The sequence below is a fragment of the Streptomyces sp. SID14515 genome (assembly GCF_010548505.1).
In the GTDB taxonomy this organism is placed as follows: Bacteria; Actinomycetota; Actinomycetes; order Streptomycetales; family Streptomycetaceae; genus Streptomyces; species Streptomyces caviscabies.
The window spans coordinates 115,217-164,224 of sequence record NZ_JAAGMH010000001.1 but is presented as its reverse complement, the minus strand read 5'-3'; the positions used below and the strand labels follow the sequence as shown (position 1 = coordinate 164,224).

Below are 49,008 nucleotides of genomic sequence, written 5' to 3'. Positions count from 1 at the left end.
CCACCGAGGCCTGCGGCTCAGCCGAAGGCGGCACCGCGACCGAGGCCCGCGGCTCGGCCGAGGGCGGCTCCGCCACCGGGGCCTGCGGCTCGGCCAGGGGCGGCTGCACCACCGAGGCCTGCGGCTCAGCCGAAGGCGGCACCGCGACCGAGGCCCGCGGCTCGGCCGAGGACGGCTCCGCCACCGGGGCCTGCGGCTCGGCCAGCGGCGGCTGCCCCACCGGGGCCTGCGCCCCAGCCAAGGGCGGCTCCGCCACCGGGGCCTGCGCCCCAGCCAAGGGCGGCTGCACCACCGAGGCCTGCGCCCCAGCCAAGGGCGGCTGCACCACCGAGGCCTGCGCCCCAGCCAAGGGCGGCTCCGCCACGGAAGGCTCCGCGTCCGGCTCCAGTTCCGGCTGCGGCTCAGGCTCCGGAGCCGTCGGCCGCGTCCGTCGTACCGGCTGGGAGGACCAGCCCAGGTAGCCGCCGCAGTTGCCGCAGAAGTCGTCGGTCTCGCCGTTGGCCGTACCGCACGCCGGGCACGAACGCATCACGTCAGCCTCCTGTCTGTTCGGGCTCTTCGGGCGGGCCCGGCAGGACCTCCACCCGGCAGGTGAGGTGGACGGGGCACGAGGCCGTGGCGACCTCCAGGACGCGGTGGGCGTCCACCGGGGCGCCCGCGCGCACCGGCCAGACCCGGACGAGCAGTTCACCGGTGGGCGGCGGCGGGAGGGCGCCGCCCGGCTCGGCCGACCAGGTGGCGCCGCCGCCGTCCCGGACGTCCGCGTGCACACCGCAGCAGAGCCGCAGCCGCTCGACGAGACCCCGCCGGGTGCCGCGCCACCGGTGCAGCTCGACGGCGCGCGCCACGACCGCCCGGCGCAGCTCGACCGGCCACGCCGGATCGGTCTCGACGCCCACCCACGAGGCCAGCCAGGGCAGGAAGTCGGCCGGGGCCAGCGCCGGGTCGAAGTAGGCGGGCAGGTTGTCCAGGGTGGACAGGACCGGTGCCAGCACCGTGTCCAGGCCCGCCGTGAACCGCTGGGCCAGGTCGTCGTCCGCGTACAGGGCGGGCAGCAGTTCGCCGATCGGGTACCGGCTCGGCAGTCCGGGTATCGCGGCCCGTGTCATACGCCCTCACCGGCCCCGCTCGCGGTGACCACCACCTGGTGCTGGTGCGAGAAGACCAGGGCCCCCGGCGCGACGTCGACCCGGTCCACCGCCGCCCCGCGCCGGCCGGTGATCGGGTCCGCCGGGAACAGCCGGACGTCCTCCACCAGACCCGCCCCCTCCACGCTCTGGAGCACGGCGAACACCTCCCCGTACTGCACGGGCCTGCCGAACGGCCACCCCCGGCCGTCCGCCCCGCCGCGCAACGGGTCGATGTGCCGGAACAGCGCCTCCAGCGCCTGTGCCCGCACCCGGTCCACGTCGCCCGGCGCGGCCACCAGCCGGGCGACGACCGTGACGCCCTGGTAGGCGGGCGGCTCCACGATCAGCCGGGTGCCGACCAGACGCCGTTCGTCGAGCCGTTCCGTGACCGCGGCCAGCACCTGGTCCGAGGGGATCAGCTGCTCGAAGCGGAGATGGCCGTCCTCGTCGGCGACCGCGTCGGGCACCACCAGCACCCGTACCGCACCGGCCTCGCCCGCCACGGCCGGCACACACCGCACCCGGCGCAGCGACGGCGCGGCCTCCCGGGCGATGACCTCGTAGTCCTCGGCCGTCACCGCCCGTTCCTGCACCCGCAGGATGTTGGGCGCGCGCACCTTCGCGTTCTCCACGGTCTCCCCGTCGACCCCGCCGGTCGCCGCCTCGCGGTTGTTCACGCCCGCGACGTACGGCACCGAACTGCGCAGCACGGAGATCGCGCCCCGGGCGACGTTCCCCGCCGCCCCGCCGCCCGTCCGGTAGCGCGGGACGCGGAGCTGGGCGCCCTTCTCCGGCACCTCGCCGTACGCGCGCATCGTGCCGTCCGGCTCGCGCACCTCCGGCGGGAACGCGAACTCCCCGGAGACGGCGTCGATCCGGACGTGCCGGTCACCGGGCCCGGACGCGCCGAAGTGCTCGACCGGGGTCCAGATCTGCCAGCCCTCGTCCGCCGACACCTGCACGATCGGCGGCTCACCGTCCAGCAGCAGCGGCGCCCGGCTCACCGAGAACCGCTGCCCGGCGACGCCCTCCGACACCCCGAGCGGCACGTCGACGACGGTCTCCGCGTGCTCAGCCGCCGCCGTGCCGCCGACCGTGAACACCTCGGCCTCCCGGATCGTCGGCGATTCCGAGTAGAACGGCTGGCCCGGCTCCGGAGCGGTGACCCGGCAGCGCAGCCACCCCGCCCGGGTGCCCGCCACGACGGACGCGGTGTGCCCGGCCGGGACGAACACGACGACCTCGCCGGGCCGGTTCAGCCCGCCCGTGCTGTCGGTGCCCGTCGCGCACATCACCCAGCGGGCCCCGTCCCACGCCTCCCACACCAGCGGCGGCTGACGCGGGTCGACGCCCACGCCCTCCACCCGGCTGTCCAGACGGACGGCGACGATGCAGCGCGGCACGGCCGTCGGCAGCCCGAACAGCAGGGCGTCACCGGGCTCCGGCCGGTTCTGGAAGCACGGGATGTCCTTGCCCGCGCCGAGCGGCGCGGTCCGGTCCGTCTGCTCGCCCGACACCGGCGCGGTGACCAGCCGGACCAGCGAACTCGGCACGATCGGCAGGTCGTCGGCGGTGGAGAACACCACCGGCTCCTCGGCCTCCCCACGGGCGGTCGCCACCTCCGTACCGGCGGGCAGCAGCACGGTCTCCGGCTGCGGCGCGGACAGCCAGAAGTCGATCTCGGCCCGCGCCACGGTCGGCGGGAACAGCGTCACGCCGAGCAGGTCGAGGAAGGCCGCGTAGTTCTTGTCCGGCACCCGGTTCAGCCGGTAGAGCAACTGGTCGACCAGGTACGCGAACGTCTCGATCAGCGTGACCCCGGGGTCCGACACATTGTGGTCGGTCCACTCGGGGGAGCGCTGCTGGACGTACCGCTTGGCCTCGTCGACGAGCTGCTGGAAGCGCCGGTCGTCCAGATTGGGCGAAGGCAGGGCCATCAGCGCATCCCCGCTTCCTGAGAGGTCTCCGAGGCCGAGCCCTCGGACGACGGGATCGTGTAGAAGGGAAAGACGAGGTTGCGCAGGTCGTTGGTGGCCCGCACGGTGTAGTGCACGTCGATGTAGAGCGTGCCCTCCTCGATGGCGTCGAACGCGATCACCACGTCCGTCACCTCGATGCGCGGCTCCCACCGCTCCAGCGAGGTGCGGACCTCCTGCGCGATCCGCCCGGCCGTCGCCCCGTCGCCCGGCGCGAAGACGTACTCGTGGATACCGCAGCCGAACTCCGGGCGCATCGGCCGCTCGCCCGGCGCGGTGCCGAGGATCAGGCCGATCGCCTCCTCGATCTCCCGGTCCCGCTCGACCAGCGCGATCCCGCCTGTCGGTCCGACCCGCAGCGGGAAGCCCCAGCCGCGCCCGATGAATCCGCCGCCGCTCACATCGGGCCCCCGATCAGGACGTTCAGCGCACCGCTGATGATGGGCGCGCCGCAGCTGGTGTTGTCCCGCATCCGGGCGGCGGGCAGCCCGCCGATGAGCACCTGACCGGTGAGCGCGGCGGCCGGGTTGGGCATGATCACGTTGCCGGGCCCGAGCGCGGCGTGCGGCGGGACGACGCACACATGGAGGCTCCCGGTGACGGCCGCGGGCCGGCCGCCGATGAGCACGGTGGCCACGGCCACCGCACCCGGGGGCGGGGTGCCGATGAGACCGCCGTGGGCGGTGCTGTCGCCCGTGCGGGCTGCGGGGGGCATGGCCGGGGTTCTCCTTGCTGCGAAAGGGACTTCAGGGGTGCGAGAGGACGGTGGGCGGTTAGTTGATCCTGATGAGCTTGGCCTTGAGGACGGCGAGCAGTCCGCCGTCGACCGTGACCCCCGTCTTGCCGTTGACGGTCACCGAGCGGCCCTTGATGTTCACATCGCCCGTGGCCCCGGCGTCGAGCGTGATGCCCGAGGCGGACAGCGTCACCGAGCTCAACTCCCGCGTGCCGCCACGGGCTTTCACGGTCAGGGTGATCTCGCCCTTCTTCTCGTCGAGGACGACGTCGAGCCGCTTGTCGCCGGTGGCGATGCGTACGCCCGACGGCCCGCGCGGGGCGTCGAGCAGCTCCAGCCGGTTGCCCGAACGGGACACCAGGGAACGGCGGTTGACCTTCCCACTCGTCGGGTCGACCAGCGGGACGTCGTGCGGCGAGGGCTTGTCGACCCCGTTGTAGAGACCGCCGAGCACATACGGGCTGTCCAGCAGCCCCTGCTCGAACCCGACCAGCACCTCGTCGTTGACCTCGGGGCTGAACACCCCGCCGCCGCCCTGGCCGCCCCACTGCACGGTGCGGACCCAGTCGGTGACGTACGTGTCGTCGAGCCACGGGAACTTCAGCCGCACCCAGCCGCGTTGGCCCTTGCCCTCCTCGCGGATGTCGGTGACCACCCCGATCGCCAGGCCGGGCATGCGCGGGCCGCGCGAGGGGGCGTTCCCGCCGCCGGTCAGCCCCGACAGCGAACGGTCCGGCGAGGCGCTGACGATCACCGTCGTGCGGTAGCCGGTGTCCGGTTCGAGGACGTGGTGCGCGGCGGTTGCGGTGTAGCGGCCGGAGAACGCGGGTCCCACATTGCCGAGGGCCACCGGCAGACCCGCCCGCAGCTGGGGGTTCCCGTAGGCGACCGCCTCGACCTCACCGAATCCGGCGCTGACCGAGGCGGCGAGCGCACCGGCCACGGCCCGGGTCTCGGCCTGGGTGCGGTACGGGGTGTCGGCGATCGTCGTACGGGAGCCACCGGAGCCGAAGATCTGCGCCGCCGTGGACGGGCTCATGCCCGGCACGACGGTGTCGCTGCGGATGGACTGCTGCCGGGCCACCAGCCGCGTCTTGGTGTCGACGTTCCAGCCGCGCACCTCGACGCTGTCCGCCCCGTCCGCACCGGTCAGCACCGCACGCAGGGCCAGCAGGTTGTTCCCGTACTCCAGGACCATCGGGTTGCGCGAGGCGGACGTCGAGGGCGAGGGGGCGGAGGAGGCGGGGTCCGGTTTGGTGAACTGCAACAGGCCCTTGTCGTCGACCCGTACGGTCGCCCCGCTCTCGGCCGCCAGGTGCTGGAGGAACTCCCAGTCCGACACGTTCGGCTGGGTCAGCTGCTTGTACGTGATCGAAGCGGCCTCGATCCGCCCGCAGGCCAGACCGGCTCCGGTGGCGACCTTGCGGACGATGTCCGCCGTCTTCATGTTCCGGTACGCCACGACCTTCCGGCCGCGCTGGAGCCGGTGCGCCTTGGAGAACGCCCGCACGACGGTGAACGATCCGGTGGTGTCGGTGTCCAGCTCGATCGCCGTGACCTCACCGGTGAACAGCCGCTCGCGCACCCGGTCCTGCACGGTGACCACCGAGATCTTCAGCGGGGTGCCCATGCCGATGCCGGTCTTGGCGAGGAAGGTGTGGTCGGGGTCCCGGTACATCAGGACGGCGGTGTCCGGCAGGCCCACGTTCTCGTCGACCACACAGCTCACCAGCTGGGTGGCCCAGACGGCGGGCAGCTCGGCGGGCGCCTCGACGATCGGGTCGGCGGCGAAGGAGCGGCCGGGGGCGTCCTTCGCGCTCATCGGCTCTCCTCCGCCAGATGGTCTTCCCGCCCGGGCACCAGGAGTTCCCGGCCGGGCGTCAACTGCATCGGGTCGTCGATGTCGTTGGCGTACGCGATGGTCCGCCAGGCGGTGGCGTCCCCGTACTCCCGCCAGGCCAGCAGCGGCAGGCTGTCACCGGCCACGACCCGGTGGGTGCGCCGCGCCTCCTTCGAACCCGAGGTGGGGTTCTGGCCCGCCGGGTCGACGCTCGCCTCCTCGATCGACAGCGAGCAGGTGGCACGCAGCGGCTTCCCGTCCACGTCGAACAGGGTGTAGGAGACGGAGAGGTTGGAGAGCACCCCGTCGAACGAGGTCGTCTTCGACGTCCCCCAGTCGAACCGCACCCAGGGGCTGGCGGGCGTCTTGCGGGCCAGGCTGCTCGGGGTGGGGACACAGGCGGTCATCAGCTGTTCCACCGCCTTCTCCACGGAGTTGTCGTGGGTGGCGGTCGCGTCGAGGAAGACCTCCAGCGACAGGGCCCGGGGCCCGCTGCCGACGAACTCGGGCAGCGCGGACTGCCCGGCCATCCGGGACGGAGTGCGCCGCCACTCGGTGCTCTTGCTCAGCGACAGCTGCGCGGGGTTGAACTGCAACGTGAGCCGGGCGAGCGCGCCGCCGGGCTTGGCGCCGACGGTCGACGGCGGCTCCATGATGGTCAGCTGGGCACGAGCGCGGCTCGCGCGGAGAGCGGGTGACATTGCGTTCCTCCTTCCTTCGTCCTGGTCTTCGCCTCGGTCGCGGTCCCGCCGGGGGCGGTCAGGACGGCTCCAGACCCTCGTGCGCGATCTCCAAGGTCTCGATCGCCGCCTGGGAGTTGGCCGGATCGAAGGACGGCCCCTGCCAGCGCACCGGCACGATGCCGTGGACCTGCCAGCTGATGATCCGGCTGAGATCGGGGCGCAGCGCCACGATCTCGCCGTCCTTGGGCTCGACCCGCTGGATCGTCTCGTTCAGCCAGCGCGCGATCTTCATCGTGTCGGCGGTGACCGGGCGGGTCAGCGTGATGTTCGTCCAGGTGATCCGCCCCGGCAGCTGCCAGGTGAAACCGTTGTTGCCGCCCTCGGCGTACGTCTCCATCTCCACCTCGGCGCCCAGGCCCGAGCAGGTGTGGAACGCGCCCAGGTCGCTGCCGCCGATCGCGAGCTTGAAGAACACGCTCGTCGCGAAGATGTTGTCCGTCATGCGTCTCTCGTCTTCTTCTCTGCTGTCGGTCGTACGGGTCGTGCGGGGGCGGTGCGGGGCGGGCTCGGGGCAGGTGCGGGTTTCGGCGCCGGGCGGCTCGTGCCGTCAGCGGCGGCCGTCGTGCAGCCGCCCGCTGCGTTCCCGGCCCCGCCGCAGATCGGCGCGGATGAGCCGGCTCACCGGGTCGAGGAGCCGACGGGCCAGCTCCTCGATCTCCGTTCCGCTCAGCCGGTTCGCCGGGGCGGTGTCGGGAGCGTCGCCCGAGCCGGTGGCCGCCCCCGTCGCCCGGCCTGCGGGCTTCGCCGGTGCGGCCTGCACGGGAACCCCGGTGATCCCGGCGTTCGCCGCCGCCCGCTGGACCGCCTGAGCCCTGCTCTCCGGGTGCCCAGCTCCGGCGGCCTGCGCGGGCGTGCGGGGCGGCACCCGTACGGAGAGCCCCGGCGGCGCGGCGGGCGCGGCACCGTCCACGGGGGCCGGTCCGACGGCCGGCGGACCGGCGCCGTCGGGCACCACCGGCATCGCCAGCCGCTGCACGGGTACGGCGTCGGCTCCCGGCTGCGCGGCCCCGGGCGGATGCGGCCGGACGACGGGAACACGGCGCGCGCCGGGGGCGGTTGCGGACGCCGAGGCTACGGACGGTGCCGATGTCGCCGAAAGCGTCGACGGTGCTGATGGCATCCCCGGCCGGGAGGGCTGGGCGTACGGGAGTGGCGCGGCGGGTGCGGACGGAGCGGTGGCGGTGCGTTGTACGACGGGGGCGGAAGGTGCGGCAGGTGCAGCAGGAGAGGTGATGCGCTGTGCGGGGCCCGGCTGCGGAGCTGCTGATGGCGGGGGCGTGGGTTTCGTGGCCCGCCCGGACCGCCGTACGAGTCGCTGGAGCACGCCACCGGCCGGGGCGGGGCCGGATGCGTTGGTGTCGGCGGTGGCCTGCGGGGCGCGGCCGGGGTTGCCCGGGACGCCGCGCCGGTGAGCAGGGTTCGCGGTCGCGGTCGCGGAACGCTGGACCGGGGCACCCGGCACCGCACCGGAGGGCGTCGACCGCCGGGCGCTCGGCAGGTTTCCGGACCGCCCGTCGGCAGGGCCGGGCTGCGGTACGTCGCGCCGCCAGGTGGCCGCGACGACCGGGCGGGCGGTGCCGCCGCCCGCCGCGCTCGTCGTCGGCGGTGCCGAAAACCCTTCGGCGGAACCGGTGTTCACCGTCAGGCCGCGCTCGGTGAGCAGGGCCCGTGACCGCTGGACCGTGGGCGAGAGGGACAGCGACGGTGCCGTACCGCCGGAGCCCTGAGCCGTCGCCCGGTCCCGAGCGATGGGCCGGATGCGTACCGGCGGCGGGGGAGCGTCGGAGGAGGTACGGGCGTGGCCCGGGGCCGCCGCGCGCTGGACGGCGGCGGTGCCGGGCGAGGACGAGGCGGCCGCGGCGGGTGCGCTGGGCGCGGCGGAAGCCGATCGCACCGGCATCGCGGCGGGCGCGTCCGCCGGTCCAGGGGCGTGGGCCGGAACGACGGGCCCGGCACCCGGAGCCGTCGCGGACCCGTGGCCCGGGGCACGGACCGGATCGGGCCGTGTGCCCGGGGACGTCCGGTCGCCGAGCAGCGGCGCGTCGCCACCGATCCGGGCGGTCGGCGGCAGCGAGGTAAGCGGCATGCCGATCCCGCCCCGCGCCCGGGCCCGTGAACCGCCGGAAGCGTCGGGCCGGGATACAGGGGAGGGGCCGGCGGACGTCGCGCCGTCCGGGGCCGGTGCTCGCTGCACGGAGGGGGCGGGCCCCGACGGCGTGGACGGCCCGGGCATCCGGGCGGACTGTGACGGTTGGGACGGCCGAGACGGTTGCGATGGCTGGGACGGCTGAGATGTCCGGGACCGGGAGTCCGAGGACGAGGTCCGGGGGCGGGAGTCCGGCGCGGGCTGCTGCCGCGCCGACGCCTTCGCCTGCGTCGCACCGGCCGATGAGGTCGAGGGGGCCGTGGGCACCCGGGGCGTCGGGGACGGCGCGGCCGGAGGGCTCGGCGGGTCCGCTGTCTGGCGCTGGAGCACCGGCATCTCCGCCGGAGGACGAACCGTCGCGGGCGCGGACGGAACGACGCCCGCCGGACTGTCGCCGCCGACCGGCCTGGCTCCGGCGGGCAGCTCGCGCAGGGGCTTGCCCAGGGCCGGGCGCACCACCTCGGCGGCGGGCGGGCCGGATCCGCGGTCAGGGGACGGGGGTTCCGGAGCCGTACGGTCCGGACCGCTCCGGCGCTCGGACACGGCCCGCTGGACGGCGGCAGGGGCAGCCGCAGCCGAAGCCGGAGCGGAAGAAGCAGCCGGAGAGGCGGCAGGGCCGGAGGGCGCGACGGGTGCGGCGGGCGGGAGCCCGGCGATCTGCCGCAGCGGCATCGCCGGACGCCGGGCGACGATCAGCGGCGGGGCGATCCGCTGCGGACGCACGGCCGCGGGCCGGGCCCGATACCCGGAGTCCGGCCCGGTGCCGGTCGCGGCATGCCGCGAGGACGGCGAACCCGTGACGGTGTACGGGTCGCCCCCGAGAGCCGCCCGCGAGGAAGCCCCGGAACCGGAACCGGAGCCCGAGGAATCGGCACCCGGAGATGGAGATACGGACGAGCCGGACGAGGCCGTGGAGCCGGACGGGCCGGAAGAACGCGACTGTCCCGAAGACCCCAGCCGTCCCGAAGACCCCGAAGACCCCGAAGACCCCAGCCGTCCCGAAGACCCCGAAGGTCCTGAGGACTTCGACGAACCGGAAGCCTCCGACCGACCAGCGGCCCCCGACCGGCCGGCCGACCCCGACGGGTCCGGTGAACCCGACGACGACCGGCTCGCGGTGGACGGGGCAGCCCCGGCCGACCGCTGGACCGACGGCGACCCAGGACCCGGCTTCCCCGGCCCCGAACCCGACGCCGTACCCGTACCGCCGCTAGTCCTGCTGCCCGTGCCCGTGCCCGTGCCCGCGCTCCGGCCCTTGCCCGCAGCCCGGTTCGCCGAGGCGGACGGCAGGTCCGGCGTGGGCTCGGCGGGCTCGTCGGCGTCCTGGGGCCGGACCGCACGCAGGAGCAGCGGTCCGCCCGGGGACGCGGTCCGGGCGCTGCCCGGACGGGCGACGCCGTGGATGAGGCCGACCGGGGCCGACGGCAGGACGGAGTGGCCGAGTTCGCCGCCGAGGGCCGGGTTCTGCCAGGAGGCCAGCCGGGACCGGAACCGCAGCCCGTCGCTCACGCCGATCGAGGACCGGGCGACGGTCACCGACGGCGGGGCCACCCGCCGCCAGCCGCCGTCCCAGCCACCCCCACCGCCGTCGCCCTCGCCGGAGGCCGGGGCGGGGTCAGGGGAAACGGAAGCAGCGCCGGAGGCAGGGGCGGAGGCGGGTACGGCGGTGCCGCCCGCGTCCCGGGCCGCGTCCCCGCCGTTCTCCCGCGCGGGTGCGCCGGGCCGTTGCCGGTCCGTCCGGCGCAGCCAGTCGCCGAGCCCCACACGATCACCCGCCTTCGTTGACGCGGGTGTTGATCCGCGCTATCTCCCGTACCCACTGCTGACGTTCGCCGTGGGTGAGGTCGAGAATGTCCTCACGCTGCCAATGGAAGTGGTAGGCGACGTACGCGATCTCCTCCCGCAGCCGGGGAAGCGCGTACGTCACGATTCCCCCAGGCGCCCACCCGAGAGGTCCACCTCGAACGACCCGTGGCACAGCGGGCAGGTCACCGCGGCGTGCGTGTGGCCCTCGCTGTTGATCCGCCGGTAGAAGTCCTGGAGGAACGCCACGTCGGTCGCGTACATCCGCTCGACGATCCCGGCGTGCACATCGGTGATCGGGCCGAGCTGGGTGATCACCTGGCTGAGCAGCACCACGGACAGATACGCCGGGTTCTCCTTCACCCGCAGATCGATCTGCGGACGCAGTTCGTCCCGGGCCGTCGCCAGCCGCATGGTGCCGCTCCGGTGCACCTGGCCCTCGTCGTCGACGTACCCGCGCGGCAGCTCGAAGGCGAACTCCGTCTGCAGCGTGTCCCGTTCCCGCGGACGGGAGGGGGCGGGCGCGGGCGCCGCGGTCTCCTCGCGTGCGGCGGGCGCGGCGGCGAGGGTGTCGAGGACTTCTTCGAGGCCCGCGCCCGGCGTGACGGTCCGGCGCCTCATTCGACCACGATCTCCTCGAAGGTGATGGTCACCGTCTCGGTCGCCGCGCTGGACTCGCCGGCCTTGAGCGAGGGGCCCTCCCACTTGGAGGCCCAGCCCTGCATCAGCTGGATGCGGCGGACGGTCTCACCGGTCGAGTCCTTGATCTCGATCGTGAGGTTCTGCCGTGCGGTGTCCACGGCCCCGTTGTTGAGGGTCTCCTTGATCCAGGTGGTGAACTCGCTGCTCTTGTCGAGCCCGCGGGTGATCGTCACCTCGCCCGCCTGACGGGCGCCCGGCTGCTTGCGGATGATCTGCTTGCCCTCGGCGGTCACCTGACGGACCTCGACGACTTCTTCCTCGACGGTCATGCCGCTGATCTCCTGGATGGACTCCACGAGATAGCCGCCGAGCTGAACGCCGAAGACGTGGGTGGAAAGAGCGTCGCCCTCTGCCATGACTGTGTGTCACCTGTTCTGATTGAAAGGGAAGTTAAGGGGTGTGGGAGGACCGCGAGGCCACGGTCACTCGTCGACGAGGCTGGTGCTGTCCGAGAACTGCGAGAGACGGAAGATCACGAACTCCGCGGGCTTCACCGGGGCCACCCCGATCTCGCAGACGACCTGACCGAGGTCGATCGACTCCTGCGGGTTGTTGCTCCGGTCGCACCGGACGTAGAACGCCTCCTCGGCCGTACGGCCGAACAGTGCGCCGCGGCGCCACTCCTCGGTGAGGAAGGCGGTGACGTTGCGCCGGATGCTCGACCAGAGACGGTCGTCGTTCGGCTCGAACACCACCCACTGGGTGCCCAGAAGAATGGACTCCTCCAGGTAGTTGAAGAGGCGGCGCACGTTCAGGTAGCGCCAGGCCGGGTCGGAGGAGAGGGTGCGCGCGCCCCAGATGCGGATGCCGCGGCCGGGGAAGGCGCGGACACAGTTCACGCCGATCGGGTTGAGGAGGTCCTGCTCGCCCTTGCTGAGGCGGATCTCCAGGTCCACCGCGCCGCGGATGACCTCGTTGGCGGGGGCCTTGTGCACGCCGCGCTCGCCGTCGCTGCGCGCCCAGACGCCGGCCACGTGACCGCTCGGCGGGACCAGGGAGTTGCGGCCGCTCGCCGGGTCGAAGACCTTGACCCACGGGTAGTAGAGGGTCGCGTAGCGCGAGTCGTAGCCGGCGTCCTCGTTGCGCCAGGTGCGGACGCGCTGGGCGTTCATGCCCGGCGGGGTGTCGAGGACGGCGACCCGGTCGCCCATCTGCTCGCAGTGCGAGATGACCGCCAGCTGCACGGTCTTGACGCCCTCGGCGTCGATGTCGCCGCGCTGGAAGGCGCTCATCAGGTCCGGGACGGCGACCATCGTGATCTCGTCGATCGCTTCGAGACCGGCGAACCCGGTACGGGCGGAGGCGTCGCCCACGTACTCGGAGGCGTCGATCCGGGCCACACCGGAGCCGGTGCCGGGTGCGCCCGCGGGGGCGAGGGCCACGGTCTGCTTCTCGGGGCGGCTCTGGGCCGTGCCGGGCTGCTCGGTGACCTGGACGAACTTGGAGTCGCGGGTCTGGGTGACCAGATAGCCCTTGACGTTCTTGCGGGTGGATACGTCGTACGTCTCCACGGCCTTGCCGCCCTGGCGCACCAGCAGCCGGAAGCGGTCCTCCGGCGGGTTCTCGCCCTCGGCGTCGGCGATCTCCACGGAGAGGCCGTCGCCCGTGCCGGGCTTGGCCTCGACCAGGAACCCGCCGAGCGCGACGGCGGCGGGGGCCGGGGCGACCGCGCCCTGCGCCGTACCCTCCGAGCCCTGCGCGGGGCCGCCGATGCGCACGATGTAGGCCGCGCCGCCGCCGTTGGCGAAGAAGCCGTACACGGCGTGCGTGAGATAGGTGTCGGCGGTGAAGGTGCCGAACGTCTGGACGTACTGGTCCCAGTTGGTCACCAGCGTCGGCTGGTGGAAGGGGCCCGTTTCGGCGAAGCCGACGAAGGCTGCGACCGCGGTGCCGACTCCTTCGATGGGCCGTGCTCCGGACTGCACCTCCTCCACGTAAACACCGGGGGTGAGGTACGACGGCATGCTCGCTCCTTCTGGACGGTCACTCGATCACTGTCCAGTCTTTACCGGCCGGCCGGGCGGAGAGTAGGCCCCAGAGTCCTGGACGCGGGGCAAGGAGACTGCCTTTCCGGGCCCTCGTACCCGGGGGAACGCTGCCCTTGGCGGGCCGGCCGGAACGGTCTCCCTAATCGCGGTCGCCGACGCGCATTCCACCGGCGACATGAAGAGAAGGAGAACAGCGCGTTACGGAACAGCCCGAAGCGGCGGTCCCTGCCGGGGGATTGGGCGAAAGGGCGGACGGCGCGCCGGGGATCCGATGTGTTTGGTATCTCTTTTTCTCGGTAAACGCCGGAAGGCCGGCAGACGTCCGGGGGTGCCGGGGAAACGCACCGTGGTGACGCGATTCAGCCAGAATGCGCCGAGAAGGTGGGCGAATCCGGCCGGGCGCGGAGGGCGGAAGCGGGCCCGGAGAGGCTCCGAACGGGCATCCGCCACCCGCCCCTGAACCGTCAGAACCGTTCCTGAGCAGGCCCGTTCGTGCCCGCGGCCACCGGGAGCGGATATTCTTCCGATGCCGTCGCCGCCGCGGGCGACCGAACTGGTATAGACCTCTGGCGTATCCAGGAGGATGAATCCGCCATCACCCGGCACGCCGGGTTTCCTCTCGGCCGGTTTTCTGCTGTTGTCTCGTCGACAGGCGAAGCAGATCGCTCGGCGTCGCTGTCTCTATCGTGCGAGATCGCTCAGCACGCCACTGACATTCAGAACCTGATGGCATCCGGAAGCCTGTGTTCCGGTGGCCGGAGTGCCGGGCTTGGCACAGGTGACGGAAGCGGTGACGGTGGCGTTCTCCGGAACCTGAATGGGGGTGACCCAGTGATAGTCCTGGTTGCGGAAGGTTTCCAGCGCGATGGTCGTGATCTTGCGCTCTCCGAAGGAGATCGTCACGACGCCTTCGTCACCCTGGAAGTTCGCCACCACGATGTCGGTGACGCCGAACACCTTCCCGGCCGGAACCTTGTAGGCCCGCTCCTCCGTGGCCCCCGCCCGGGTCTCCACGTCGATGGTCTCGGAGGCCTGCTGTCCGCCGCCGATCCCGCCACCGCCGTTGCCGCCGCCTCCGCCGGAACCGCCCGGCCCGGAGCCGCCCGTACCGGGGCCCGTTCCGTCCGGACCGGCCCCCTGCCCCTGGCCACCGGACGGGTTGTCCGCACCGCCCGGCGGGGTCGACCCCTGTTCCTTGCCGCGTTCGGTCTCCTCCTGCGCGGCCTTGGTCCCGGCCTGCTTGGCCGTGCTCTGCACCGCGGGCCGCACCAGGGCGAACCACGCGAGCAGCAGGGCCAGCAGCGCCGCCAGCACGATCAGCAGCCACTTGGGCAGCACCGGTATCTGGGCGAACTCCCCGGGCAGCGGCTCGGATCCACCGGGCAGCTCCTCCTCGGCCTCGCCCTCGGCGCCCTCGGTCGCCGTGACCTCGAACGGCCAGGTGACGGGCTCGCCGAACCAGATCAGCTTCCGGGCCCGGACCTTCAGCCGGACCTCCGCCGACTCGCCCGGCTCCAGCCGCTTCTTGTCCGGCGTGAACGCCAGACGCAGATCCTCGCCCGCCTGCTTGGCCGCGAGGGACACGTCGACCGGGGTGTTCCCCTTGTTCTGCACGGCGGTACGGAAACGGGCGCCCAGCCAGCCCCGGCGGCGGCGCGGTTCCAGCTCCGTGCGGAGCTCGTGGAAGGGCTCCACGGTCACCGTGGACTCCGGAACCACCACCGACTCGGGCCGCTCCGCGGGCAGCACCCGTACGGCCAGGGGGGTTTCGCCCGCCCGGACCTCGTGGGAGCGCGGCGGGGCGAAGGTGAGGGTCACCGTCTCGGAGGTGCCCGGGTACAGCGACACACGCGCCGGCTCGACCGTGCTCCAGGCGGCACAGTCGCCGACCACTTCGAGTGTGTAGGCCTCGACGATGTCGCCGTCGTTGCGCACGGTCAGGGTGGTCGTCGCGGTACCGCCAGGCGACACCGTCACCGTGCGGCTTTCGAGTTCGGCAGATGTGGTCACTCTGCGACGGTAGGCCGCCCGCACCGCCCAGCAGCAGAGACGCGAGGGCAACAAGCGGGCAGGGGTGGTGCCCCGCGGGCCCACCGGCACGGTGTCCCCGCGCCCCCACCGCGCGCCCGCGCGCCCTGCCCCGGCCGGCGGAGGCGATACGAGGACCAGCAGGCAGCACCAGCAGGCATATCGGGCTGAAGTACCTGAGGAAGACGGGCACGGAACGATGACGACGATCACGGACACGACGAACAGCACGGCGAGCAGCACGATGAACAGCACGGCGGGCGGCACGGCGACGCGCGGGCACTACCGCAGGCCCGACGCGTCGGACCGCCGCACGGCCGCCTCCGGGGGAGCACCCGGCGGCAGGGTCTCCGTGGCGGTGTACGCGGAGGACCTGATCCTGCAGACCGGCATGATCCACCAACTGCGTGTGCGACCCGAGATAGAACTGCTGCCGGAGGACGAGGCCGACCGCGCACAGGTCTCCCTGGTCGTGGTGGACATGGTGGACGAGCCCACCGTCCAGCTCCTCCACCGCCTCCAACGCAACACCTCCACCCGCACCGGACTGGTCGTGGGCTTCTTCGAGTCGGGCGCCCTCCAGACCATGATCGAGTGCGGGGTGGCCGCCGTCCTCCGCCGCGGCGAGGCCGACCAGGACCGGCTCGTCCACCTGGTGCGGGCGATGGCCAACGGCGAGGGCGTGCTCCCGGGCGATCTGCTCGGCAAGCTCCTCGACCACGTCAGCTCCCTCCAGCGGACGGTCCTCGACCCGCGCGGGCTCACGCTCTCCACGCTCACCGCGCGGGAGGCGGAGATGATCCGGCTGGTCTCGGAGGGCTGCGACACCGCGGAGATCGCGCAGAAGACCTCGTACTCCGAACGCACCGTCAAGAACGTGCTGCACGAGGTCGCGACCCGCCTCGAACTGCGCAACCGCGCCCACGCTGTGGGCTATGCGATGCGGCACGGGCTGATCTGAGGGGCGCATGCCGGGGGCGTGCTGGGGTGCTGAGGCGCTGAAGCACAGAGGTGCTGAGGTACAGAGGTGCTGAGGTGCCCGGGGGCCGAGCGCCCGGGCACCACACCGCCCCCGCTGCCCCGGAAACGGCCCGCCCGCCGCCGCAAAGGGCAGCGGTCCCTTCCCCCGCTCCGGGTACTCGCGGCCTGTTCTTCGCACCCGCGCGCGGGCGAGGCTGGCCGGTGGAGAGTCATCGACAGACTGTGAGGTGGGCCGTGACCGGCACTGCTGGCCCGGCAAAGCATTCCCGGCTGGGCCGACTGACCGGCGCGGTGGTGCTGTTGGCGCCCCTGTTGCTGGTCGGGTCGGCCGCCGCCCCGCACGGGGCGGGCCAGGCCGTCGCCGCCCCGGTGGACGCGGATCCGCTCCAGGCGGGGCGTATCGCCTTCGCCGGCACCGAGCACCGCAGCCTGGGGCGGGCGAACGACGCGGACACCACCGATCCGCTGTTCGGCGACGGGCCCGCCCACTACGACCAGGACCCCTCCGCCCGCGGTGACGTCCTGGTCTTCACCAGCCTGCGCGACAACGCCAGGCCCCAGGTGTACGTGCGCGGCGCGGACGGGTCGGTGCTCCGGCTCACCACCGACCAGGACACCGCCCACCCCGAACTCTCCCCGGACGGCCGGACCGTGGTCTTCGACGCGGCCGAGCCCGGGCCCGGCGGCACGGTCCAGCGTGACCTGTGGTCGGTCGGGGTCGACGGCTCGAATCTGCGCCGGCTCACCGACACCCCCGACAACGAGGAGTCCCCGACCTGGTCGCCGGACGGCACGAGGATCGCGTACGCCTGCGACGGCGACGCCGCACGGGGGTGGCAGATATACGAGCGGGCCGTCGACGGCGGTCCGCAGACCCGGATCAGCGACGGCCCGGCCGGCGACGCCACCGAGCCGTCCTGGAACCCGGTCGACGACGAGGCCCGCCGAGGCCTCGTCGCGTACACGCTCACCACGAACCCCGACCCGGACGTCGACGACGGCACCGAACTCCGCGCCACCCAGGGCCTCGGGACCGACCGGCCGCTGTTGGCCGGACCGCACGCCGAGTGGGGCACCCGCTCGGCGTCCTGGCTGCCCGACGGCAACGACATCGTCTTCCTCAGCCCCTACCACACCTGCGGCTGCGACGACTTCGACCATGTGTACCGGGTGACCGCCTTCGAGGGCGACGCGCCGCCGGACCAACTGGTCAACGAGAACCGCGAGGTGGGACCGCCCACCTGGTTCGCCCCCGCCGGGACCGTCATCGTGCCCCGGATCACCGCGAAGCCGGACGGCCTGCTGTCGGCGGCCCACGTCGTGACGCTCCAGGACGTCCGGCAGGACGGCTCCGACCCCCGCGACCTGCACCTCACCATCCTCAAGGAGGACCCGGCGGCCCGCACGAACGACAACCCCGCCGAGGACCCGCTGTTCAACCCGGCCGACGGCTACGACCCGTGGACCGAGCGGCAGAACTACACGCCCGACGGCCGGCGCATCGTCGTCACCCGCTTCGAGGACTCCGACGCCGGGCGGATCGAGCGGATCTGGATGGCCGACGCCGACGGGACGAACGCGGCGGTGCTGCCGCTCGCCGGGCGCGGTCCGAACGACTGGGACACCGACCCCACCTTCTCGCCCGACGGCACCAAGCTCGCGTTCACCCGCACCTCGCCCGGCGGCACCGGGGAGGCGGCCGGACCGGGCCGGATCCTCATCGCCGACGTCGCCACAGGCGCGATCCTCGACGAGGTCCGGCCGCCCGAGGGCCAGCAGGCGGGCGGCGACGCCCAGCCGACCTGGTCCTCCGACGGCGTCAACCTCGCCTTCACCCGTAACCAGGTCATCAACGGCAACGGCGGCAACAAGCACATCTGGGTCGTGCCCGTGGCGAGCCTCGACCGGCAGCGGGACCTGAGCGCCACCATCTGCCCCGGCGACTGCGAAGTCATCGACGACAGCCCGGCGTTCTCCCCGGACGGTCTGAAGGTGGCGTTCAACCGCAAGGACGGCGGCGGCCGGGTCAACGAGCAGGCCGGCGTCCTCATCAAGCCGCTGAGCGGCGGCGGCTGCCGGGTCGTGCTGCCCTCCGTCCAGAAGGACAACCCCGCCGGCTGCGACCTGCCGATCCCCGACACCACCGCGACCGGCCCCCACCAGCCCCGTGACGTGGCCTGGTCGCCCGACGGCTCCAAGCTCCTGTTCACCTCGCGCCGGGAGCTCGCCCCGAACTCCATGGAGCAGCTCTCCGTACTCGACATCGCCTCCGGCGACCTGGCCCCCGTCGACAACACGCACGCCGGACGGCAGAAGGAGCCCGCCTTCCAGCAGTCGGTCGACCTGGCGCTGACCGCACCGCCCACCGCCCCCGCGGTGGAGGTCGGCTCGTCCACCGAGGTGACGATCACCGTCACCAACCGGGGCCCCTCGCCCTCGCCCGGCACCACGCTCACCGTCGACGCCCCGCCCGGCGTACGGCTGGAGGAGCTGACCACCGACGCCGGTACCTGCGCCGCCGGCACGCCCCAGTGCGACCTCGGCATCGTCCCGCCCGGCGCCGATGTGACGATCACCGCCCGGCTGACCGGTGTGACCACCGGCGACCAGCGGATCAACTGGTCCGTCACCGGGGCCGTCCTCGACCCCAACCCCACGGACAACGCCACCGGAACGATCGTCCCGGTCGAGGACGTGCCGCCGCCGACCCCGACCCCCACGCCCACCACGCCCGCCCCGACCCCCACGACCCCCGACCCGACGCCCACCCCCACCCCGACGACCCCCGCGCCGCCGCCGACGACCACTCCGCCTCCGCCCCCGGCCCCCGCGCCCCCGCCGCCCGCGCCCGAGGCCGGACCCGGTGTCACCGTGCGGGCCCAGCCCAGCCCCGGTTACGTCGGCGGCAAGGTCGTGGTGACGTACACCGTGCGCAACGGCAGGAACGCGCTCGCCACCGGACTCCGGCTGAAGCTCGGACTGCCCGCGAACATCCCCGCCGGACCGTCCCCCGCGGGCTGCGCAGGCGGCACCTGCACGCTTCCCGACCTCGCACCGGGCGCGTCCACCGTCGTCAGCGTCGTCCTGTCGCCCGACAAGGCGCTCCGTACGACGATCACCGCGTCGCTCACCACCACGGGAACCGACGCGAACCTCCGCGACAACGTCTCCCGGATCCCGCTGCGCATCCTCCAGCCCCGCATCATCGCGGTGCCCAAGGTCGGCAAGCCCGGCTTCGTCACCTCCGTACGGGGCAAGGACTTCCCGCCCGGCGCGCCCGTCACCCTGAGCTGGAAGCCCGGGATCACCGCAGCGGCCGTCCCGACCCGGCCGCTGGGCGACGGCACGTTCATCGCCCAGCTCCTCATCCTGGCCAAGGACGAGACCGGGCCGCGCGACATCACCGCGAAGGGCCCCGGGTTCAGCCCCGTGAAGACGGACTTCCTCGTGGTGCTCGGCACCATCACCCCGCCCGACGAGGTGATCCGCCGATGATCCACGAAGTCGACGAGGGGCTGCGGCTGCTGCTGGCCGAGGCCGGTCTGGAGGACAGCGGCGTCGACCTGGTCTTCGACGCCCCGACGAAGGACTGGTCCGCCCGCCGCAACGCCCCGACCGTCAGCGTCTTCCTGCACGGCATCCGCGAGGACGCGGGCAGGCGGCGCACCGGCACGGCCGAGGTGCACGACGGGGAGGGCGTGGTCACCGGCTGGCGGACCCCGCCGCGCTGGTTCGAGCTGACCTATCTGGTCACCGCCTGGACCAACCGCCCGCAGGACGAACACCGGCTGCTCTCCGAGGTGTTGCGCACCCTCGTCCGCTCCGATGTGCTGCCCGCCCGGCTGCACACCGGCAGCCTCGCCGAACTCGGCCTGACCGTGGAGCTGGAGGCGGCCGGGCCGGGCGCCGGCGGACCGTCCGCCTCGGACGTCTGGTCCGCGCTCGGCGGCGAGCTGAAGGCCGCGATCGACCTCCGGGTCGTCGCACCGCTGGCCGGCGAACGCACCCCCGCGGGACCGCCGGTCACCGAAGGACTCGTGATGAAGGCCGCACCGCACCTGAACGACGACGGCGACGACGGCGACCCCGGTCGGCGACTGCGCTACGACGGGGCGTCCGATCCTGGCGCGGCGGGCTTCGCCGCGCCCCGGGAACGACGACTGCCGCCCGGCCGACGCAGGCGGGGGAACGCCGCACGATGACCCTGGCACCACAACAGACTTACGAGCAGGGCCCTTTGGCGGATGTCGGAGAGCTCTGGGAGCGGCTCGGCAGGATCGAGCAGCGGGTCCGGGAAGCCGTCGCGGCCCGCCGGGCCGTCGACCCGGACCCCGACGACCCCTACCGGGGGCAGTACCTCACCCCCGAGGCCGCGGCCCGGATCCTGGAGACCCGCGACGCGTTCACCCCCGTACCGCCGTACGAGGACGGAGCCCCGGCGGACAGGCCCGCCGAGGGTCGGCTCGGTCGGCTGGCCGAGCGGTTCGGCCTCGTGCCGCTGGACGTCGAACTGCTGCTGGTGGCCCTGGCCCCGGACATCGACCCCCGGTTCGAGCGGCTGTACGGCTACCTCAACGACGACCTCACCCGCCGCCGGACCACCATCGGCCTGGCCCTGGAACTCTGCGGGCTGCCCGCGGCGGGCTCCGGCCGCTTCCGGTTCTCGCCCGCCGCACCGCTCGTCGCGGGCGGCCTACTGGAGATCACGGAACCCGAACGGCCGCTGCTCTCCCGGCTGTTGCGCGTACCGGACCGGGTCACCGCGCACCTCCTCGGCGACGACGAGACCGACGGCCGACTGCGCGGGCTCGTCCGGGAGGCCGCGCCCCCGCCGGAACCGGACGAGCGGCCCGAGGTCCCCCTGATCGCGGCCGCCCTCGGCACCGGCAGCGGTCTGGTGCACCTGCTCGACCGGGGCGGCGATCCGCGCGGCCTCGCGGTCGAGGCGCTGCACGCCGCCGGCCGGCGCCCACTGGTCGTCGATATCGCGGCGCTCGCCACCGCCGCCGAACCGGCCCCGCTCGTACGGGCGTTGGCGACCGAGGCCCGCCTCGGCCGGGCCGGGGTGGTCCTCGGTCCGCTCGAAACGCTCGCCCCCGAACGCCCCGAGGGGGCCCGGGTGCTCGCCTCGCTCTGCGCGGCGCTCGACTCCACGCCCCTGATCGCGTACGGGAAGAAGAACTGGGACCCGCTGTGGACGGCGGAGAGCCCGGTGCCCGTCACCGTCCTGCCGCCCGGACCCGACGGCACGGCCCGGCAGTGGCGGCGCGCGCTCGCCGAAGCGGGCCGGGCCGTCGGCCTGTCCGCCGCGCACGCGACCGCCGACGACGCCCTGATCGAGGCGGCCGCCGCCTACCGGCTCGACTCCGGCCAACTGCGTAGGGCCGCCACCGTCGCGTCCCGGCTGGCCGTCCTCGGGCCCCGGCCGGTGACCCCGGAGGACCTGCGCACGGCGGTCCGCGCCCAGAACGGCGCGGGCCTGGAGCGGCTCGCCCGCCGCATCGAACCCGCGGTCGGCTGGGACGACCTGGTGCTGCCCCCGGCGACCCGCACCCAGCTCTCCGAACTCGCCCTGCGCGCCCGCCACCGCGAAACGGTGCTCGGACAGTGGCGGATGCGGCCTGGCGGCGGCCGGGGCAGAGGCGTCATCGCGCTGTTCGCCGGGGAGTCCGGCACCGGCAAGACCATGTCCGCCGAGGTGATCGCCGCCGAACTGGGCATGGAGCTCTACGTCGTGGACCTGTCCACGGTGGTGGACAAGTACATCGGAGAGACCGAGAAGAACCTGGAGCGGATCTTCGTCGAGGCGTCCGACGTCAACGGCATCCTGCTGTTCGACGAGGCCGACGCGATCTTCGGCAAGCGGTCCCAGGTCAAGGACGCCCACGACAAGCACGCCAACGTGGAGTCGGCCTACCTCCTGCAGCGTATGGAGTCCTTCGACGGCATCGCCGTGCTCACCACCAACCTGCGGGCCAACCTCGACGAGGCGTTCACCCGCCGCCTCGATGTGATCGCCGAGTTCCCGATGCCCGACGCCGAGCAGCGCCTGGCCCTGTGGGACCGCTGCCTGGGCCCGGCGATCCCGCGCGACCCCGCGCTCGACCTGGAGTTCTGCGCGAACCGCTTCGAGCTGGCCGGCGGCTCGATCCGGGCCTGCGCGGTGACCGCCGCCTACCTCGCGGCCGAGTCGGGGACGCCGCTGGACATGGACCAGCTCGTCACGGCGGTGCTCCAGGAGTACCGCAAGCTGGGGCGGCTGGTGCTGGAGAGCGAGTTCGGGCCGTGGCTGGCGAAGGAGCGGGCGCGCGCCGGACGGTAGCTCGTACGGGTACGGGTACGGGGCGCTGCCGGCGCTCGCCGCGTCACAGCACCTCGTGCGGGACCGGGGCGCAGCCGGGGGCCGCTCGCCGGTCGCGCGAGCGGCCCCCGGCCGGTTCCGTTACGGGTGTGGCTAGTTGGTGTTGAGCGTCAGCCCGTAGTAGCGGAGGGCGTCGTCGAGCGGCTGGAAGTAGGAGGAGCCGCGCGAGTTGACCCCGCCGGTGCACCGCTGGTCGGTCGGGCCGCCGGAGGTCATGCCCTGGGCCTGGTTTCCGGAGATGTACGCGCCGCCGCTGTCGCCGCCCTCCACGCAGACGCTGGAGGTGGCCAGGCCGCTGACGACCGTGTCGGGGCCGCCGTTGCGGTCGATGTAGGTGACGGTGTTGTTGTACGAGCCGATCGTGCCGCAGGTCCAGCCGGTGGTGGCGCCGGACTTGCAGACCGCGGCGCCGGACGAGGCGCGGGCGCCGCCCCGGACGGCGACCGGGCTGCCGTTCCCCCAGGTGCCGACGCCGGTGGTGATCGAGTGGCCGGAGTTGATGGTCAGGATGCCCATGTCGACGCTGCGGGTGCCGAGCGCGTAGCGGGTCCTGTAGCCCTGGGCGAAGGCCGCCCCGTCGTAGCGCAGGGTGTTGGTGACGCAGTGGCCGGCGGTCACCAGATACTGCTTGCCGGAGCTGTCACGGGCGCCGTAGCCGACGGAGCACCACTGGGTGGTGTTGTTGAACGTCATCTTGCTGCCGGGGTAGATCGCGGCCTTGGCCTCCAGCTTCTCCTGGCCCCGCACGATCCGGACGGCGGAGCCGTGCTCGGCGGCCTTGGCGAGGAACGCCTTGGCGGCGGCGCCCCGGTCGTTGTTGACCTTGACGGTCACCTGGTCGGACGGCAGGTCCACGGACCAGGCGACCACGCCGGAGGGAGCCTTCCCGGCGGCGAGCCGGTCCAGCTGGGCCTTGATTCTGTCGAGTGCGGCCTGACCTCTGGCGGGCACCCGCGCCGCGAGGCCGGCCTGCTCGATCCTGGCCGCCTCGGCCTGGTCGTCGGCGTTGACGGTCAGCCGGCCCGAGGCGTCGAAGAACGCCCCGTCGCCGGATATGCCGCTCTTCCGCAGGCCGGTGAGCTTGGCCTGCTGGGCGTCCTGCCGGTCCAGCCGGTCGGCCGCGGCCTGCTCGCTCACACCGAGCGAAGCGGCCAACGCCCGGACCATCTCGGGCTGGTAGCGGGGGGCGGGTGCCCCGTCCCGCGCCTGCGCCATGGTCTGGGTTCCCAGAACCGTGGCGGCCGAGAGCAGGACGCCCGCGGCGGCAAGGCAGTACTTACGAGAGTTGCGCACGCTGATTCCTTCCGGATGACAGCCAGAGACCCGTATGGGGGGTGAATCGCCGGGCCCTGCCTGACGGAGAGTTCAGAACTCGCCGTGAGCCGAACTATTGAGGCCCCGCGTTCGCCGAGATATCCGGAGCGACGCATTCACGGATACGCAGATAACGCGAAGGACGCCTCACCGCCTCACCGCCTCGGCGCTTCAGAGCCGGCGGAGTTCCCACAGCCGCCAGACGGCGTCCTCGGCGAGGCGGTGCCCGCCCAGGACGGTGGAGCGCGTGACCACTTGACGCTGCTTGTGCCAGACGGGGATCAGCGGAGCGTCCTTCGCGATCGTGTCCTGGACCGCCCGGAACCGCTGCGTGGCTTTGCTGCGATCGGTGAACCGCTGGGTGTCCCGGATGGCGTGGTCGACCTCGGCCGACGTATAGCCGTTGCCCAGGACGTTGCCGGTCCCCACCAGCGGCTGGACGAAGGTGTCCGCGTCGGGGAAGTCCGGTATCCACTGGTAGAGGTGGACGTCGAACTCGCCCTTCAGACAGCGCTTCTGATACGTGGTGAAGTCGCGCTCCTCGATCAGCTCGACCCGGAACAGACCGTCCTTTTCCCACTGCTTCTTCAGTACGCCCGCCTCGACTGCGGCGATACCGGTCTGGTGGCCGAGTTTGATGCGCACCGGAGTGGTGACGCCGGCGGACCGCAGGCGTCGCGCCGCATACGCGGCGTCCGCCTCCGGGTAGCGGTCGAAGAACGCCGTGCTGTGTCCGACGACGCCCTGCGGGACGAGTGAGTACAGCGGCGTCACCGTGTGCTCGAACACCTCGCTCGCCAGATGTCCGCGGTCGATGAGTGCGGCGAGGGCTCTGCGGGTCTCGGCATGCCCCAGGGGCTTTCGCGGGGAGCGCAGGTTCAGTACGAGGTAGTGCGCCTCGGCGCTGTCTCCGGCGGAGAGCCGTACGTCCGTGTCGCTGGGGTCGATCTCGGCGAGGGTGGCGGCCGGAAGCCCGGCGTAGGCGATGTCGACCGTTCGGGCGTTCCAGGCCTCCTCGACGTTCTGCGATGTCTCGAAGTAGTGGACCTGGACCGCGACCCCCCGCTTGGTCACGGCGCCGTTGTAATCGGCGTTCGGTTTCAGGGTGATGGACTTCCCGGCCGTGTAGGACGCGATGACATAGGGTCCCGACCCCGAGGCGCTCTTCTCCTCCCGCAGCCGGTGCGACGGGAATTCCGCCGGGTCGACGATGGACCCGGCCCCCGTGGCGATTTTCGACGGCCAGGTGGCATCCGCGGTCGCCAGGTGGAACGTCACGAGGGAACCCTTGGCGTCCACGGAGCGAAGGTTCGCGAACAGCGGTCCCGGCCCCAGCGGATCGCGGATACGCAGAATGCGTTCGAACGACCGCTTCACCGCCGTCGCCGTGAGGGGGTTCCCGTTGGAGAACGTGAGGCCGTCACGGAGTTCGCACCGATACGTGGTGAGTGCGGGGGAGGTGAATGCGCAGGACTCGGCCGCGTCGGGCTTCGGGGTGGGCGACCCCGGCTCGAAGGTGAGCAGGTTCTGGTAGATGTTGGTGAAAACCGCCCAGGATCCGGCGTCGTACACCCCGGCGGGGTCCAGTCCGGCCAGAACACTGGATGTCCCGATGGTGATGGGCTTGCCGTCCGCGTTCTCGGTCGGAGATAACTGACAGCCACTGGCGAACAGAAGAGCAAAGGATCCTGCCACGATTCCGGGGCGGATGAATTTCATGGAGATGCTCATGCTTCCCTTGGTGATGGGCATGGCGGTGCTGTGCGTCGGTGGATGGAACCTAGTGACAGAGCGTGGGCGTTTTTATCCGTAGGCGTGAATCACGGATACGGCGTTGTGCGCACCGTCCGGCCCGCTCCGCTACGGGTCCGCCGGGCCGGAGGCGGTGGAGATGCCGCCCGCCCGGCGTCCGCCCCCCCGCCCGCCCGCCGTCGCCGGGCTTCGGTCGGCCGGATGCGCGGCGAGCGCGGCCGGGACCGCCCGGGAGCGCCGGGATACGTACGGGGCGCGGCAGAGATACGTATAGGTGATCGGGTCATTCCGGATATTGAGGACCGGGCGCGCCTCGTACGTTGGGAGAACCTGCCAGTGGTGGATCCGACGCGAGGGAACGCGAGGAAACGCGAGGCGAACAGCCCCGGCGACGCGCATCCGTCGCAGCCCGCGCCGGTGGGGCAGGAATCCGCGACACCGAGGAGATGGCGTCATGGCCGAGCTCTACTTCCAGGTCAATGTCCCCACCCGGAACTCGCTGCAGCCCGAGCGGTGCGGCCTGCACGTCTTCACCGGGTGCGCGGAGACCGAGTCGGACGCCCTGCGGATCGCGCGCGAGGCGTGCGACGCGGCGGTCGCCGCACAGAAGGCGGGCTTCGCCATCCCGCGCCGACGCCCGGACGGCTGGGGTGCGCGCGGGGTGCGTTCCGGCTGGGTGTTCGACTGGACGGCCGCGACCGTGGCCGTCTGGGAGCACGACCGAAGCTTCTGGGCCGACCGGTCCTTTCTGCCGCCGGGGCCGCGTCAGAGCCGGTGAGCGAGGTCGCGGCGGGAGAGCGCGCCGGTCTTCCGCATGGCGCCGGCGATGTGCTGCTCCACGGTCCGCGGGGAGAGATGCAGGGTCGCGGCGATCTCCCGGTTGGTCAGGCCGGACGAGGCGAGCTGGGCGACCTCCGCCTCCCGGGGGGACAGCTGGTCGGAGTGCGACGGGCGTCCGGGAGGGCGGCCCTTCTTGGCCGGCTGCCGGGTGCGCAGCAGGGCTCTGGCCCGCGTCGCGTCCCAGACCGCGCCCAGGTCGGTGAAGTGCTGGGCGCAGGACTCCAGTTCGGCGATCGCCGACGCGGTGGCGGCACGGTCGCCGGCCGGGACGGCCGAGCCGCCCGCCGCTGACGCTCCGGCGCCGTGGGCTCCCGCACCGTCCGCCGCGCCTTCGGCCACTCCCGCCCCGCTCGCCCCGTCGGCCCTACTCGCCTCACCCGCTCCGCCCGCCTCACCCGCGGCGTCCGCCGCGAGCACACAGCGCCCGGCGCACTCCGTGGTCAGCGCCTGGCTGTAAGGGCGCGGAAGCTCCGCGTAGGCCGCCGCCGCCTTCCGGTACGACTCCGCGGCCGTCAGCAGACCACCCGGCCGCCCCTGGGCCAGCGCCTCGCTCTCGGCGAGGACGGCCCGGCTCCAGACCAACGAGGCTCGGGCGGCGGGCGCGTCGGCCTCTCCGAGACCCTGGGCGAAGTCGCGGACCATGGCGTGCGCGCCGGTCGTGTCGCCCGCGCGCGCCAGTGCCTCCACGGCCCACGGCGCGAGCTCCGCGGCCCAGGGCCACACCCCCTTCTCGGCCACCACCGTCCACGCGGCCCGCGCCTGTTCCGCCGCGTCCGCCACCTCCTGGCGGGCCAGCGTCAGACGGATCACCGCGCCGGCCGCGGTCGCGCCCAAGGGCACCGGCAGGTTCTCCGTCCCGAACGTCCCTCGCTGGGACAACCAGGCCCGGGCCTCGCCCCAGTCCCCCTGGGCGACGGCGAGCAGGCCGCGTACGACATAGGCGTCGGAAGCGATGAACGGCATGTCCGCGGTGTCGGCGATGAAGTCCTCGCACCTTCTCGCCAGGCCCAGCCACTGGCCGGTCCACCACTCCTGGAGCAGCCGCGTCCCCGACGCGCTGTGTTCGGTGTACGGCGCGCCGCTGCGCGTGGCCAGCTCGCGCCCCTCGGTCAGCAGGCCGTCCACGCGCCGGTAGAAGCCGAGCCAGACGGCGGAGTCCGCGGCATTGCACAGACCGCGTGCCGCCTGCCGGGCGCAGGCGGGGTCCGCGCTCTTCACGGGCAGCCGCTCCACCAGGTCCCACGCCTCGGGGTCGGCCCAACTCATGGCGAGCCCCACATGGTTGGCGAGGACCGCCGTACGCATGGCCTCGTCCCCGCTGTCGTCCGCCGCGGCCACGGCCTTGATCAGCCACCCCCGGTGGACGTCGAGGGAGGCGCCCGGCCAGTACGGGGTGACCAGGGCCGCCATGGCGCGGGCGGCCAGCACGGACCGGACCTCGCGCAGTTCGGCGGCGGCGATCTCCAGCACCCGCCAGCCGTCGGCGAACCGGCCCATCTGGTTGGAGAGCATCAGCCCCAGGTCGAGCCGCAGCTCACCGCGTACGGCCGGGGGCAGGTCCGCGTCCTGCACGATCTGCGCGAGCACCTCCACGGTCTGGTCCGAGCGCAGCCCGGTCACCGCGTTACGGGCCAGCAGCGGCGCCAGCCGGGCCCGGGCCTGCGGGGGCATGCCGGGGGTGGCGAGCGTCCGCTCCAGGAGGGTGATCGCCTCCTGGTGCCGGCCGGACGCCGCCGCCGACTCGGCCGCCTTCTCCACCGCCCTGAGCCACCGGCGGTCGTCTCCGGCCGCCCGGTGGTGTTCGCCCACGGCTGCCCAGGCCACGGGCTGTCTGCGGCTGAGCACACCGGCCGCCCGCCGGTGCAGATCCTGCCGTACGGGCCCGGGCACGGTGTCCCGTACGGCAGCGGCGGCCAGCGGGACGGCGAAGCCGTAGCGCCCCTCGCCCAGCTCCGCCAGGGCCGCGCTCTCCAAGGCTCGGAGCAGGGCGTCGCTCCCCGGTACGGCCCCGAGCCCCGACACCGCGATCAGCTCGTCCCGGGCGGCGGGCCCGTCGAGGACGGCGGCCGCCCAGACCAGCGGCCGGTGCGCCGGGGACAACGCGTACGTGCGGCTCAGCACCAGCTCCGCCAGCCGGGTCGGCACACCGGCCGCGGCCACCTCGGCGGCCGTGCCGGCGAAGGCCGGCCGCTGTTCCCGCAGCATGGCCAGCAGATCGACGACCGCCCGGGGAACCCCACCGGTGCGCTCGTGCAGCGTGCCCACCGCCTCGTCCGTACAGCTCTCGCCCAGGACCTCCGCGGCGGCCCGGCGGACGCGTTCCTCGTCCCAGGGCGCCAGGCGGCTCTTGAGCACCGTCAGCCGGAAGGGGTACGACAGGGCGGAACCGCCCAACGGCATCCCGGCAACGGGGAGCTCCTCGGGGCGGTAGGCCACCGCGGCCGCCGATCCGGGCTCCAGCCCCTCCAGCACCCGCCGCAGCCGTCGCAGCTCGTCCTCGTCGGCCCGGTGGACGTCGTCCACCAGCAGAAGAGTCGGCTCCCGCCGGAACGCGCTCTCCTCCGGCTGTCCGTCGACGGCCCCGCACCGCCACCACAGACGGGCCACATCCGGAGTCTCGGGCAGGTCGGCCAGTTTGTGCAGCAGATGACTCTTTCCCAGACCGGCGGAGCCTTCGACGAACAACAGCACCGGCCCGGCGTCCGGGTCGGCGAAAGCGCGGGCGAGGGACCGCAGGGCAGCACCACACGTCGCGATCACGTCGCCACCCTCGCTCTCCGTCGTCCCGGGCCCACCACAGTGCGCCCAGGCCCATTCTGGGCGAACGGCAACGGACGCACCTCTTCACGGGCAGTCGCCCGCGGTCACGGTCCGCGCACGGGGGAGGATGCCGGTGCCGGGCGTACGGAAGGCCCTTCGGCGGAACGGCGCGCAGCGGAGCACGCCCGGCCGACTGCCACACACAGGGCGCAGTGCCCTTCCGGCTGGGACCCCGAAGGACGACGCGCGCAGGTTCCTTCCGCAAGCCCGGTCACCGCGGCCCGAAGCTATGCCACGGCCGCGCTCCCCTATATCCGAGGAGGCGGATTCACGGATACCCGATCAATGCTCGGCGCTCGGCGTACAGGCTCAGCACTCGATGATGTTCACCGCGAGCCCGCCCCGCGCCGTCTCCTTGTACTTCACGCTCATGTCGGCCCCGGTCTCCTTCATGGTCTTGATGACCTTGTCGAGGGAGACCTTGTGGCTGCCGTCGCCCCGCAGCGCCATCCGCGCCGCGGTGACCGCCTTCACCGCCGCCATGCCGTTGCGCTCGATGCAGGGGATCTGGACGAGGCCGCCGACCGGGTCGCAGGTCAGGCCGAGGTTGTGCTCCATGCCGATCTCGGCGGCGTTCTCCACCTGCTCGGGGGAGCCGCCGAGGACCTCGGCCAGGGCGCCGGCCGCCATCGAGCAGGCGGAGCCGACCTCGCCCTGGCAGCCGACCTCGGCGCCGGAGATCGAGGCGTTCTCCTTGAACAGCATGCCGATCGCACCGGCCGCGAGGAGGAAGCGCACGACGCTGTCCTCCTTCTCGGTCTCGGTGCAGCCGCCCGCCGCGAAGTTCATGTAGTAGTGCAGAACGGCGGGGATGATGCCCGCCGCGCCGTTGGTGGGGGCGGTGACGACGCGGCCGCCCGCCGCGTTCTCCTCGTTGACCGCCATCGCGTAGAGGGTGATCCACTCCATCGCGTGGGCCTGCGGGTCGCCCTCGGCGCGCAGCTGGCGGGCCGAGTTCGCGGCGCGGCGGCGGACCTTGAGGCCGCCGGGGAGGATGCCCTCGCGCGACATGCCGCGCGAGACGCAGGCCTGCATGACGCGCCAGATGTCCAGCAGCCCGGAGCGGATCTCCGCCTCGGTGCGCCAGGCCAGCTCGTTCTCCAGCATCATCTGTGAGATGGACAGGCCGGTCTCGCGGGACAGGCGCAGCAGCTCGTCGCCGGTGCGGAAGGGGTGCCGCAGGACGGTGTCGTCCGGGACGATCGGGTTCTCGCCGGCCACCGCGTCCTCGTCGACGACGAAGCCGCCGCCGACCGAGTAGTACGTCTTCTCCAGGACCGGGGCGCCCTCGGTGTCGTACGCGAAGATCGTCATGCCGTTGGCGTGGTACGGGAGTGCCTTGCGGCGGTGCAGGATCAGGTCGTCGTCGAAGGCGAAGGGGATCTCGTGCATGCCGAGCAGGTTGATCCGGCCGGTGGAGCGGATCGTCTCGACCCGGGCGTCCGCCGTCTCCACGTCGACGGTCTGCGGGGACTCGCCCTCCAGGCCGAGCAGGACCGCCTTGGGCGTGCCGTGCCCGTGGCCGGTCGCGCCGAGGGAGCCGTACAGCTCGGCCCGTATCGACGCGGTGTGCGCGAGCAGGCCCTCGTTCTTCAGGCGGCGCGCGAACATCCGGGCGGCGCGCATCGGGCCCACCGTGTGGGAGCTGGACGGGCCGATGCCGACCGAGAAGAGGTCGAAGACCGAGATGGCCACGGGAGTACTCCTTGGGGTTGGAAGACGCCGTTGTCTGCCTGGGTGGTGCGGGACAAGCGGAACAAGAAGGATCATCGGGGACACGGTTCGGGGCACCGCGCTCACTCTGTTCAGTGTGCGCGGTGCCCCGTCCGAACGTGCGGAACCGCAGGCCGGCTGTTACTTCAGGCCGGGGTACAGCGGGAACTTCTCGGCCAGCGCGACCACGCGGGCCTTGAGGTCGTCCGCGTCGTAGGACGGCTTGAGGGCGGCGGCGATGATCTCCGCGACCTCGGTGAAGTCCTCGGCGCCGAAGCCGCGGGTGGCCAGCGCCGGGGTGCCGATCCGCAGGCCCGAGGTGACCATCGGGGGGCGCGGGTCGTTCGGGATGGCGTTCCGGTTGACCGTGATGCCCAGCTCGTGGAGCCGGTCCTCGGCCTGCTGGCCGTCCAGCTCGGAGTTGCGCAGGTCGACCAGGACCAGGTGCACATCGGTGCCGCCGGAGAGGACGGAGACGCCCACCTCGGTGACGTCCGGCTGGACCAGGCGCTCGGCCAGGATCCGCGCGCCGTCCAGGGTGCGCTGCTGGCGCTCCTTGAACTCCTCGCCCGCCGCGATCTTGAACGAGACCGCCTTGGCCGCGATCACGTGCTCCAGCGGGCCGCCCTGCTGACCCGGGAAGACCGCCGAGTTGATCTTCTTGGCGAGCTCCTGGGTGGAGAGGATCACGCCGCCGCGCGGACCGCCGAGGGTCTTGTGCGTGGTGGTGGTGACGACATGGGCGTGCGGCACCGGGTTGGGGTGCAGACCGGCCGCTACCAGGCCCGCGAAGTGCGCCATGTCGACCATCAGATACGCGCCGACCTCGTCCGCGATCCGGCGGAAGGCGGCGAAGTCCAGCTGGCGCGGGTAGGCGGACCAGCCGGCCACGATCAGCTTCGGCTGGGACTCCTTGGCGAGGCGCTCGACCTCCTCCATGTCCACGACGCCGGTCTCGTCGACGTGGTACGGGACCACGTTGTAGAGCTTGCCGGAGAAGTTGATCTTCATGCCGTGGGTCAGGTGACCGCCGTGGGCCAGGTTCAGGCCCATGATCGTGTCGCCCGGCTTCAGCAGCGCGAACATCGCGGCGGCGTTCGCCTGCGCACCGGAGTGCGGCTGGACGTTCGCGGCCTCGGCGCCGAACAGGGCCTTGATCCGGTCGATCGCGATCTGCTCGACGACGTCGACGTGCTCACAGCCGCCGTAGTAGCGGCGGCCGGGGTAGCCCTCGGCGTACTTGTTGGTGAGGACGGAGCCCTGCGCCTCCATGACGGCGACCGGAGCGAAGTTCTCCGAGGCGATCATTTCGAGGGTGGACTGCTGACGGTGGAGCTCGGCGTCGACGGCGGCGGCGACGTCCGGGTCCAGCTCGTGGAGGGAGGAGTTCAGAAGCGACATCAGGGGGTCCCTTAAGGTCTCAGTTGCCGGAGAACGCGGTGTACTCGTCGGCGGAGAGCAGATCGGCCGGCTCCTCCGCGACGCGCACCTTGAACAGCCAGCCGCCCTCGAAGGGAGCGGAGTTCACCAGCGAGGGGTCGTCCACGACGTCCTGGTTGGCCGCCGTCACCTCACCGGTCACCGGCGAGTACAGATCGCTGACGGACTTGGTCGACTCCAGCTCACCGCAGGTCTCGCCCGCGGTCACCGTGTCACCGACCTCCGGAAGCTGGGCGTAGACGACGTCACCGAGCGCGTTGGCCGCGTACTCCGTGATGCCGATGGTGGCGACGCCGTCCTCGACGGCCGACAGCCACTCGTGCTCCTTGCTGTACCGCAGCTGCTGGGGGTTGCTCATGACCTGAATTCTCCTGTACGCGGGGGAGTGCTGATGAACGGTGGTCTTACGGTGTGAGACGGAGGTACGTCACTTCCGTGACGCCTGCGCGCCGGTGAGGAGGGCCCGGAATGCGCCGTTCCCTCCGGGATATCACTTCTGGCGCTTGTAGAACGGCAGCGCGACGACCTCGTACGGCTCGTGCGTGCCGCGGATGTCCACGCCCACGCCCTCGGTGCCCGGGGCGGCGAAGGCCGCGTCCACGTACGCCATGGCGATCGGCTTGCCCAGGGTCGGGGAGGGGGCGCCGGAGGTGACCTCGCCGATCACCTTGCCGTCCGCGACGACCGGAAAACCGGCGCGCGGGACCCGGCGGCCCTCGGCGACCAGGCCGACCAGCTTGCGCGGCGGGGCGGTCTCGGCGCGCTCGGCGGCGGCCTTCAGCGCCTCGCGGCCGACGAAGTCGCCCTCCTTCTCGAACTTCACGACCCGGCCGAGGCCCGCGTCGAACGGGGTCAGCGCGGTCGTCAGCTCGTGCCCGTACAGCGGCATGCCCGCCTCCAGGCGCAGCGTGTCCCGGCAGGAGAGGCCGCAGGGGATCAGGCCGTGCCCGGATCCGGCCTCGGTCAGCGCCCGCCACAGCTGCTCGGCGTGCTCGGGCGCGACGAAGAGTTCAAAGCCGTCCTCGCCGGTGTAGCCGGTACGGGCGATGAGCGCCGGAACCCCGGCGACCGTGCCCGGCAGGCCCGCGTAGTACTTCAGCCCGTCCAGGTCGGCGTCGGTGACGGCCTTCATGATGGCGGGGGACTCGGGGCCCTGGACGGCGAGCAGCGCGTACGCGTCCCGGTCGTCGCGCACCTCGGCGTCGAAGCCCTCGACGCGGGCGGTCAGCGCGTCCAGCACGATCTGCGCGTTGCCCGCGTTGGCGACCACCATGTACTCGGTCTCACCGAGGCGGTAGACGATCAGGTCGTCCACGATGCCGCCGTCCTCCTGGACGATCATCGTGTAGCGGGCCCGGCCGTTGCCGACGGTGGCGATGTTGCCCACCAGCGCGTAGCTCAGGAAGGCGGCGGCCTCGGGGCCGGTGACGGTGATCTCGCCCATGTGCGACAGGTCGAAGAGGCCGGCGCGGGTGCGTACGGCGTTGTGCTCGTCGCGCTCACTGGCGTACCGCAGCGGCATGTCCCAGCCCGCGAAGTCGGTCATGGTGGCGCCGAGCGAGCGGTGCAGCGCGTCGAGGGCGGTGAGACGGGGGGCAGTGCTCATGGATACGGCTCCAGGGCATGACGACGTCAGGACGAATCCTCCCCATCTGTCATCGGAACCTGAGAGGTTCGCCGATAGCCCCTGACGGGGTATGCCCCTGGGGGCGCCCCTGTTCAGGGGGCTCGGCTTGCACCTTGGGTGGAGCCGCAGGGCGGCTCGCTTTTCAGATCTGCCTCATCCACGCGGTACGGGGCCTGAGAGATTCAAGGGAGGATCTTGCTCCTTCGGCGCCCGGCTCACACTGTGGCCGGAACTCTCCCGCGCGGATTCGAACGGCCGGTATGCAGTTGGCGGGGTCATCATCGCACGCATTGGTGGAGAGTGGGGGGTCAGGTCCCCACGCAGGTGAAGGCGGCGAGGGCAGTTGTGCCGTATTGCCTTTTCTTTACACTTCAGGAGCAGGTGTGGGTGACCCGACGGCAGGGGGATGGGCGATGACGTTGCAGCGGTCGGCACCGACCGCGGGGGTCGCGCACGACGCGATGCCCGCACAGCCCGGCGCACCCGTGAGGGAACTGCTCATAGAGGGTGCGCCGGTGGTACGCGACCTGCGCGGGCGCGCCCGCTGCGGTCCGTACTGCCTCGATTTCACCGCCGGTGACGTCGTAGTGGTCTCCGGGCTCCCCGGCAGCGGGAAGTCGACCCTCATCCGACGGGCCGTGCGCGGCCGCGCCATCGACTCCCAGAACACCCGCGACAGCTGGGCCGCGGCCCTGCCCCGCTTACTGCCCTACGCCCTCTACCGCCCCCTGGTGCGCGCCGCGCACTACCTCGGCCTCTGGAACGCCCTGCGCTCCGGTGAATCCGTCGTCGTGCACGACTGCGGCACCCAGACCTGGGTACGCCGCTGGCTCGCCCGGTACGCCGTGAGCCGGGGCCGCGCCCTCCATCTGATCCTGCTCGACGTGACGCCCGAGGTGGCCCGGCAGGGGCAGCGCGAGCGCGGCCGCGGGGTCTCCGGTTACGCCTTCGCCCGCCACCGGCACGCGGTGGCCCGGCTGCTCCGCGACACCGAGCAGGGCCTGCTGCCCCCCGGCTGCGCCTCCGCGGTGCTGCTGGACCGGGTGGCCGCGGGAGCGCTCGGACGGATCTCCTTCACGGAGGCCGAGGTCTCCGCCACCCGCTGAAGGTTAGGGTGCTGGCCGGAGCACGACGGCCGCCGCGCGCGGCCGAGGCGGTCGAGAGAGGCACAGAGGCAGTGGACATTCCGGCACCCGCACCGGCCCACCCCCAGCAGAGGTGGCCCGCCAACGAGCTCGAAGAGGTGCTCACGGCCTCGCTCGGCGTCCCGGACGCGGGCGGCCGCCTCGTCGAGGTGCTCGGCCGCAGCTCCGTCTGGGTGCCGCTGCCGGGCGGCGGCAGCCCCGCGAGCGCGGACCTCGACCTGCCGATGATGGAGATCGACGGCGCGGCCTTCGTCCCCGTCTTCAGCTCCGAGGCCCAGTTCCTCAGCTGCGTCGGCAGCCATATGTCCTTCGCCGTCGCGCCGGCCCGCGACTTCGCCCGGGGCCTGCCCCCGCAGGTCGGCATCGCGGTGAACCCGGGCGGCGCGGTCGGCATACCGCTCCCGCCACCCGCCGTCGCCGAGCTCTGCCGGGCCGGCCGCACCGCCCTGGACGGGCCCGCCACCGGCGGCCGGGTCAAGCTGTACGAACCGGACTGGCAGCACGACCCGGTCGACTTCCTCACCGCCGTGTCCGAGGAGTTCGAGGCCACCGGCGTGGTGAGCACCGCCCGCCGGGCGCTGGCCAGCATCGAGGGCGGCGACCCGGTCCTCTTCGTCGGCGTCGAGTTCGCCACCTGGGACGGCGCGGGCCAGAGCGCGCCCATGGACGCCATCGGCCGGGCGCTGGGCCGGGTCCAGGTGCCCTGGCCGGTCAACCTGGTCCTGCTGGATGTGGCCCAGGACCTCGTCGGCGACTGGATGCGGGAGAGGGTACGCCCGTTCTACCGGCGCGAGGGCCACTGATCCACCGGTACGAGGCCCGTCGGCGGCAGCAGGACCGGACGCCGCCGGACCGTGGCGTCAAGTCGGTGTCAGAAGTGGCGCATAAGCTGGTTTGATGGCGTGGTCGCTCCCGTGTGCCCGGGAGCGGTGGCGTGAACGCGATGGATCGACGAGGGGCGGGACCCAGGGTGAGTGCGTCAGGCACTGCGGCGGCCGGGAAGGTCGAGCACATGCTGCGCCAGGTGACCCCCGGGCGTTACGACACCTACGAGGCGCTGCTCGCCGCGGTCGCCGAGGGCCGGATCTGGATGCTGCTCTGGCACGGCACGGCCGGCTCACCGGACGCCCAGTACGGCAACATGGAGATCGACGGCCTGGGCTACGCCCCCTGCGTCACCTCCGCCCAGGAGCTCTCCGCCAGCGGCTGGAACCGGTCCCACGAGCTGGTCACCGGACGGGATATCGCCCGCGCCCTCTTCCCCGACCGCTGGGGCATCTGGCTCAACCCGCACGCCCCCGGCGGCGGCGTCGGCATCCCCTGGCTCGACCTGCGGCGCATCGCCACCGGCCTGGACCGGCTGCCCGCCGGACCGCTCCGGCTCTCCGAACCCGCCATCGAACTCCCGCAGTTCTACGCCCTGCTCACCCAGAACGCCCACCGCACCCCCGCGATCCGCTCGCTGCGCCGCGCCTGGGTGCACCCGGCGGTCGGCGTCCCGTACCTCGCGATCGGCCTGGACCTCTACGACACCGGCCGCGCCGCTGTCGAATCGGTGCGCGAGATGATGCGGCAGTCGGTCGGCGCGGTCCCCGACGGGCTGCCCGTCTCCACCGTCGCCATGTCCGACGAGTACGACCCGGTCGGCATGTGGCTGCGCGCCAACACCCGCCCCTTCTACGACCGCGAGGCACACGCCCCCGCCGGTCCGCCGCCCCTCGCCGCCCCCGGATACGGCTACCCGCCCCAGGGCATGTCCGGCGGATCCTGACCGGGTCCACGCCCCTGCCCCGCTGAGCCCCGGACCAGGGTCGAGCGGTCGGGCGCGCCCGCCGTCTCCGTACTCGGGCGCCCGCCCCTCCGCCTCCGGTCACCCTCCGTCGAACACCCCTCGATGTCCGGCTTGTTAACTTCCCCCGGGAGGATGTCCCGGAACTGGACGGTTTGTTAACTGTCCGGGTCTCGACTAGGTCTCACCGCTATCCGGACTGTTCTCTTGCGGCAGGCACCGTCTGTAGTGTGCGGCCATCAAACCTCACCACATGGCGAACCAGGGGTGGACCCATGCGAATATTCAAGTCCCGGGCTGTCCGGGCGATCACGACAGCGGTCGCTGTCGGTCTGATCGCCACGGGCTGTTCCAGCGAGCGGGACGAAGGCGGCTCCAAGGGGGGCGACAAGAACACCTTCGTCTTCGCCGGAGCCGGTGACCCCGGTTCCCTCGACCCGGCCCTCGCGAGCGACGGCGAGACGTTCCGCGTCACCCGTCAGGCCTTCGAGGCGCTTCTGGAGCACGAGCCCGGTGGGAGCAAGCTCGTCGGCGGCCTCGCCGAGACGTGGGAGAGCGACACGGCCGGCAAGGTCTGGACGTTCAACCTGCGCAAGGGCGTGAAGTTCCACGACGGCGAGGCGTTCAACGCCGCCGCGGTCTGCGCGAACTACGACTACTGGTTCAACTGGACGGGCACGTACCAGTCCAGCGCGGTCTCCTACTACTGGCAGACCATCATGGGCGGGTTCGCGAAGAACGAGGACCCCGAGACGCCCAAGCCGAACTACAAGTCCTGCACCGCCAAGGACGAGAACACGGCTGTCATCGAGGTCAACGAGCCCTCGGCGAACCTCCCGGGCGGCTTCTCGCTCCAGGCCCTGGCGATCCACTCGCCGAAGGCCCTCAAGGAGTACGCGAAGCAGAACGCGACCGCCAAGGGCGACGCGATCACGTACCCGAAGTACAGCCAGGAGGCCGGCACGGTCGCCGGCACCGGCCCGTACAAGATCGTGAAGTGGAACAAGGGGAACAAGGAAGTCTCCCTGGAGCGCTTCGACGACTACTGGGGCGAAAAGGCCAAGGTGAAGAACCTGGTCTTCCGCACCATCTCCACCGAGGAGACCCGCCGCCAGGCGCTCCAGGCCGGTGACATCGACGGCTACGACCTGGTCGCGCCGGCCGATGTGACGACGCTGGAGAAGGAGGGTTACGAGGTTCCGACCCGTGACGTCTTCAACATCTTCTACGTCGGTATGAGCCAGTCGGCCAACCCGGCGCTGAAGAAGCCCGAGGTCCGTCAGGCGATCACGCACGCCATCGACCGCGAGAACCTCGTCAACACCCAGCTGCCCGAGGGCGGCAAGGTCGCGACCCAGTTCATGCCCGACACGGTCGCCGGCTTCTCGGACAAGGTGAAGACGTACCCGTTCGACACCGCCAAGGCGAAGGACCTCCTCAAGCAGGCCGGCGAGGAGAAGCTCTCCATCGACTTCTGCTACCCGACCGAGGTCACCCGCCCGTACATGCCTGCCCCGCAGGACATGTTCGAGCTGATGAAGGCCGACCTGGAGAAGGCCGGCATCACCGTCAAGCCGAAGGCCATGAAGTGGGCCCCGGACTACCTGGACGCCACCGAGGCGGGCTCCTGCGCCCTGCACATGCTCGGCTGGACCGGTGACTTCAACGACGGCTACAACTTCATCGGCACCTGGTTCGCCGGACCGGACAAGCAGTGGGGCTTCAAGGACCAGAAGGTCTTCGACGCCGTGAACGCCGCTTCCAAGGTCACCGACCCGGCCGCCCGCACCGAGGCCTACAAGAAGGCCAACGAGGCGATCGCGGAGTACGTCCCGGGCGTGCCGATCTCGTCGTCGCCGCCGGCCATCGCGTTCGCCAAGAACGTCAACCCGCCGAAGGTCTCCCCGCTGACGCAGGAGAACTTCGCCGAGGTCTCCTTCAAGTAATCGCACACCAGCGGGTCCGCCCGGCCACAGCAACCAGGTGGCCGGGCGGACCCGCATCGACGCACGTGAGAAAGGGGCATGCGGGGTGCTGCGACTCGTCGTAAGAAGACTTCTCCAGCTCATTCCCACCCTGCTCGGCCTGTCGGTCCTGCTGTTCCTCTGGCTGAACCGACTGCCCGGCGGACCCGCCTCAGCGATCCTGGGCGAGCGGGCCACCGAAGCCGAAGTAGCGAGAATCAACCGGGCACTCGGGCTCGACGAGCCGGTCCACGTCCAGTACTGGCGGTTCCTCAAGCGCATCTTCGAGCTCGACCTCGGAACCTCCACCCAGACCGGCCAGCCGGTGTGGGACGAATTCACCCTGCGCTTCCCGGCCACCGTGGAGCTCAGCGTCGCCGCCATCCTGATCGCCGTGGTCGTGGGCATCCCGATGGGCTACCTGGCGGCCAAGCACCGAGGCGGATGGCTGGACGTCGCCTCCGTCTCCGGATCCCTCCTCGGCATCTGCATCCCGGTCTTCTTCCTGGCCATGCTGCTGCGCGGGATCTTCTCCGTGGAACTGGGCTGGTTCCCGAGCCAGGGCCGGCTGACCACCGGACTCAACGCCACCGACATCACCGGATTCTCCGTACTGGACGGGTTGTTGACCGGCGAACTCGACGCGAGCTGGGACGCGATCATGCACTTGATCCTGCCCGCCGTCGCGCTGGCCTCGATCCCGCTCGCCGTGATCGTCCGGATGACCCGCGCCAGCGTCCTGGAGGTGCTCGGCGAGGACTACATCCGCACCGCCGAGTCCAAGGGCCTGGACAAGAAGACCGTGCGCGGCCGCCATGTGCTGCGCAACGCCCTGCTGCCCGTGATCACCGCGGTCGGCCTGCTGACCGGCAGCCTGCTCTCCGGTGCGGTGCTCACCGAGTCCGTCTTCGACTTCGGCGGCATCGGCTCCTTCATCCGTACCGCGATCGACGGCCGTGACTACCCGGTCCTCGTCGGATTCATTCTCTTCATCGCGATGGTGTACGTGCTCATCAACCTCCTGGTCGACCTCGCGTACAGCATCATCGACCCGAGAGTGCGGGTGCACTGACGTGACGATCATGACCAACAAAGCAGACAAGATCGACCGTCTCGCCGAGCTGACCCAGAGCACCGAGACCGTCACCGGCACCAGCCTGTGGCGCGAGGCGTTCCGCAGGATGCGCTCCAGCAAGATGGCGATCATCGGCGCGGCGATCATCACCGTGTTCATCCTCGTCGCGATCGTCGGCCCCTGGGTCGCCCCGCACGGGCCCACCGCGCAGAACTGGCGCAGCGAAGTCTTCCCCAACCAGGGCAAGTTCGTCGGCATGCGCGGCGAGAACTGGTTCGGCCTGGACCACCTGGGCCGCGACATGTTCTCCCGCTGGCTCGTCGGAGCCCGGCAGACGCTGCTCGTCGGTGTCGTCTCCATGCTCATCGGCCTGATCGTCGGTGCGCTGGTCGGTGTGCTCTCCGGAGCCGCCGCCACCCTCGGCGGCAAGGTCGGCCAGCGCGTCGACACCGTGATCATGCGCTTCACCGACATCATGCTGTCGCTGCCCTCGCTGCTGCTCGCCGTCTCCATCGCCGCGGTCCTCGGGCAGTCGCTGACCACCGTGATGATCGCCGTGGGTGTCGTCCAGATCCCGATCTTCGCCCGCCTGCTGCGCGGTTCGATGCTCGTGCAGGGCGGCGCGGACTATGTGCTCGCCGCGAAGGCGGTCGGCATCCGGCGCAAGCGGATCGTGCTCACACAGATCCTGCCGAACTCGCTGAGCCCCGTGATCGTCCAGGCCACCCTGAGCCTGGCCACCGCGATCATCGAGGCCGCGGCCCTGTCCTACCTGGGCCTCGGCAACCCCGACCCGGCCGTTCCCGAGTGGGGAGTGATGCTCTCCCAGGCGCAGCGTTTCTTCGACAACGAGCCGATGATGGCCGCCTATCCGGCCGTCGGGATCATCATCACCGCCCTCGGCTTCACCCTGCTCGGCGAGTCCATGCGCGAGGCCCTCGACCCGAAGTTGCGAGGCTGAAGTCCCATGTCACTGCTCTCCGTTGAGGAACTCAGCGTCACCTTCACCGCCCGCGGCCGCAAGGACGCCACGGCCGTGGACGGCGTCTCCTTCGAGGTCGACCAGGGCCAGGTCGTGGGCCTGGTCGGCGAGTCGGGCTGCGGCAAGTCCGTGACCTCGCTCGCCCTGATGGGGCTGCTGCCCCGCAAGGCCGCGAGGATCGGCGGCCGCGCCGAGTTCGACGGTCAGAACCTGCTGACCATGAACGAGCGCAAGCTCCGCGATCTGCGCGGCAGCCAAATGGCGATGATCTTCCAGGACCCGCTCTCCTCGCTGAACCCGGTCGTCCCCATCGGGATCCAGGTCACCGAGATCCTCCAGCGCCACCGCGGGCTGAAGGGCGAGAAGGCCCGCAAGGAAGCCGCGTCCCTGCTCGACCGGGTCGGCATCCCCGACCCGGACCGGCGGCTCAAGGAGTACCCGCACCAGCTCTCCGGCGGTATGCGCCAGCGCGCGCTGATCGCCATGGCGGTCGCCTGCGCCCCCCGGCTGCTGATCGCCGACGAGCCGACGACCGCGCTGGACGTGACGATCCAGGCCCAGATCCTGGAGCTCCTGAAGGAGCTGGTCGACCAGGAGGGCACCGCCCTGCTGATGATCACGCACGACCTCGGCGTCGTCGCCGGCCTCTGCGACGAGGTCAACGTCCTCTACGCCGGCCGGGCGGTGGAATCGGCGGGCCGCCGCGAGCTGTTCGCCCATCCCACCCACCCGTACGCGCACGGACTGCTCGGCTCCATCCCGCGCCTCGACGCACCGCGCGGCGAACCGCTGCACCCGATCCGCGGGTCCATCAACGACAAGATCGCCTGGGCCGACGGCTGCGCGTTCGCACCCCGGTGCGACCACTACACGATGGAGTGCCTCACCGGCACCCCCGAACTGACCGAACCACGCACGGCCGGACACCAGGTGCGCTGCGTCAACCCGGTCCTGCCCAAGGCGGAGGTCCCGGCATGAGCCTGCTCGAACTGGACGGCGTCAAAGTCCACTTCCCGGTCAAGAAGGGCCTCTTCTTCGACCGTACGGTGGGCCACGTCTACGCGGTCGACGGCGTCTCGCTGAGCGTCGAGGCCGGTCAGACGTACGGCCTGGTCGGCGAGTCGGGCTGCGGCAAGACGACGCTCGGCCGCGCGGTCCTGCGGCTGAACGACATCACCGAGGGCGGGGTCGTCTTCGACGGCACCGACCTGGCGAAGCTGCCCGCCGAGGAGATGCGGGCCTTCCGCCGCCGCCTCCAGATGGTCTTCCAGGACCCGCTGGGCAGCCTCAACCCCCGGCAGAACATCGAGTCCATCCTGTCCGAGGGCATGGCTGCCCACGGCATCGGCAAGGACGCGGCGGAGCGCCGGGAGAAGATCAAGGACATCCTCGCCAAGGTCGGCCTGCCGTCCAACGCGATGTCCCGCTACCCGCACGAGTTCTCCGGCGGCCAGCGCCAGCGCATCGGCATCGCCCGCGCGCTCGTCCTGGAGCCGGACGTGATCATCTGCGACGAGCCGGTGTCCGCGCTGGACGTCTCGGTCCAGGCGCAGGTGATCAACCTGCTGGAGGAGCTCCAGGAGTCGCTGGGCCTGACCTACCTGGTCATCGCGCACGACCTGGCGGTCGTCCGGCACATCTCGGACGTCATCGGGGTGATGTACCTCGGCGGGCTCGTCGAGGAGGCCCCGAGCGACGCGCTGTACGCGGGGCCCCGGCACCCGTACACCAAGGCGCTGATGTCGGCGGTCCCGGTGCCCGACCCCGAGGTGGAGGACCGCCGCGAGCGGATCCTGCTCCACGGCGACCTGCCCTCCCCGGCGAACCCGCCGACCGGCTGCCGCTTCCACACCCGCTGCCCGTGGGTGCAGGAGACCAAGTGCGCCACGGAGCGTCCGCCGCTCCTGGACACCGGCGACGGGCACAAGGTGGCCTGCCACTTCACGGCCGAGATCGAGGCCGGCACGGTGAAGCAGACCCTGGCGACCGGCATCGAGGCGGTCATCGGCACGGAGACGGTGGCGGCCGAGGCGGTGGAGGTGTCGGAGGGCGAAGCCCCCGAGACCGCCGACGCTCCGGCGGAGAAGGCCGACAAGGCCGACGAGGCCGACAAGGCCGAGAAGGGCGAGCCCGCGGCCGTGCCGGCTCAGGCCGACGCGGAGAGCGCCGAGCGGGCGGAGGGCAGCCCCAAGGTCTAGTACCGGCACAATTGCCCGGTGCTCACCGAACTGTTCACGCCCTCCGTCCAGCATGCGCTCGACCTCGTCGGGATCTTCGTCTTCGCGATCTCGGGCGCCCTGCTCGCCGTCCGCAAGAACTTCGATGTCTTCGGCATCGCGGTCCTCGCGGAGGTGACAGCGCTGGGCGGAGGGCTGTTCCGCGATGTGATGATCGGCGCGATCCCGCCGGCCGCCTTCACCGACCTCGGCTACTTCATCACCCCGCTGTTCGCCGCCGTGCTGGTCTTCTTCCTCCACCCGCACGTGGAACGCATCCAGGTCGGCGTCAACGTCTTCGACGCGGCGGGGCTCGGCCTGTTCTGTGTGACCGGCACGGTCAAGGCGTACGAGTACGGCCTCGGGCTCACCGCGTCGGCGGCGCTGGGCCTGGCCACCGCGGTCGGCGGCGGTGTGCTGCGCGACGTCCTGGCCAACGAGGTGCCCTCGCTGCTGCGCTGGGACCGCGACCTGTACGCGGTGCCCGCGATCGTCGGCGCGACCATGGTGGTCCTGTGCATCCGCTTCGACACCCTCAACGCCCTGACCAGCGGCCTGGCGGTGATCGCCGCGTTCGTCCTGCGGCTGCTGGCGCTGCGCTTCCACTGGCGGGCGCCGCGCGCGTACAACCGTTCCTCCGCGCGGGCCGAGGAAGCCTGAGGTCCGGCGCCGAGTATGCCGAGTATTGCGGTACCCAAAAAGCTACCGCTCAGTAGGGTGATGGATGTACCGTGCATGCCATGGCACAGGCAGCGACTGAGGCGGCGCAGACCGCACGGGCAACCATCGGCGACAGCGAGTTCGACCGGGACACCGCGGTCACCCTGCGCGAGGAGGGCGTCTACGACGCCGAGCTCTCCGCGGGCTGGACCATCATCCACGCCGTCAACGGCGGCTATCTGCTCGCCCTGCTGGGCCGTGCGCTCGGCGAGGCCCTGCCGCACTCCGACCCGTTCTCGGTCTCGGCGCACTACCTCACGGCCTCCGTGCCGGGCCCCGCCGTCGTCCGTACCCAGATCGTCCGCACCGGCCGCACCCTCTCCACGGGCCAGGCCTCCCTCTTCCAGTACGCCGAGGACGGCAGCGAGATCGAGCGCATCCGGGTGCTGGCCACCTACGGCGACCTGGACACGCTCCCCGACGACGTCCGCACGACGGCCCTGCCGCCCGCGATGCCCGACCGGGACCACTGCCTCGGCCCGAGCGACGGCGCGCCCAGGATCCCCGGCAGCTCCGCCATCACCGACCGCCTCGACATCAAGCTCGACCCGGCGACCGTCGGCTGGGCCGTCGGAGCCCCGTCCGGCAAGGGTGAGATGCGCGGCTGGTTCGGCCTGGCCGACGGCCGCGACCCGGACCCGCTGTCGCTGCTGCTCACCGTGGACGCCCTGCCGCCGACCTCGTTCGAGCTGGGCCTGTCCGGCTGGACCCCCACCGTCGAGCTGACCACCCACATCCGCTGCCGCCCCGGGCCCGCTGCGCGTCGCCATCACCACCCGCAACCTCGCGGGCGGCTTCCTGGAGGAGGACGCGGAGGTCTGGGACAGCGCCGACCGCCTGGTCGCCCAGTCCCGCCAGCTGGCCAAGGCCCCGCGCGGCAAGTAGCCACAGCACGCAGTCGTAGCACCCGGAGATCCGGTCATCATGGACCGGTGAAATCCGACCGGCTGCTCTCCGTCCTCCTGCTGCTCCAGACCCGGGGCACGGTCCCCGCCACCGAGCTGGCCGAGCGCCTCGACGTCTCCGTACGCACCATCTACCGCGACGTCGAGGCGCTCTCCGCCGCCGGAGTGCCCGTCTACGCCGAACGCGGCCGGTACGGCGGCATCGCGCTGCTCCCCGGCTTCCGCACCGACGTCACCGGTCTCACCGCCGACGAGGCGCGCGCACTCTTCGTGTTCACCGCCGACGACGCGCACGCCGCCCTGGGCCTGGACGCCGCGCTCGGCTCCGCCCTGCGCAAGGTCATGGCCGCCCTGCCCGCCCCGCACCGCCCGGCCGCCGAGGAGACCAGCCGCCGGATCCTCGTCGACCCGGCCCGCTGGACGATCGGACCCAGAGCGGCCGTAGACGTCGCCGAACTCCACGAGGCCGTCCTCGCCGACGTGCGGCTGCGCCTGCGCTACCGGCACAGCGGCGCGGACGCCCCGCGCGACTACACCGTCGACCCCTACGGCCTCGTCGTGAAGGCCGGCGTCTGGTACCTGGTCGCGGACCTCGACGGCGACTCGCGCCTCTTCCGCGCCGACCGGATCCACACGGCCGAACCCACCGAGGATCCCGTACGGCGGCGCGCCGGGGCGGAGTTGGCGGGGGTGTGGGAGACGCTGCGCGCCGGGGTGGAGCAACGCCCCTCGGCGGTACGGCTGCGGGTCCGGGTGCACCGCCCCCGCCTGGAGCTCTTCCGGCGGCTGAACGCGGGCGCGCTGACCGGGGAGCCGCAGCCGGACGAGCCCCGGCCGGGGGAGGAGCCGGGGCAGTGGCTGCTGGCGGAGCTGGCCGTGTCGGAGATCAACTGGGCGCGGTCCCTCCTCGCCTTCGGGCCGGCCGTGGAGGTCCTCGACCCGCCCGAGGCCCGAGTCCTGCTGGCCGAGGCCGCCGCCCGGGTCGTCGAGATGTACGCGGCCGACGGCTGACCCGGCCCGCCGCCCCTCACTCCCAGCTCGCGGACTCCGGATCGACGCCGTGGGCCCGGGCGTTCGCGGAGATCACCGCGCACAGCCAGTCGTTGAGCCCGGGGGCGATCGCGTCGTAGTACGCGGCGTAACCGGGATCGGTGACATACGTCCGGCCGATGCAGACCTGCATGGCGTACGTGCAGTCGAAGTACGTCGAGATCTGCGCCCGGTGCCGCTCCGCGAGGGCGTTCGCCCGGTCCGAGCCGGCGGCGACGCCGGTACGGCAGGCCTCCGCGAGGTCGGCGGTCAGGGCCTCGGTGGTCGCCGCCACGTCCTTCCAGTCCTCGGCGCTCATCCCGGCCGCCCGCTCCGCGTACTGCGCCCACTGGTCCGTGCCGCCCCAGCGTTCCTCGGCCTCTCCGGCCCAGCCGGGCCGCCAGTCGGCCCCGAAGATCTCCACCTGCTCCTCGGGCGTCAGCCGGATCCCGGGCCTCGACTCCACCAGCATCCGGTCCACCGCCCCGACCATCCGCTCCAGCCGGGAGATCCGGTCCACGAGCTGCCCCCGCTGCCGGCGCAGATGCTCGCGCGCGTCGACCTCCGGGTCGTCCAGGAGCCGTCCGATCGCGGCGAGCGGGATGCCGATCTCGCGGTAGACGAGGACCCGGTGGAGCCGGGCGACGTCGTCGTCCCCGTACACCCGGTAGCCGGCCCGGGTGCGCCCGCCCGGCCGCACGAGACCGATCGTGTCCCAGTGGTGCAGCGTCTTCACACTGACCCCGACGAGCGCGGCGGTCCGTCCGACGGTCAGCCCGTCCGTCCGCCCGTCGGCGGGCGGTTCTCCGGGGCGGCGCTCCTCGTTGCTCACCGGCCCAGTCTCCCGCAGCCGGAGCCGGGTCATGCGGTGGTCGGCACGCCGGCGCCGGCCAGGATCTCCCGTGCGGGCAGGGCGACGCTCGCGGCGGCGGTGAGCCCGGTGGCCGTGAGATGGGCGTCCACGAAGCGCAGCCCGGCCGCGTACCCGGCGAAGTCCGGCAGCCCGACCGGCTCCTGCCCCAGTCGACGAGCGGTGCGGTCGCCGAACACGTACGGGGACAGGTTCCGCATGCCCGCCACGTCGATCCCGGCCGCCACCTTCGCGCAGACCTCGTCCAGCTCCGGGCCGTGCAGGGAGGTCGCCCAGGGGCCCATGGCGGCCTCGCCCGCCAGCTCCCGCACGAACGCCTCGGCCAGCCCCTCGGCCACCACCTGTTCGCCGACCGTGACCGCCATCGGGTCCCAGACCACGTTGGCGTAGCGGACGTTGTGGTGCAGCTCGTGGGCGGCGGCGTGCCCGATCTTGGCCAGGCCGGTTTCGGTGGGCCACATCATCAGCAGGATCGCGCCCGGGATGCCGCCGAGGCCGAAGTACCCCTGGTTGAGGCCCAGCTGCGGGTCGTCCGGGTCGCCGAGCATCAGGACCACCTGCACGGTGCCGGCGGTCCGCGCCCCGGGCGCCGCCACGGCCAGCCGCTCCTGTGCGGCGGCGAGCGACTCCTCGACCCGCTGCCACACCCGGGCCTCCCGCATCCGCTCCAGGGCCGCAAGGAGGCGCGGTTCGTCCCGGTCGAGCGGGAAGCCGCTGCCCGCGCGGTGCGTCTCGACCAGGTCTCCGACCCCCACCCGCGACATCACCTCCCGCAACGGGGCGTACATCTCGCGCAGGGCGTCGGGTCGTTGGGCCACCGGGCGGTGCAGGAGGTCGAGCAGGGCGGAGGCGGTGTCATGGACGACGATCTTCATACCGGGGGACCGTAGAGCCTCCTGTCGCGGGAGGGTCAAGGGCGCCGCGGCGTCTCCTGGCCTTCCGCCCGGTCCGTGCGTACGTCACCCCTCGTCCAGCCAGTGCGCCCGGCCGATGGTGACCAGCCGCAGCCGCCGCCGGGCCACCCGGACGACCTCCGCCTCGCCCTCCGGTCCGGCCTCCAGCAGGGTCGACGTGGTGATCACCATGTGGTCCACATAGAGGCCGCCGAGCATCAGCAGGTCCTCCTCGCTCCACCCGGCCGACCCCGGCTCCTGGCCGAGCGCGCAGGCCACCTCCTCCGCGAACCGCCGCAGCTGGGCCGCGATCGCCTCGCGCACCGGGCCGACCCCGCCGTGCTGCTCGCGGGCGATGAACCGGAAGTGTGCGGGCTGCGCGCCGACATGACGGGCTATCACCTCCACGCTGCGGTCCAGCCGCTCCTCGCTGTCGCCCGTCTCCGCGAGCACCGCCGCGATCAGCCCGTGCAGGCTGCCCAGGGTCTCCTCGACCAGGGCGACGCCGAGCGCGGCGGTGTCCTCGAAGTGCCGGTAGAAGGCCGTCGGCGTGACCCCGGCGGCCCGGGTGACCTCCCGCAGTCCCAGGCTGCTCAGGCTCTGGTGCTCCAGCAGGACGAGCGCGGCGTCCAGGAGGGCCTGGCGGGTCCTGAGCTTCTGGGTCTGGCGAATGCCGGCGGGAGTGTGACTCATGCCATTCAGTAAACAACCGTTCTCCGAGTCGAGGGAAGGGTGTGGGGTTTAGACTTTCAAGTCAGTGAACACTCGTACTCCGAACGGCTTTCGTCGTCGCACAGAGAGGTTCCGCCGTGCTCGTCCTCGTCGCCGCGCTGCTCCTGCTGGGAATCCTCCTCGGAGCGGTCGCCCACATCCCGCTGCCGCTGACCCTGGCCGCCGCGGCCGTGATCGGCTGCTGGCTGCTGATCTTCGCCGTACGCGAGCGCACGTCGCGCCGCACCCACTGACCCGCCGCACGCACCGACCCGCAGCACCCGCACCCGCCGAGCCTGCCGTTTCCCGGACCGATCCGAAGGAGCTCGCACCATGACCCTCACCCTCATCGACCGCACCCGCCGCACGGACGCGGCCTCCGGCAAGGACGTCGTCGACCCGGGCGCGGCGCCGGAAGCGGGGAAGAGCCCCGACGCCGCTCCGCGCCGGGCCGTGGGCCGCGAGGCGGACGGGCTCGCCGTCGCCTCGTTCGTCCTCGGCCTCGTCGGGCTGCTGGTCTTCAACATCCTGCTCGGGCCCACCGCGATCGTGATGGCGCTGCTGGCCCTGGCCCGCCGCACCCGCCGCCGGGGACGCGCCTACCTGGGCCTCGCCCTGGGCGTCGCCGACCTCGCCGTGCTCGCCGTCCTGGTCACCGCCAACGGCACGGTCGCCTGGAACCTCGGCGGCTGACGCACGCGCCTGACGCGGCCCCGCGAGCCGCTCTCCACCCGCTCCGGATCGGGCTCCGGACCGGGTCCGCCGCAC

At 72.4% G+C, this 49,008-nt stretch carries 40 protein-coding genes, 2 pseudogenes and 1 riboswitch; of the genes and pseudogenes, 19 read left to right on the top strand and 23 right to left on the bottom strand.

Annotated elements, in window-relative coordinates; all coding sequences use genetic code 11:
• A pseudogene (locus tag G3I54_RS00675) lies at positions 1 to 461 on the top strand (hypothetical protein); the annotation flags it as partial.
• A 72-nt stretch (positions 462 to 533) separates the two neighbouring features.
• Here G3I54_RS00675 and G3I54_RS00670 read toward each other — a convergent pair.
• From G3I54_RS00670 to G3I54_RS00615, 13 genes are all read right to left on the bottom strand, one after another.
• Positions 534 to 1,109 (bottom strand): phage tail protein I, encoded by a 576-nt coding sequence (locus tag G3I54_RS00670; protein ID WP_164609977.1) that lies wholly within the window; start codon positions 1,107 to 1,109, stop codon positions 534 to 536.
• Positions 1,106 to 3,067 carry a putative baseplate assembly protein gene (locus tag G3I54_RS00665; RefSeq protein WP_164609975.1) on the bottom strand — a complete coding sequence of 654 codons (1,962 nt, stop codon included), beginning with the start codon at positions 3,065 to 3,067 and terminating at the stop codon, positions 1,106 to 1,108. The genes G3I54_RS00670 and G3I54_RS00665 overlap by 4 nt, the downstream gene beginning before the upstream one ends.
• Positions 3,067 to 3,507 (bottom strand): GPW/gp25 family protein, encoded by a 441-nt coding sequence (locus tag G3I54_RS00660; protein WP_164609973.1) that lies wholly within the window; start codon positions 3,505 to 3,507, stop codon positions 3,067 to 3,069. The genes G3I54_RS00665 and G3I54_RS00660 overlap by 1 nt, the downstream gene beginning before the upstream one ends.
• A complete protein-coding gene (locus G3I54_RS00655; protein WP_012378964.1) occupies positions 3,504 to 3,821 on the bottom strand; it encodes a PAAR domain-containing protein in 318 nt (105 codons plus the stop codon). Before G3I54_RS00655 ends, G3I54_RS00660 begins: the two co-directional genes overlap by 4 nt.
• 58 nt (positions 3,822 to 3,879) lie before the next feature.
• Complete coding sequence (locus tag G3I54_RS00650; protein ID WP_164609970.1) at positions 3,880 to 5,664, bottom strand: VgrG-related protein; 1,785 nt, start codon at positions 5,662 to 5,664, stop codon at positions 3,880 to 3,882.
• Positions 5,661 to 6,383 carry a LysM peptidoglycan-binding domain-containing protein gene (locus G3I54_RS00645; protein WP_164609968.1) on the bottom strand — a complete coding sequence of 241 codons (723 nt, stop codon included), beginning with the start codon at positions 6,381 to 6,383 and terminating at the stop codon, positions 5,661 to 5,663. Before G3I54_RS00645 ends, G3I54_RS00650 begins: the two co-directional genes overlap by 4 nt.
• Before the next feature lie 58 nt (positions 6,384 to 6,441).
• Positions 6,442 to 6,867: a phage tail protein gene (locus tag G3I54_RS00640; RefSeq protein ID WP_030079082.1), complete on the bottom strand. Its 426-nt coding sequence runs from the start codon at positions 6,865 to 6,867 to the stop codon at positions 6,442 to 6,444.
• Positions 6,868 to 6,972: 105 nt separating this feature from the next.
• Entirely contained in the window at positions 6,973 to 8,511 is a 1,539-nt protein-coding gene (locus G3I54_RS39205) for a hypothetical protein (protein ID WP_239144163.1), read from the bottom strand.
• A 1,828-nt stretch (positions 8,512 to 10,339) separates the two neighbouring features.
• Positions 10,340 to 10,498 carry a DUF6760 family protein gene (locus G3I54_RS38815; protein WP_003966147.1) on the bottom strand — a complete coding sequence of 53 codons (159 nt, stop codon included), beginning with the start codon at positions 10,496 to 10,498 and terminating at the stop codon, positions 10,340 to 10,342.
• The gene (locus G3I54_RS00630; RefSeq protein ID WP_164609964.1) at positions 10,495 to 10,995 is read right to left on the bottom strand and encodes a hypothetical protein; all 501 of its coding nucleotides are present in this window, start codon (positions 10,993 to 10,995) and stop codon (positions 10,495 to 10,497) included. The genes G3I54_RS38815 and G3I54_RS00630 overlap by 4 nt, the downstream gene beginning before the upstream one ends.
• Positions 10,992 to 11,432: a phage tail protein gene (locus tag G3I54_RS00625; protein ID WP_007457189.1), complete on the bottom strand. Its 441-nt coding sequence runs from the start codon at positions 11,430 to 11,432 to the stop codon at positions 10,992 to 10,994. The genes G3I54_RS00630 and G3I54_RS00625 overlap by 4 nt, the downstream gene beginning before the upstream one ends.
• A 66-nt stretch (positions 11,433 to 11,498) precedes the next feature.
• A complete protein-coding gene (locus G3I54_RS00620; RefSeq protein WP_164609962.1) occupies positions 11,499 to 13,040 on the bottom strand; it encodes a phage tail sheath family protein in 1,542 nt (513 codons plus the stop codon).
• A gap of 705 nt (positions 13,041 to 13,745) precedes the next feature.
• Entirely contained in the window at positions 13,746 to 15,041 is a 1,296-nt protein-coding gene (locus G3I54_RS00615) for a hydrolytic protein (protein ID WP_164609996.1), read from the bottom strand.
• 250 nt (positions 15,042 to 15,291) lie between these two features.
• Between G3I54_RS00615 and G3I54_RS00610 the strand changes: the two genes are divergently transcribed.
• From G3I54_RS00610 to G3I54_RS00595, 4 genes are all read left to right on the top strand, one after another.
• Positions 15,292 to 16,053: a LuxR C-terminal-related transcriptional regulator gene (locus G3I54_RS00610; RefSeq protein ID WP_239144162.1), complete on the top strand. Its 762-nt coding sequence runs from the start codon at positions 15,292 to 15,294 to the stop codon at positions 16,051 to 16,053.
• A gap of 254 nt (positions 16,054 to 16,307) precedes the next feature.
• On the top strand, positions 16,308 to 19,568 hold the full coding sequence (locus tag G3I54_RS00605) for a DUF11 domain-containing protein (RefSeq protein ID WP_164609960.1): 3,261 nt from the start codon (positions 16,308 to 16,310) through the stop codon (positions 19,566 to 19,568).
• On the top strand, positions 19,565 to 20,275 hold the full coding sequence (locus G3I54_RS00600) for a DUF4255 domain-containing protein (RefSeq protein ID WP_164609958.1): 711 nt from the start codon (positions 19,565 to 19,567) through the stop codon (positions 20,273 to 20,275). Before G3I54_RS00605 ends, G3I54_RS00600 begins: the two co-directional genes overlap by 4 nt.
• Positions 20,272 to 22,395, top strand: coding sequence for an ATP-binding protein (locus tag G3I54_RS00595; RefSeq protein ID WP_164609956.1), 2,124 nt, complete (start codon positions 20,272 to 20,274; stop codon positions 22,393 to 22,395). Before G3I54_RS00600 ends, G3I54_RS00595 begins: the two co-directional genes overlap by 4 nt.
• Before the next feature lie 132 nt (positions 22,396 to 22,527).
• Here G3I54_RS00595 and G3I54_RS00590 read toward each other — a convergent pair whose 3' ends face one another.
• Complete coding sequence (locus G3I54_RS00590; protein WP_164609954.1) at positions 22,528 to 23,727, bottom strand: S1 family peptidase; 1,200 nt, start codon at positions 23,725 to 23,727, stop codon at positions 22,528 to 22,530.
• A gap of 192 nt (positions 23,728 to 23,919) precedes the next feature.
• A complete protein-coding gene (locus G3I54_RS00585) occupies positions 23,920 to 25,479 on the bottom strand; it encodes an ABC transporter substrate-binding protein (RefSeq protein WP_239144161.1) in 1,560 nt (519 codons plus the stop codon).
• Positions 25,480 to 25,954: 475 nt separating this feature from the next.
• Here G3I54_RS00585 and G3I54_RS00580 point away from each other — a divergent pair, with 475 nt between their 5' ends.
• Positions 25,955 to 26,278: a hypothetical protein gene (locus G3I54_RS00580; RefSeq protein WP_164609950.1), complete on the top strand. Its 324-nt coding sequence runs from the start codon at positions 25,955 to 25,957 to the stop codon at positions 26,276 to 26,278.
• On the opposite strand, the gene G3I54_RS00575 is transcribed toward G3I54_RS00580, so the two are convergent.
• The 5 genes from G3I54_RS00575 to gcvT form a co-directional block, all read right to left on the bottom strand.
• Positions 26,266 to 29,100: a LuxR C-terminal-related transcriptional regulator gene (locus tag G3I54_RS00575; protein ID WP_164609948.1), complete on the bottom strand. Its 2,835-nt coding sequence runs from the start codon at positions 29,098 to 29,100 to the stop codon at positions 26,266 to 26,268. The genes G3I54_RS00580 and G3I54_RS00575 overlap by 13 nt on opposite strands.
• Before the next feature lie 369 nt (positions 29,101 to 29,469).
• Positions 29,470 to 30,855 carry an L-serine ammonia-lyase gene (locus tag G3I54_RS00570; protein WP_164609946.1) on the bottom strand — a complete coding sequence of 462 codons (1,386 nt, stop codon included), beginning with the start codon at positions 30,853 to 30,855 and terminating at the stop codon, positions 29,470 to 29,472.
• A 159-nt stretch (positions 30,856 to 31,014) separates the two neighbouring features.
• Positions 31,015 to 32,274 carry a serine hydroxymethyltransferase gene (gene glyA / locus G3I54_RS00565; protein ID WP_164609944.1) on the bottom strand — a complete coding sequence of 420 codons (1,260 nt, stop codon included), beginning with the start codon at positions 32,272 to 32,274 and terminating at the stop codon, positions 31,015 to 31,017.
• Between the two features lie 19 nt (positions 32,275 to 32,293).
• The gene (gene gcvH, locus G3I54_RS00560) at positions 32,294 to 32,671 is read right to left on the bottom strand and encodes a glycine cleavage system protein GcvH (protein ID WP_006127740.1); all 378 of its coding nucleotides are present in this window, start codon (positions 32,669 to 32,671) and stop codon (positions 32,294 to 32,296) included.
• Positions 32,672 to 32,803: 132 nt separating this feature from the next.
• Positions 32,804 to 33,919, bottom strand: coding sequence for a glycine cleavage system aminomethyltransferase GcvT (gene gcvT / locus G3I54_RS00555; protein WP_164609942.1), 1,116 nt, complete (start codon positions 33,917 to 33,919; stop codon positions 32,804 to 32,806).
• A gap of 173 nt (positions 33,920 to 34,092) precedes the next feature.
• Positions 34,093 to 34,190: riboswitch (glycine riboswitch) on the bottom strand.
• A gap of 163 nt (positions 34,191 to 34,353) precedes the next feature.
• Between gcvT and G3I54_RS00550 the strand changes: the two genes are divergently transcribed.
• From G3I54_RS00550 to G3I54_RS00500, 11 genes and pseudogenes are all read left to right on the top strand, one after another.
• Complete coding sequence (locus G3I54_RS00550) at positions 34,354 to 35,046, top strand: AAA family ATPase (RefSeq protein WP_164609940.1); 693 nt, start codon at positions 34,354 to 34,356, stop codon at positions 35,044 to 35,046.
• 71 nt (positions 35,047 to 35,117) lie between these two features.
• The gene (locus G3I54_RS00545) at positions 35,118 to 35,888 is read left to right on the top strand and encodes an enhanced serine sensitivity protein SseB (protein WP_164609938.1); all 771 of its coding nucleotides are present in this window, start codon (positions 35,118 to 35,120) and stop codon (positions 35,886 to 35,888) included.
• A gap of 209 nt (positions 35,889 to 36,097) precedes the next feature.
• Positions 36,098 to 36,856, top strand: coding sequence for an enhanced serine sensitivity protein SseB C-terminal domain-containing protein (locus tag G3I54_RS00540; RefSeq protein ID WP_203685330.1), 759 nt, complete (start codon positions 36,098 to 36,100; stop codon positions 36,854 to 36,856).
• 293 nt (positions 36,857 to 37,149) lie between these two features.
• On the top strand, positions 37,150 to 38,820 hold the full coding sequence (locus G3I54_RS00535; protein WP_164609933.1) for an ABC transporter substrate-binding protein: 1,671 nt from the start codon (positions 37,150 to 37,152) through the stop codon (positions 38,818 to 38,820).
• An 85-nt stretch (positions 38,821 to 38,905) separates the two neighbouring features.
• Positions 38,906 to 39,910 carry an ABC transporter permease gene (locus tag G3I54_RS00530; protein ID WP_164609931.1) on the top strand — a complete coding sequence of 335 codons (1,005 nt, stop codon included), beginning with the start codon at positions 38,906 to 38,908 and terminating at the stop codon, positions 39,908 to 39,910.
• Between the two features lies 1 nt (position 39,911).
• Complete coding sequence (locus G3I54_RS00525) at positions 39,912 to 40,874, top strand: ABC transporter permease (RefSeq protein ID WP_164609929.1); 963 nt, start codon at positions 39,912 to 39,914, stop codon at positions 40,872 to 40,874.
• Positions 40,875 to 40,880: 6 nt separating this feature from the next.
• A complete protein-coding gene (locus G3I54_RS00520) occupies positions 40,881 to 41,873 on the top strand; it encodes an ABC transporter ATP-binding protein (protein ID WP_164609927.1) in 993 nt (330 codons plus the stop codon).
• Positions 41,870 to 43,093, top strand: a complete 1,224-nt coding sequence (locus G3I54_RS00515; RefSeq protein WP_164609925.1) for an oligopeptide/dipeptide ABC transporter ATP-binding protein — start codon at positions 41,870 to 41,872, stop codon at positions 43,091 to 43,093. Before G3I54_RS00520 ends, G3I54_RS00515 begins: the two co-directional genes overlap by 4 nt.
• Before the next feature lie 18 nt (positions 43,094 to 43,111).
• Positions 43,112 to 43,771 carry a trimeric intracellular cation channel family protein gene (locus tag G3I54_RS00510; protein WP_137234529.1) on the top strand — a complete coding sequence of 220 codons (660 nt, stop codon included), beginning with the start codon at positions 43,112 to 43,114 and terminating at the stop codon, positions 43,769 to 43,771.
• Positions 43,772 to 43,851: 80 nt separating this feature from the next.
• Positions 43,852 to 44,716, top strand: a pseudogene (locus G3I54_RS00505) (thioesterase family protein).
• Positions 44,717 to 44,763: 47 nt separating this feature from the next.
• A complete protein-coding gene (locus G3I54_RS00500) occupies positions 44,764 to 45,747 on the top strand; it encodes a YafY family protein (protein ID WP_164609923.1) in 984 nt (327 codons plus the stop codon).
• 16 nt (positions 45,748 to 45,763) lie between these two features.
• Here G3I54_RS00500 and G3I54_RS00495 read toward each other — a convergent pair whose 3' ends face one another.
• From G3I54_RS00495 to G3I54_RS00485, 3 genes are all read right to left on the bottom strand, one after another.
• A complete protein-coding gene (locus tag G3I54_RS00495) occupies positions 45,764 to 46,597 on the bottom strand; it encodes a MerR family transcriptional regulator (protein WP_343240240.1) in 834 nt (277 codons plus the stop codon).
• A gap of 29 nt (positions 46,598 to 46,626) precedes the next feature.
• Positions 46,627 to 47,511, bottom strand: coding sequence for a DUF2268 domain-containing putative Zn-dependent protease (locus G3I54_RS00490; protein WP_164609919.1), 885 nt, complete (start codon positions 47,509 to 47,511; stop codon positions 46,627 to 46,629).
• Positions 47,512 to 47,595: 84 nt separating this feature from the next.
• Positions 47,596 to 48,222 (bottom strand): TetR family transcriptional regulator, encoded by a 627-nt coding sequence (locus G3I54_RS00485; RefSeq protein ID WP_164609917.1) that lies wholly within the window; start codon positions 48,220 to 48,222, stop codon positions 47,596 to 47,598.
• 116 nt (positions 48,223 to 48,338) lie between these two features.
• On the opposite strand from G3I54_RS00485, the gene G3I54_RS38810 reads away from it, so the two are divergent.
• Both G3I54_RS38810 and G3I54_RS00480 read left to right on the top strand, forming a co-directional pair.
• Positions 48,339 to 48,494: a hypothetical protein gene (locus G3I54_RS38810; RefSeq protein WP_010059989.1), complete on the top strand. Its 156-nt coding sequence runs from the start codon at positions 48,339 to 48,341 to the stop codon at positions 48,492 to 48,494.
• Positions 48,495 to 48,573: 79 nt separating this feature from the next.
• A complete protein-coding gene (locus G3I54_RS00480; protein ID WP_164609915.1) occupies positions 48,574 to 48,933 on the top strand; it encodes a hypothetical protein in 360 nt (119 codons plus the stop codon).
• Positions 48,934 to 49,008: the final 75 nt, after the last annotated feature.

What these genes read in the sequence shown, in the direction of transcription:
- G3I54_RS00600 (WP_164609958.1), top strand. Translation starts at nt 19,565, where the DNA reads ATGATCCACGAAGTCGACGAGGGGCTGCGGCTGCTGCTGGCCGAGGCC.
- G3I54_RS00490 (WP_164609919.1), bottom strand. Translation starts at nt 47,511, where the DNA reads ATGAAGATCGTCGTCCATGACACCGCCTCCGCCCTGCTCGACCTCCTG.
- G3I54_RS00620 (WP_164609962.1), bottom strand. Translation starts at nt 13,040, where the DNA reads ATGCCGTCGTACCTCACCCCCGGTGTTTACGTGGAGGAGGTGCAGTCC.
- G3I54_RS00645 (WP_164609968.1), bottom strand. Translation starts at nt 6,383, where the DNA reads ATGTCACCCGCTCTCCGCGCGAGCCGCGCTCGTGCCCAGCTGACCATC.
- G3I54_RS00625 (WP_007457189.1), bottom strand. Translation starts at nt 11,432, where the DNA reads ATGGCAGAGGGCGACGCTCTTTCCACCCACGTCTTCGGCGTTCAGCTC.
- G3I54_RS00665 (WP_164609975.1), bottom strand. Translation starts at nt 3,067, where the DNA reads ATGGCCCTGCCTTCGCCCAATCTGGACGACCGGCGCTTCCAGCAGCTC.
- G3I54_RS00610 (WP_239144162.1), top strand. Translation starts at nt 15,292, where the DNA reads ATGACGACGATCACGGACACGACGAACAGCACGGCGAGCAGCACGATG.
- glyA (WP_164609944.1), bottom strand. Translation starts at nt 32,274, where the DNA reads ATGTCGCTTCTGAACTCCTCCCTCCACGAGCTGGACCCGGACGTCGCC.
- G3I54_RS00540 (WP_203685330.1), top strand. Translation starts at nt 36,098, where the DNA reads ATGCTGCGCCAGGTGACCCCCGGGCGTTACGACACCTACGAGGCGCTG.
- G3I54_RS00630 (WP_164609964.1), bottom strand. Translation starts at nt 10,995, where the DNA reads ATGAGGCGCCGGACCGTCACGCCGGGCGCGGGCCTCGAAGAAGTCCTC.
- G3I54_RS00595 (WP_164609956.1), top strand. Translation starts at nt 20,272, where the DNA reads ATGACCCTGGCACCACAACAGACTTACGAGCAGGGCCCTTTGGCGGAT.
- G3I54_RS00520 (WP_164609927.1), top strand. Translation starts at nt 40,881, where the DNA reads ATGTCACTGCTCTCCGTTGAGGAACTCAGCGTCACCTTCACCGCCCGC.
- G3I54_RS00550 (WP_164609940.1), top strand. Translation starts at nt 34,354, where the DNA reads ATGACGTTGCAGCGGTCGGCACCGACCGCGGGGGTCGCGCACGACGCG.
- G3I54_RS00480 (WP_164609915.1), top strand. Translation starts at nt 48,574, where the DNA reads ATGACCCTCACCCTCATCGACCGCACCCGCCGCACGGACGCGGCCTCC.
- G3I54_RS00585 (WP_239144161.1), bottom strand. Translation starts at nt 25,479, where the DNA reads ATGAGCATCTCCATGAAATTCATCCGCCCCGGAATCGTGGCAGGATCC.
- G3I54_RS00485 (WP_164609917.1), bottom strand. Translation starts at nt 48,222, where the DNA reads ATGAGTCACACTCCCGCCGGCATTCGCCAGACCCAGAAGCTCAGGACC.
- G3I54_RS00640 (WP_030079082.1), bottom strand. Translation starts at nt 6,867, where the DNA reads ATGACGGACAACATCTTCGCGACGAGCGTGTTCTTCAAGCTCGCGATC.
- gcvT (WP_164609942.1), bottom strand. Translation starts at nt 33,919, where the DNA reads ATGAGCACTGCCCCCCGTCTCACCGCCCTCGACGCGCTGCACCGCTCG.
- G3I54_RS00515 (WP_164609925.1), top strand. Translation starts at nt 41,870, where the DNA reads ATGAGCCTGCTCGAACTGGACGGCGTCAAAGTCCACTTCCCGGTCAAG.
- G3I54_RS00655 (WP_012378964.1), bottom strand. Translation starts at nt 3,821, where the DNA reads ATGCCCCCCGCAGCCCGCACGGGCGACAGCACCGCCCACGGCGGTCTC.
- gcvH (WP_006127740.1), bottom strand. Translation starts at nt 32,671, where the DNA reads ATGAGCAACCCCCAGCAGCTGCGGTACAGCAAGGAGCACGAGTGGCTG.
- G3I54_RS00580 (WP_164609950.1), top strand. Translation starts at nt 25,955, where the DNA reads ATGGCCGAGCTCTACTTCCAGGTCAATGTCCCCACCCGGAACTCGCTG.
- G3I54_RS00650 (WP_164609970.1), bottom strand. Translation starts at nt 5,664, where the DNA reads ATGAGCGCGAAGGACGCCCCCGGCCGCTCCTTCGCCGCCGACCCGATC.
- G3I54_RS00535 (WP_164609933.1), top strand. Translation starts at nt 37,150, where the DNA reads ATGCGAATATTCAAGTCCCGGGCTGTCCGGGCGATCACGACAGCGGTC.
- G3I54_RS00670 (WP_164609977.1), bottom strand. Translation starts at nt 1,109, where the DNA reads ATGACACGGGCCGCGATACCCGGACTGCCGAGCCGGTACCCGATCGGC.
- G3I54_RS39205 (WP_239144163.1), bottom strand. Translation starts at nt 8,511, where the DNA reads ATGCCGCTTACCTCGCTGCCGCCGACCGCCCGGATCGGTGGCGACGCG.